The 54,241-nt window shown below is 70.4% G+C and carries 57 protein-coding genes (1 of these 57 only partly in view); 32 read left to right on the top strand and 25 right to left on the bottom strand.

The genetic code is table 11. The features are described 5' to 3' along the window. Positions 1–65: 65 nt before the first annotated feature. The 3 genes from A9977_RS30890 to A9977_RS30880 are packed head-to-tail and all read left to right on the top strand — an operon-like array spanning position 66 to position 1,348. Positions 66–581, top strand: a complete 516-nt coding sequence (locus A9977_RS30890; RefSeq protein ID WP_183028623.1) for an ATP-binding protein — start codon at positions 66–68, stop codon at positions 579–581. A gap of 2 nt (positions 582–583) precedes the next feature. After that, the gene (locus A9977_RS30885; protein WP_183028622.1) at positions 584–1,192 is read left to right on the top strand and encodes an NUDIX hydrolase; all 609 of its coding nucleotides are present in this window, start codon (positions 584–586) and stop codon (positions 1,190–1,192) included. Positions 1,193–1,201: 9 nt separating this feature from the next. After that, positions 1,202–1,348 carry a hypothetical protein gene (locus tag A9977_RS30880; RefSeq protein ID WP_183028742.1) on the top strand — a complete coding sequence of 49 codons (147 nt, stop codon included), beginning with the start codon at positions 1,202–1,204 and terminating at the stop codon, positions 1,346–1,348. On the opposite strand, the gene A9977_RS30875 is transcribed toward A9977_RS30880, so the two are convergent. The 3 genes from A9977_RS30875 to A9977_RS30865 form a co-directional block, all read right to left on the bottom strand. Next, the gene (locus A9977_RS30875) at positions 1,345–1,800 is read right to left on the bottom strand and encodes an HIT family protein (protein WP_183028621.1); all 456 of its coding nucleotides are present in this window, start codon (positions 1,798–1,800) and stop codon (positions 1,345–1,347) included. The genes A9977_RS30880 and A9977_RS30875 overlap by 4 nt on opposite strands. Before the next feature lie 68 nt (positions 1,801–1,868). Beyond that, positions 1,869–2,831, bottom strand: a complete 963-nt coding sequence (locus A9977_RS30870) for a DMT family transporter (RefSeq protein WP_183028620.1) — start codon at positions 2,829–2,831, stop codon at positions 1,869–1,871. A gap of 7 nt (positions 2,832–2,838) precedes the next feature. Then, positions 2,839–3,930, bottom strand: coding sequence for a GlxA family transcriptional regulator (locus A9977_RS30865; RefSeq protein WP_183028619.1), 1,092 nt, complete (start codon positions 3,928–3,930; stop codon positions 2,839–2,841). 61 nt (positions 3,931–3,991) lie between these two features. On the opposite strand from A9977_RS30865, the gene A9977_RS30860 reads away from it, so the two are divergent. The 5 genes from A9977_RS30860 to A9977_RS30840 all read left to right on the top strand — a co-directional run bounded on the left by A9977_RS30860 (position 3,992) and on the right by A9977_RS30840 (position 9,202). After that, the gene (locus A9977_RS30860) at positions 3,992–4,735 is read left to right on the top strand and encodes an SDR family oxidoreductase (protein WP_183028618.1); all 744 of its coding nucleotides are present in this window, start codon (positions 3,992–3,994) and stop codon (positions 4,733–4,735) included. After that, positions 4,732–5,739 (top strand): bestrophin family protein, encoded by a 1,008-nt coding sequence (locus A9977_RS30855; protein ID WP_183028617.1) that lies wholly within the window; start codon positions 4,732–4,734, stop codon positions 5,737–5,739. The genes A9977_RS30860 and A9977_RS30855 overlap by 4 nt, the downstream gene beginning before the upstream one ends. Before the next feature lie 54 nt (positions 5,740–5,793). Continuing rightward, positions 5,794–6,192 (top strand): DUF2845 domain-containing protein, encoded by a 399-nt coding sequence (locus A9977_RS30850; protein ID WP_183028616.1) that lies wholly within the window; start codon positions 5,794–5,796, stop codon positions 6,190–6,192. Between the two features lie 114 nt (positions 6,193–6,306). Beyond that, on the top strand, positions 6,307–8,445 hold the full coding sequence (gene glgX, locus A9977_RS30845; protein WP_183028615.1) for a glycogen debranching protein GlgX: 2,139 nt from the start codon (positions 6,307–6,309) through the stop codon (positions 8,443–8,445). A gap of 25 nt (positions 8,446–8,470) precedes the next feature. Beyond that, the gene (locus tag A9977_RS30840) at positions 8,471–9,202 is read left to right on the top strand and encodes a hypothetical protein (RefSeq protein WP_183028614.1); all 732 of its coding nucleotides are present in this window, start codon (positions 8,471–8,473) and stop codon (positions 9,200–9,202) included. Between the two features lie 8 nt (positions 9,203–9,210). On the opposite strand, the gene A9977_RS30835 is transcribed toward A9977_RS30840, so the two are convergent. Together A9977_RS30835 and A9977_RS30830 are read right to left on the bottom strand one after the other, a co-directional pair. Continuing rightward, positions 9,211–9,432, bottom strand: coding sequence for a DUF3606 domain-containing protein (locus tag A9977_RS30835; RefSeq protein ID WP_183028613.1), 222 nt, complete (start codon positions 9,430–9,432; stop codon positions 9,211–9,213). Positions 9,433–9,679: 247 nt separating this feature from the next. After that, positions 9,680–10,165: a metallophosphoesterase family protein gene (locus A9977_RS30830; protein WP_183028612.1), complete on the bottom strand. Its 486-nt coding sequence runs from the start codon at positions 10,163–10,165 to the stop codon at positions 9,680–9,682. A 58-nt stretch (positions 10,166–10,223) separates the two neighbouring features. Between A9977_RS30830 and A9977_RS30825 the strand changes: the two genes are divergently transcribed. From A9977_RS30825 to A9977_RS30810, 4 genes are all read left to right on the top strand, one after another. Then, positions 10,224–11,162, top strand: a complete 939-nt coding sequence (locus A9977_RS30825; protein WP_183028611.1) for a hypothetical protein — start codon at positions 10,224–10,226, stop codon at positions 11,160–11,162. Between the two features lie 70 nt (positions 11,163–11,232). Beyond that, positions 11,233–11,709 (top strand): peptidylprolyl isomerase, encoded by a 477-nt coding sequence (locus tag A9977_RS30820; RefSeq protein WP_183028610.1) that lies wholly within the window; start codon positions 11,233–11,235, stop codon positions 11,707–11,709. A 37-nt stretch (positions 11,710–11,746) separates the two neighbouring features. Further along, positions 11,747–12,001 (top strand): hypothetical protein, encoded by a 255-nt coding sequence (locus tag A9977_RS30815; protein ID WP_183028609.1) that lies wholly within the window; start codon positions 11,747–11,749, stop codon positions 11,999–12,001. 11 nt (positions 12,002–12,012) lie between these two features. Beyond that, positions 12,013–12,915, top strand: a complete 903-nt coding sequence (locus A9977_RS30810) for a hypothetical protein (protein ID WP_183028608.1) — start codon at positions 12,013–12,015, stop codon at positions 12,913–12,915. 37 nt (positions 12,916–12,952) lie between these two features. On the opposite strand, the gene A9977_RS30805 is transcribed toward A9977_RS30810, so the two are convergent. Continuing rightward, a complete protein-coding gene (locus tag A9977_RS30805; RefSeq protein WP_183028607.1) occupies positions 12,953–13,849 on the bottom strand; it encodes an alpha/beta fold hydrolase in 897 nt (298 codons plus the stop codon). Between the two features lie 58 nt (positions 13,850–13,907). On the opposite strand from A9977_RS30805, the gene A9977_RS30800 reads away from it, so the two are divergent. Together A9977_RS30800 and A9977_RS30795 are read left to right on the top strand one after the other, a co-directional pair. Continuing rightward, entirely contained in the window at positions 13,908–14,861 is a 954-nt protein-coding gene (locus tag A9977_RS30800; protein WP_183028606.1) for a LysR family transcriptional regulator, read from the top strand. Next, positions 14,855–15,358 (top strand): GNAT family N-acetyltransferase, encoded by a 504-nt coding sequence (locus A9977_RS30795; RefSeq protein ID WP_183028605.1) that lies wholly within the window; start codon positions 14,855–14,857, stop codon positions 15,356–15,358. Before A9977_RS30800 ends, A9977_RS30795 begins: the two co-directional genes overlap by 7 nt. Before the next feature lie 16 nt (positions 15,359–15,374). Here the strand turns inward: A9977_RS30795 and A9977_RS30790 are convergent, their stop codons facing one another. Further along, positions 15,375–16,769 (bottom strand): amidase family protein, encoded by a 1,395-nt coding sequence (locus A9977_RS30790; protein ID WP_183028604.1) that lies wholly within the window; start codon positions 16,767–16,769, stop codon positions 15,375–15,377. 286 nt (positions 16,770–17,055) lie between these two features. Between A9977_RS30790 and A9977_RS30785 the strand changes: the two genes are divergently transcribed. Genes A9977_RS30785 through A9977_RS30775 form a run of 3 tightly spaced genes read left to right on the top strand, consistent with a single transcriptional unit; the run spans position 17,056 to position 22,981 of the window. After that, a complete protein-coding gene (locus A9977_RS30785; RefSeq protein WP_183028603.1) occupies positions 17,056–18,309 on the top strand; it encodes an efflux RND transporter periplasmic adaptor subunit in 1,254 nt (417 codons plus the stop codon). Between the two features lie 9 nt (positions 18,310–18,318). Next, positions 18,319–21,495: an efflux RND transporter permease subunit gene (locus tag A9977_RS30780; RefSeq protein ID WP_183028602.1), complete on the top strand. Its 3,177-nt coding sequence runs from the start codon at positions 18,319–18,321 to the stop codon at positions 21,493–21,495. A gap of 1 nt (position 21,496) precedes the next feature. Beyond that, on the top strand, positions 21,497–22,981 hold the full coding sequence (locus A9977_RS30775) for an efflux transporter outer membrane subunit (protein ID WP_183028601.1): 1,485 nt from the start codon (positions 21,497–21,499) through the stop codon (positions 22,979–22,981). Here the strand turns inward: A9977_RS30775 and A9977_RS30770 are convergent. Continuing rightward, a complete protein-coding gene (locus tag A9977_RS30770; RefSeq protein WP_183028600.1) occupies positions 22,978–23,574 on the bottom strand; it encodes a DNA-3-methyladenine glycosylase in 597 nt (198 codons plus the stop codon). The two genes, A9977_RS30775 and A9977_RS30770, sit on opposite strands and share 4 nt — an antisense overlap. 53 nt (positions 23,575–23,627) lie before the next feature. On the opposite strand from A9977_RS30770, the gene A9977_RS30765 reads away from it, so the two are divergent. Continuing rightward, a complete protein-coding gene (locus A9977_RS30765) occupies positions 23,628–23,876 on the top strand; it encodes a DUF3297 family protein (RefSeq protein WP_183028599.1) in 249 nt (82 codons plus the stop codon). 7 nt (positions 23,877–23,883) lie between these two features. Here the strand turns inward: A9977_RS30765 and A9977_RS30760 are convergent, their stop codons facing one another. Genes A9977_RS30760 through A9977_RS30735 form a run of 6 tightly spaced genes read right to left on the bottom strand, consistent with a single transcriptional unit; the run spans position 23,884 to position 29,852 of the window. Next, a complete protein-coding gene (locus A9977_RS30760) occupies positions 23,884–24,612 on the bottom strand; it encodes an SDR family oxidoreductase (RefSeq protein ID WP_183028598.1) in 729 nt (242 codons plus the stop codon). Between the two features lie 40 nt (positions 24,613–24,652). Next, positions 24,653–25,795 carry a CaiB/BaiF CoA-transferase family protein gene (locus A9977_RS30755; RefSeq protein WP_183028597.1) on the bottom strand — a complete coding sequence of 381 codons (1,143 nt, stop codon included), beginning with the start codon at positions 25,793–25,795 and terminating at the stop codon, positions 24,653–24,655. After that, positions 25,792–26,916, bottom strand: a complete 1,125-nt coding sequence (locus A9977_RS30750; protein WP_183028596.1) for an extracellular solute-binding protein — start codon at positions 26,914–26,916, stop codon at positions 25,792–25,794. The genes A9977_RS30755 and A9977_RS30750 overlap by 4 nt, the downstream gene beginning before the upstream one ends. A 37-nt stretch (positions 26,917–26,953) precedes the next feature. Continuing rightward, the gene (locus A9977_RS30745) at positions 26,954–28,267 is read right to left on the bottom strand and encodes a TRAP transporter large permease (protein WP_183028595.1); all 1,314 of its coding nucleotides are present in this window, start codon (positions 28,265–28,267) and stop codon (positions 26,954–26,956) included. Beyond that, positions 28,264–28,812 (bottom strand): TRAP transporter small permease, encoded by a 549-nt coding sequence (locus A9977_RS30740; RefSeq protein WP_183028594.1) that lies wholly within the window; start codon positions 28,810–28,812, stop codon positions 28,264–28,266. Before A9977_RS30740 ends, A9977_RS30745 begins: the two co-directional genes overlap by 4 nt. A 35-nt stretch (positions 28,813–28,847) precedes the next feature. Beyond that, positions 28,848–29,852 (bottom strand): C4-dicarboxylate TRAP transporter substrate-binding protein, encoded by a 1,005-nt coding sequence (locus A9977_RS30735; protein WP_183028593.1) that lies wholly within the window; start codon positions 29,850–29,852, stop codon positions 28,848–28,850. A 160-nt stretch (positions 29,853–30,012) separates the two neighbouring features. Between A9977_RS30735 and A9977_RS30730 the strand changes: the two genes are divergently transcribed. The 4 genes from A9977_RS30730 (at position 30,013) to A9977_RS30715 (ending at position 33,663) form a co-directional block, all read left to right on the top strand. Next, positions 30,013–31,224, top strand: coding sequence for a CaiB/BaiF CoA-transferase family protein (locus A9977_RS30730; protein ID WP_183028592.1), 1,212 nt, complete (start codon positions 30,013–30,015; stop codon positions 31,222–31,224). Beyond that, a complete protein-coding gene (locus A9977_RS30725; RefSeq protein ID WP_183028591.1) occupies positions 31,221–31,673 on the top strand; it encodes a MaoC family dehydratase in 453 nt (150 codons plus the stop codon). Before A9977_RS30730 ends, A9977_RS30725 begins: the two co-directional genes overlap by 4 nt. A 12-nt stretch (positions 31,674–31,685) precedes the next feature. Continuing rightward, positions 31,686–32,489 carry an IclR family transcriptional regulator gene (locus tag A9977_RS30720; protein ID WP_183028590.1) on the top strand — a complete coding sequence of 268 codons (804 nt, stop codon included), beginning with the start codon at positions 31,686–31,688 and terminating at the stop codon, positions 32,487–32,489. A gap of 118 nt (positions 32,490–32,607) precedes the next feature. Continuing rightward, positions 32,608–33,663 carry a pirin family protein gene (locus tag A9977_RS30715; RefSeq protein ID WP_183028589.1) on the top strand — a complete coding sequence of 352 codons (1,056 nt, stop codon included), beginning with the start codon at positions 32,608–32,610 and terminating at the stop codon, positions 33,661–33,663. A gap of 13 nt (positions 33,664–33,676) precedes the next feature. Here A9977_RS30715 and A9977_RS30710 read toward each other — a convergent pair whose 3' ends face one another. Continuing rightward, the gene (locus A9977_RS30710; protein WP_183028588.1) at positions 33,677–34,066 is read right to left on the bottom strand and encodes a DUF1090 domain-containing protein; all 390 of its coding nucleotides are present in this window, start codon (positions 34,064–34,066) and stop codon (positions 33,677–33,679) included. A gap of 29 nt (positions 34,067–34,095) precedes the next feature. After that, entirely contained in the window at positions 34,096–35,001 is a 906-nt protein-coding gene (locus tag A9977_RS30705; RefSeq protein WP_183028587.1) for a LysR family transcriptional regulator, read from the bottom strand. A gap of 111 nt (positions 35,002–35,112) precedes the next feature. Here A9977_RS30705 and A9977_RS30700 point away from each other — a divergent pair, with 111 nt between their 5' ends. The 4 genes from A9977_RS30700 (at position 35,113) to A9977_RS30685 (ending at position 39,159) form a co-directional block, all read left to right on the top strand. Next, the gene (locus tag A9977_RS30700) at positions 35,113–36,468 is read left to right on the top strand and encodes an acyclic terpene utilization AtuA family protein (RefSeq protein ID WP_183028586.1); all 1,356 of its coding nucleotides are present in this window, start codon (positions 35,113–35,115) and stop codon (positions 36,466–36,468) included. Between the two features lie 9 nt (positions 36,469–36,477). Then, positions 36,478–36,831, top strand: coding sequence for a hypothetical protein (locus tag A9977_RS30695; RefSeq protein WP_183028585.1), 354 nt, complete (start codon positions 36,478–36,480; stop codon positions 36,829–36,831). A 26-nt stretch (positions 36,832–36,857) separates the two neighbouring features. Next, on the top strand, positions 36,858–37,841 hold the full coding sequence (locus tag A9977_RS30690; RefSeq protein WP_183028584.1) for a tripartite tricarboxylate transporter substrate binding protein: 984 nt from the start codon (positions 36,858–36,860) through the stop codon (positions 37,839–37,841). A gap of 91 nt (positions 37,842–37,932) precedes the next feature. Further along, on the top strand, positions 37,933–39,159 hold the full coding sequence (locus tag A9977_RS30685; protein ID WP_259652219.1) for a nitrate/nitrite transporter: 1,227 nt from the start codon (positions 37,933–37,935) through the stop codon (positions 39,157–39,159). A 3-nt stretch (positions 39,160–39,162) separates the two neighbouring features. Here the strand turns inward: A9977_RS30685 and A9977_RS30680 are convergent, their stop codons facing one another. Next, positions 39,163–39,807 carry a TetR/AcrR family transcriptional regulator gene (locus tag A9977_RS30680; protein WP_183028583.1) on the bottom strand — a complete coding sequence of 215 codons (645 nt, stop codon included), beginning with the start codon at positions 39,805–39,807 and terminating at the stop codon, positions 39,163–39,165. 104 nt (positions 39,808–39,911) lie between these two features. On the opposite strand from A9977_RS30680, the gene A9977_RS30675 reads away from it, so the two are divergent. Further along, positions 39,912–40,319 (top strand): VOC family protein, encoded by a 408-nt coding sequence (locus A9977_RS30675; protein WP_183028582.1) that lies wholly within the window; start codon positions 39,912–39,914, stop codon positions 40,317–40,319. 10 nt (positions 40,320–40,329) lie between these two features. Here A9977_RS30675 and A9977_RS30670 read toward each other — a convergent pair whose 3' ends face one another. Together A9977_RS30670 and A9977_RS30665 are read right to left on the bottom strand one after the other, a co-directional pair. After that, a complete protein-coding gene (locus tag A9977_RS30670; protein ID WP_183028581.1) occupies positions 40,330–41,319 on the bottom strand; it encodes a tripartite tricarboxylate transporter substrate binding protein in 990 nt (329 codons plus the stop codon). Between the two features lie 40 nt (positions 41,320–41,359). Continuing rightward, positions 41,360–42,451: a tartrate dehydrogenase gene (locus tag A9977_RS30665; protein ID WP_183028580.1), complete on the bottom strand. Its 1,092-nt coding sequence runs from the start codon at positions 42,449–42,451 to the stop codon at positions 41,360–41,362. 115 nt (positions 42,452–42,566) lie between these two features. On the opposite strand from A9977_RS30665, the gene A9977_RS30660 reads away from it, so the two are divergent. Continuing rightward, a complete protein-coding gene (locus tag A9977_RS30660; protein WP_183028579.1) occupies positions 42,567–43,499 on the top strand; it encodes a LysR substrate-binding domain-containing protein in 933 nt (310 codons plus the stop codon). A 65-nt stretch (positions 43,500–43,564) separates the two neighbouring features. Then, positions 43,565–43,873 carry a putative quinol monooxygenase gene (locus tag A9977_RS30655; protein WP_183028578.1) on the top strand — a complete coding sequence of 103 codons (309 nt, stop codon included), beginning with the start codon at positions 43,565–43,567 and terminating at the stop codon, positions 43,871–43,873. Positions 43,874–43,935: 62 nt separating this feature from the next. Here the strand turns inward: A9977_RS30655 and gap are convergent, their stop codons facing one another. Continuing rightward, complete coding sequence (gene gap / locus A9977_RS30650; RefSeq protein WP_183028577.1) at positions 43,936–44,937, bottom strand: type I glyceraldehyde-3-phosphate dehydrogenase; 1,002 nt, start codon at positions 44,935–44,937, stop codon at positions 43,936–43,938. 39 nt (positions 44,938–44,976) lie between these two features. Beyond that, entirely contained in the window at positions 44,977–47,028 is a 2,052-nt protein-coding gene (gene tkt / locus A9977_RS30645) for a transketolase (RefSeq protein WP_183028576.1), read from the bottom strand. 116 nt (positions 47,029–47,144) lie between these two features. Between tkt and A9977_RS30640 the strand changes: the two genes are divergently transcribed. Then, the gene (locus A9977_RS30640; protein ID WP_183028575.1) at positions 47,145–47,537 is read left to right on the top strand and encodes an S-adenosylmethionine decarboxylase family protein; all 393 of its coding nucleotides are present in this window, start codon (positions 47,145–47,147) and stop codon (positions 47,535–47,537) included. A gap of 11 nt (positions 47,538–47,548) precedes the next feature. Beyond that, positions 47,549–48,244: an N-acetylmuramate alpha-1-phosphate uridylyltransferase MurU gene (gene murU / locus A9977_RS30635; protein ID WP_183028731.1), complete on the top strand. Its 696-nt coding sequence runs from the start codon at positions 47,549–47,551 to the stop codon at positions 48,242–48,244. A 19-nt stretch (positions 48,245–48,263) separates the two neighbouring features. Here murU and A9977_RS30630 read toward each other — a convergent pair whose 3' ends face one another. Continuing rightward, on the bottom strand, positions 48,264–50,306 hold the full coding sequence (locus A9977_RS30630; protein WP_183028574.1) for a hypothetical protein: 2,043 nt from the start codon (positions 50,304–50,306) through the stop codon (positions 48,264–48,266). Between the two features lie 131 nt (positions 50,307–50,437). On the opposite strand from A9977_RS30630, the gene A9977_RS30625 reads away from it, so the two are divergent. Next, positions 50,438–51,826, top strand: a complete 1,389-nt coding sequence (locus A9977_RS30625) for an aminopeptidase P N-terminal domain-containing protein (protein WP_183028573.1) — start codon at positions 50,438–50,440, stop codon at positions 51,824–51,826. Between the two features lie 3 nt (positions 51,827–51,829). Here the strand turns inward: A9977_RS30625 and A9977_RS30620 are convergent, their stop codons facing one another. From A9977_RS30620 to A9977_RS30610, 3 genes are all read right to left on the bottom strand, one after another. Beyond that, on the bottom strand, positions 51,830–52,876 hold the full coding sequence (locus A9977_RS30620) for an AraC family transcriptional regulator (protein WP_183028572.1): 1,047 nt from the start codon (positions 52,874–52,876) through the stop codon (positions 51,830–51,832). A gap of 133 nt (positions 52,877–53,009) precedes the next feature. Beyond that, on the bottom strand, positions 53,010–53,966 hold the full coding sequence (locus A9977_RS34720) for a PDR/VanB family oxidoreductase (protein WP_183028571.1): 957 nt from the start codon (positions 53,964–53,966) through the stop codon (positions 53,010–53,012). Then, positions 53,963–54,241 carry the final stretch of an aromatic ring-hydroxylating dioxygenase subunit alpha gene (locus A9977_RS30610; RefSeq protein WP_183028570.1) on the bottom strand. 924 nt of this gene lie beyond the right edge of the window, so 279 of the gene's 1,203 nt are visible here — the last part of the coding sequence; the start codon falls outside the window, past its right edge — the gene reads right to left on this strand; it ends in the stop codon at positions 53,963–53,965. The genes A9977_RS34720 and A9977_RS30610 overlap by 4 nt, the downstream gene beginning before the upstream one ends.

The raw sequence follows: 54,241 nt of genomic DNA, 5'->3' as shown, positions 1-54,241 counted from the left end.
GCCCCCCGAGGCGGGTTTTTTTCTGTCTCCGGGGGTGCCTTCAAAGTCCTTGGAGATTGAAAAAGATGCAAGCCACCGACACGCCTTCGAAGCCTTCCACACCCGCCGTCCTGCACCTGGTCTGCGGCAAGATCGGCGCCGGCAAATCCACGCTCACCCAGCGCCTCGCGGCGGCGCCGAACACCGTGCGCATCAGCGAGGACGACTGGCTCGCGCGGCTCTACCCGGGCGAGATCCACGCGCTCGCGGACTATGTGCGCTGCGCCGGCCGGCTGCGCGAGGCCATGGCCGGCCATGTCGAGGCGCTGCTCGCGGCCGGCACCTCGGTGGTACTGGACTTCCCGTCGAACACCGTGGCGACCCGGCGCTGGGCCCGCAGCGTGTTCGAGAAGGCGGGCGCGGCCCATCGCCTGCACCACCTGGACGTGCCCGACGACGTGTGCAAGGCCCGGCTGCGCGCGCGCAACCTCGCAGGCGGGCACCCCTTCGAAACCACGGACGCCGAGTTCGACCAGATCAGCAGCCACTTCGTCGCCCCCACGGCGGACGAAGGCTTCCACGTCATCCGCTACCACGACTGAGCATGCACGCCCGCACCCTGGAAGAAATCGCCCGCTACCTGGAACGCCACCCGGGCGAGCACGAGCGCCTGCGCGCATTGCGCGAGCAGATCGCGCACGACGAGGGCATCTTCAGCCGCGCCAACATGGCGGGCCACATCACCGCCAGCGTGCTGGTCTTCGATGCCGGCCTCCGTCATGTACTGCTGATCCATCACAAGGTATACCAAAGCTGGATGCAGCCGGGCGGCCATGTCGAGCCGGATTCGGCCAGCCTGTTCGCATCCGGCCTGCGCGAAGTCGAGGAAGAGACCGGCCTGCCCGCCGCCGACACGCAGCCGCTGGTGGACGGCCGGGTGCTGGACATCGACACCCACGCGATCGCGGCCCGGCCGGCCAAGGGCGAGGGCGCGCACCGGCACCACGACTTCCTGTTCGCGGTGGTGGCGACCCGGCCCTTCGCGCCCCGGCCGCAGCTGGAAGAGGTCGACGGTGTGGAATGGATGCCCATCGCGGACTTCCTGGCGATCCCGGGGCAACGCATGCGGCATCTGGTGCCGAAACTGCGCGCCCTGCTTGACCCGGCCCCTGCGGTCGCCCCTAGAAACGCACCCTTCGATCCCAACCGATGAGGTGATTTCTTGACGGCTTCCCTTCGCTTCCTGAACCCCGGGCAGGCCGCCCGGCGGCTCGGCCCCGGCTACGAGGCGGTCGCGACCTGCCTGGCCGCGCCCGAGGTCCGGGCCCGCACCGAAGGCGTCATCGCCTGGCGCCCGCCCGCCGCCTAGGCGGCCGAAGCGCCGGCCAGCGCGTCGCGCAGCCGCTGCGCATAGCCCTGCAGCACCTGCGGCCCCGGCTCCTTGCGCGGCCAGCTGAGGCCGACACCGTCGTCGGCGTGGCGCGGCACCACGTGCAGGTGGAAATGGAATACCGTCTGGCCGCCTTCGGGGCCGTTGGCCTGCAGCAGCGTGAGGCCCGGCGGGTCGAAGGCGTCGCGCACCGCGCCCGCCACCTTCTGCGCGGTCTGCATCACGGCAGCGGCTTCGTCGGGCGTGAGCTCGAACAGGTTGGCCGCATGCCGCTTGGTGGCCACCAGCACATGGCCGGGGTTGACCTGGCCGATGTCCATGAAGGCGACGGTGAGCGCGTCCTCGTACACCCGTGCCGCCGGGATCTCGCCCGCCACCAGGCGGCAGAAGATGCAGTGTCCCGGGGGCGAGGTGTCGACGAACATGGGCATGGGCGGGGTCTCCGAGGGTTGAGAGTGAAGCGCCGGTGGACACGGCACAGTGGCCGCATGATAGGCAGCTATGCCGGCGTCACGGCGATGTCGCGCGGCCGGTGCGCCTGCACGCAGAACAGCACGCTGGCGGCCACGCAGGCCATCGCCAGCCACTCCAGCCCGGTGGGCAGGCGCTGTTCCCACAGAAAGCCGTAGAGCAGCGCGAACAACGTCTCGAACAGGATCATCTGGCCCACCATGGTCAGCGGCAGCAGTCGGCTCATGCGGTGCCACAGCGCATTGCCCGCGATCGACGCGCCCAGCGCCACGCAGACCACCACGGCCGCCAGCCACCACCATTCGGCCGCGCTGTGCGTGCCGCCGTCGAGCCACAGCGCGAAGGGCAGCAACAGCAGCGACTGCGCGCCCGTGACCACGCCGATCGCCAGGTTCCAGTCCTGCACCGACACCTGCGGCAGCCGCGCCAGGTGGCGGCTGTTGGCTACCGCGAACCAGGTCCACGAGGCCAGCGCGCCGATCGCGCACAACAGGCCGACCAGGCCGCCGGCCGGTGCGTCGCCACCCAGCGATTGCCAGCCGATGCAGGCCACGCCCGCGAGCCCGCACAGCAGCGAGGGCGCGAGCCGGCGCAGCGGCACGGCCTGGTGCTCGCGGCTGCCGATCACGGTCACCACCATCGGCAGGAAGCCGATCACCAGCGAGGTCATGGCGATGCCGCCACGCTGCACCGCGTTGGCCAGCAGCACGTAGTAGGCGGTGTTGCCCCACAGGCTCAGCCAGCACAGCGCCCACCCGTCGCGCCGGTCGAGCTGCGCCGCCAGCCGCCGCCAGCGCGGCAGCAGCAGGGCGGCGGCGAACAGGCCGTAGGCCAGGAAGCGCCCCACCGCCAGCTGCAGCGGCGTGAAGCTGCGCACCAGCTCCGGCGCGAGGAACACCAGGCCCCAGAGCGCGCCGGCGCCGATGCCGCAGGCGATGCCGGTCCAGATGTGGCGGTCGGGGGTGCGGGTGAAAAGGGCGCCGTTGCTCATGCCCACACTATCGCCGCTCGGCGCGCGCCGGCTTCCTGTCGAGCGCCGCGGCCGATGCGGGCGCTGGCGGCGCGTCGGCCGCGTACAGCCCGCGGTTCGCGAAGCGCTTGCGGTAGTCGCGCGGCGCCACGCCCAGGTTGCGCTGGAAGCTGACCCGCATGCGCTCCTCGTCGCCGAAGCCGCACTGCAGCGCGATCTGGTCGACGTGGCTGGCCGAATCCTCCAGCAGGCGGCGCGCGGCCTCGAGCCTGAACACCTCGACGGCCTTGGCCGGCGTGCGCCCGGTCTTCTGCTTGTAGAGGCGGGCGAAGTTGCGCGGGCTCATGCGCGCCCGCTCGGCCAGCGCCTCGACGCCCAGGTCGGCGCGGCGCAGGTTGCCGGCGATCCACAGGTTGAGTTCGTCGAAGGCGGCCGTCGCGTCGGTCTGCGACTGGAGCAGCGCGCTGAACTGCGAATGCCCGCCGGGGCGCTTGAGGTAGACCACGAGTTCGCGCGCCACCTCCATCGCCACGGCGTGCCCGCAGTCGGCCTCGACCAGCGCCAACGCGAGGTCGATGCCGGCCGTCACGCCGGCCGAGGTCCACACCGGCCCCTGCTGCACGAAGATCGCGTCGCGGTCGATCTGCACCAGCGGGAAGCGCTGCTTCATCATGTCGAACATCAGCCAGTGGGTGGTGGCGCGCTTGCAGTCGAGCAGCCCGGCCGCGGCCAGCAGGAAGGCCCCGCTGCACACCGACGCGGTGCGGCGGCCTTTGGCCGAGGCGCGCCGCAGCCACTGGACCAGCGGCGCCGCATCGTCGAGCACCGAGGCCATGTGCGGCGAGCCGGGCACGATCAGCGTGTCGACCGACGAGGGCCCGCAGTCGCGCAGCCGCGTGGTCTGCAGTTCGAGCCCTTCGGCGCTGCGCACCAGGCCGCCGTCGAGGCTGGCGGTCACGCGCTCGTACCCCGGCAGCCCGCGCGCCGCCATCGCCTTGGTCGCGGCCCAGAACACCGTCTGCGCACCGGTCAGGTCGAGCAGCCCCACGTCCGGATAGGCCACGAACAGCACCCGCCTCGGCTTGCGGCGGATTGGCAGGATTTCAGGGGTATCAGTCATTTCGGACTTATTGTTCCATCCCTACGATCAAGGCGTCAAACACACGCCAGAAGGGCAAGAAATGAAGATCGTCGTCATCGGCGGCACCGGCCTCATCGGCAGCCGGGTCGTCAAGCAACTCGCCGCCCGCGGCCACCAGGCGGTGGCTGCCTCGCCCAACACGGGCGTCAACACCCTCACGGGCGAAGGCCTGGCCGCGGCGCTCGAGGGCGCGCAGGTGGTGGTCGACGTGGCCAACTCGCCCTCCTTCGAGGACCGGGTCGTGCTCGACTTCTTCGAGACCTCGGGGCGCAACCTGCTCGCGGCCGAAGCCGCGGCGGGCGTGCGGCACCACGTGGCGCTGTCGGTGGTGGGCACCGAGCGGCTGCAGGGCAGCGGCTACTTCCGCGCCAAGCTGGCACAGGAGCAGCTCATCCAGGCCGGCGCCATCCCGTACACCATCGTGCGCGCCACGCAGTTCCTCGATTTCCTGGGCGGCATCGCCCAGTCGGCCACCGAGGGGCAGACGGTGCGCCTGTCGCCGGCGCTGGTGCAGCCCATCGCCGCGGACGACGTGGCAACGGCCGTGGCCGATGCGGCCCTCGGCGCGGCGCGCAACGGCACGCTCGAGATCGCCGGCCCCGAACGTGTGGCCCTGGCCACGCTGGTGCAGCGCTACCTGCGCGCCATCGGCGACACACGCACCGTGGTGGCCGATGCGAAGGCCCCTTACTTCGGCGTCCAGCTCGACGAGCGCTCGCTCACGCCGGACGACGGCGCGCGGCTCGGCACGATCGGCTTCGAGGCCTGGCTGGCGGCGCGATGAACGTCGGCCGGGGCTACCGGCTGTCCGAGTTCCTGATCTGGACCCGGCGCGAGCTCTACGTCCTGCTCGCGCTGGGCGTGGTGCCGGTGTGCCTGTACGAACTCGCGCAGTGGCGCTGGCTCACGGTGCCGTGGACCGTCGTCGCGCTGATCGGCACCGCCACGGCCTTCATCGTGAGTTTCAAGAACACGCAGACCTACGGCCGCACGCTGGAGGCACAGCAGGTCTGGGGCGGCATCCTCAACGTCAGCCGCGCCTGGGGGCTGATGAGCCGCGACTACCTGAAAGACGAGCGGCTCACGCGCCAGCTGGTCGACCGCCACCTCGCCTGGGTCACGGTGCTGCGCTACCAGATGCGCCGGCAGCGCGCCTGGGAGAGCACCGGCCGGCGCACCAATGCCGAGTACCAGCGGAACTACCACGTGCCGGAGCAGGAGACCGCGCTCGAGGCCGAACTCGCGCGGCTGCTGCCGCCGGACGAGCTCGCCGCCGTGCTGGCCGCGCGCAACAAGGCGACGCAACTGATGTCGCACCAGAGCCGCGCGATCCGGGAGCTGTTCGAGCGCGGCGAGATCGTGATCAACTTCTTCATCGAGCTGGAGAAGGTGCTCAAGGAACTGCTCGACCACCAGGGGCGCAGCGAGCGGATCAAGAACTTTCCCTACCCGCGGCAGTACGCGATCATCAACACCTTCTTCATCCGCTTCTTCTGCGTGCTGCTGCCCTTCGGCCTGCTCAAGGAGTTCGATGCCCTCAACGCCATCGCCAACGGCTGGATGAAGGGTCACATGGTCTGGCTCGTGATTCCCTTCAGCGTGATGATCTCGTGGATGTACACCACGCTGGAGCAGGTCGGCGCCAGCACCGAGAACCCCTTCGAAGGCGGCGCCAACGACGTGCCGATCGCGCAGATCAACCGGATGATCGAGGTCGAACTGCGCCAGTTGCTGGGCGATGCCGACCTGCCGCCGCTGCTGCGGCCGAAGAACAACATCATCCTGTGATGGCGCTCGGCGCGGGCCGGGGACGGCGCCCGATTTGTCCCTAAACTTTGGGCCATGCACATCCTCGCCCGCGTTCTCTCCCTGGCCCTGCGCCGCCACGCCGCCGGCGCTGCGCCCTGGCTGCTGGCCGCGGCCGCGGCCCTGCTCGCGCCGGCCGCCCAGGCCCAGTCGCTGGGCTGCAACGGCTACCTGGTGAGCCGGGGCGACTCGCGCGTGTCGGTGCTGCAGAAGTGTGGCCAGCCGCTGGACCGGGAGAGCATCTGCGTCCCGACCTACCAGCTGGGCTGGGTGCTCCCCTCGCAACGGCGCCAGGGCCCCGATGCGCTGCTGCTGCCCCAGTGCGTGCCGATGGAAGACTGGACCTATGACCGCGGCCCGGGTTCCTTCCTGGGCATCGTGCGGCTTTACAACGGCGCGGTCGAATCGGTGCGCGACGGCGACCGCATGCGCTGATCGCACCGCGCAGGCGGCGCAGGCATGGCGCCGGCCTACGCGAAGTGCAGCGGCCTTCCCGTGGCGCGGCACCGTGCGCCGGACCACAGTTCGGTTCTTTGCCCGGACCGCCCCATGCCCGACCCCTCGCAGCCCCTCGCCCTCGAAGAAGGCGCCCCCCACCCGCTCGGCGCCACCTACACCGGCCGTGGCGTCAATTTCGCCGTGTTCTCGGCCCATGCCACCCGGGTGCAGGTCTGCCTTTACGACGAGGCCGGCACCACCGAGACCGCCTGCATCACGCTGCCCGAGTACACCGACGAGGTCTGGCACGGTTTCGTGCCCGGGCTCGAACCCGGCACCCGCTACGGCCTGCGGGTGCACGGCCCCTACGAACCCGAGAAGGGCCATCGCTTCAACCACCACAAGCTGCTGCTCGACCCCTACGCCAAGGCGCACATGGGCGAGCTCCAGTGGGGCCCGGAGCTGTTCGGCTACACCGTGGGCCATCCCGACGGCGACCTGAGCTTCGACGAGCGCGACAGCGCGCCCTTCATGCCCAAGTGCGTGGTGGTCGATTCGCGCTTCGAGTGGAAGCAGACCGACGCGGTGCGCGTGCCCTGGAACCAGACCGTGTTCTACGAAACCCACGTGCGCGGCTTCACCATGAAGCACCCGAAAGTGCCCGAGCTGTTCCGCGGCACCTTCGCCGGCCTGGCGCTGGACGAGGTGATCGGCCCGATCAAGGAGCTGGGCGTGACCAGCGTCGAGCTGCTGCCGGTGCAGATGTTCCTCAACCAGCCCTTCCTCACCGAGAAGGGCCTGACCAACTACTGGGGCTACGACACCATCGGCTTCTTCGCGCTCGACCAGCGCTACATGGACGGCCCCAACATCGACGAGTTCAAGCACATGGTCGACCGCTTCCACGCCCACGGGCTGGAAGTGATCATGGACGTGGTCTACAACCACACGCCCGAGGGCAACGAGATGGGCCCGACGCTCTCGTTCAAGGGCATCGACAACGCCAGCTACTACCGCCTGATGCCCGAGGGCGAAGGCACCGGCCCGCGCTACTACATCAACGACACCGGCACCGGCAACACGGTCAACCTGAGCCACCCGCGGGTGCTGCAGATGGTGACCGACAGCCTGCGCTACTGGGTCACGGAGATGCACGTCGACGGCTTCCGCTTCGACCTGGCGACCATCCTGGCGCGCGAGGATCACGGCTTCGACGAAGGCGGCGGCTTCCTCGACAGCTGCCGACAGGACCCGCTGCTGTCCAGCGTCAAGCTGATCGCCGAGCCCTGGGACATCGGCCCGGGCGGCTACCAGGTGGGTGGCTTCCCGCCCGGCTGGGCCGAGTGGAACGACGGCTTCCGCGACACGGTGCGCGCCTTCTGGAAGGGCGACGAGGCGATGGCGCCGGCGCTGGCGCAATGCCTCACGGCCAGCGGCGACCGCTTCAACAAGCGCGGCCGCCGGCCCTGGGCCAGCGTCAACTTCATCACCGCGCACGACGGCTTCACGCTGGCCGACACCACCAGCTACAACGAGAAGCACAACGAGGCCAACAACGAAGGCAACCGCGACGGCCACGGCGACAACCGCAGCTGGAACTGCGGCGCCGAAGGCCCGACCGATGATGCCGAAGTGCTCGCGCTGCGCGCCCGCCAGCAGCGCAACATGCTCGCCACCCTGCTGCTGTCGCAGGGCACGCCCATGCTGCTGGCCGGCGACGAATTCGCGCGCACCCAGCAGGGCAACAACAACGCCTACTGCCAGGACAGCGACATCTCCTGGTTCGACTGGGAGGCCGCCAGCGCGCCTCCGGGTCGCAGCCTGACGGCCTTCACCCAGCACCTGACCCAGCTGCGCCAGACGCTGCCGGTGCTGCGCCGCAACCGCTTCCTCAGCGGCGAGTGGAGCGAGGCGGCGCAGGTCAAGGACTCGGTCTGGTTCGCGCCCGACGGCGCCGAGATGGACGAGGCGCACTGGACCGATCCGCAGACCCGCTGCTTCGGCCTGCTGCTCGAAGGCCACGCACCGGCGTCCTCGCTGCCGCGGCCCGCGGCCGACGACAGCGTGCTGCTGGTGTTCAATTCGTGGGAAGGCGCGATCGACTTCCAGCTGCCCGCGCGGCCCGAAGGCAAGGGCTGGACGCGGGTGGTCGACACCGCGCTCGACGCGCAGGAAGATGCGGCCTTCCAACCCGGCCACGGCTACACGGTGACCGGGCGCTCGCTGCTGGTGTTCACCTCGCCGCAGTGACCACCCGCCGCCCGAAGGAGCGCGCATGACCGTGATCTGCCAGGCCTGCCAGACGCACAACCGCGACAAGGCCATGTTCTGCCGCGGCTGCGCGGCCAAGCTGCCGGCCTTCGCGGCCACCGGACCCTCGGCCTTGCAGACGCTGCCCGCCGCGCTGACGCCGACGCGCGGGCCCTCGCCCTATGCGACGCCGCAGCGTGCGCACCGCCTGCTGGACCTGCCCGGCGCCTGGGGTTGGTTCGGCGCGGTGCTGCTGCTGGGGGTCGCGCTGATCGCGCTGCTGAGCTGGGTGACGTTGACGCCGATGTGGCCCGGCGCGGGGACAGCGCCCAAGGCCGCCCCCACGCCGGTGGCGCTGGCTGCAGCCGTTCCGGCGGCCGCGCCGTCTTTGTCGGCGTCGACGCCGACGCCGACGTCGAGCAGCGTGCCTTTCGAAGCAGCATTGGCGCCCGGCGAAAGTCCGATCGAGCGCGCGCTGCCGGCCGCCGTCCCGCCACCCGTGGTTACGCCCTCGATGGCGCCGCCGCGGATGGTCACGCCGGCGTCGAAGCCGGCCGCGGCGAGCGAGGCGCCGCGCCAGGCCTCAGGCCGGGCCGACCCGCGCGTCGGCTGCCAGCACCTGTTCTTCGCCTTCGCCGCGCGCTGCGAGGCCAACCATTGCGCCCAAGCAGCCTACGCCCGCCATCCGCGCTGCGACGAGGTGCGCGCCCAGCGCCAGCGCGACGAAGCCCGGCGCAATCTCAGCTCGGGCTACTGAGGCCGTCCTCAGGGCGCGTCGCCGGTCTCCTCGACGCGCTCGGTGTTGGTGGTGCTCCGGCTGCCCTTGAGGTGCAGCTCGACATCGGTGGCGCGGTCGCCGACCTTGGCGACCGCTTCCTTCAATTGCGCTTCGCTCACGTCGAGCTTGCCGGCCCATTCGGCCAGCGAGGCGGCCGATTGCGTGTCGATGCGGTCAGGGGCGGCGGTGGGGCTCTGCGGGTTGGACATGGTTCGGCTCGTGAAAAGGTGAACAAGCAACCAAGCTAGTGCGGTGGCGCCGTCGCTTCGGTAGTCATTCCGACGCCGGCCTCGTCGGCGCATGCCCACAGCGCGCGGGTACTGTGCGTCGTTTTGCACCGATCAAGCGCTTCAGGCCCCTTCGGCCCTGCTGCTGCGTTGGCCGATCACGGCCACCTGGCATGCGGTGATTGCCGCGCCAATCACCGCATATTCCGCGGCGATTACCTGGGCCGGGTCAGCGGTGGCGGGGCGTGGGCGGCACCGTCAGCGTGACCAGCCGCGGCGTCACGCGCCCGCCGTCGTCGATCAAGAGCTCCGCCACCGAGATCGGCAGGCTGAAGCGACGCGGCCCCGCGCTGCCGGGGTTGATGAACAGGATGCCGTCGCACTCGACCATCGACGGCTTGTGGGAATGGCCGGACACCACCACCCGCACGTTCGCGTCGGCGGGGCCGAGCTGCAGGTCGGCGATGTCGTGCACCGCATGCACCGCCACGCCGCCCAGCGTGACGGTCAGCGAGAGCGGGATGGCCTCGGCCCACGGCCCGCTGTCGTTGTTGCCACGCACCACGCTCAAGGGCGCGATGGCCGCCAGCTGCGCCAGGATGTCCGGGCCGCCGATGTCGCCGCCGTGGACGATGTGGTCGCTGCCGGCAATGAAGGCCAGGGCCTCGGGGCGGAGCAGGCCGTGGGTGTCGGAGAGGAGGGCGATGCGGGGCATGAAGCGATTCTGCAGATGGCGACAGGCGGGCGCCGCCCGGTGCGCGATCATCCCTGCCATGCGCTCCACCGTCTGCACCCTCTTCGAAGGCCACTACCACCACGGCGTGGCGACGCTGGTGAACTCGCTGGTGGCGGCCGGGTTCGAGGGCACGGTGTGGGCCGGGCACCGCGGGCCGCTGCCCGCATGGCTGGCGCGGCATGCGGGTTTCGACCGCCGAGCAGGTCGGCTGCAGGTCACGCCCGAAGTGGCGCTGCAGACCCTGGCACTCGATCCGCCGCGCAGCCTCAACTACCAGAAGGCGGCCTTCATGCGGGAACTGCTGCACGTGCACGCACCTGCCGCCGAGGCAGTGGTCTACCTCGACCCGGACCTGGTCGTGAAATGCGCGTGGGCCGAGATCGAGGCCTGGTTCGCCGGTGGCGAGGTCGCGCTGGTCGAGGACCTCGAAGGCGCGCTGCCCTCGGATCACCCCCGACGCGAGGGCTGGCGACGCTTCTTTGCTGCCGCACAGGGCGCGCTGCCACAGCGCGCGCTGGCCCGCTACTACAACAGCGGCTTCGTCGCCGTGCCGCGCAGGCATGACGCGCTGCTCACCACCTGGCAGCGCCTCTGCGAGCGCATCGCCGCGGAACACGGCGGCGCGCTGCAGCAACGCAAGCTCGGCGCGCCCGACCATCCCTTTCATTCGACCGACGAGGACGCGCTCAACTTCGCCCTGATGCTGGACGACGCCCCGTTGTGCACGCACGGTCCGGAGGCGATGGATTTCGTGCCGGGCGGGCGGCACCTGTCGCATGCGGTGGGCGCGGCCAAGCCCTGGCAGGGCCGGCATTTCCGAGGCGCGCTGCGCGGGCGGCCGCCGTCGGTCGCGAGCCAGGCCTTCTATCGCTTCACGCGCGGGCCGCTGGCGTCGCTGCCGGCGCTGACGCTGGCGCGCCAGCGGGTGTCGATGGCGCTGGCGACGGCGCTCGGACGGGTGTACCGGCCGCGTTGAAGAGGGAATCCAGGCGTCGGCAGACGGTGCCCAGGGTGCAGCCGCGGCCGCTCTGCGGGACAATCCCCCCATGAAAATCGAAAAAGACACCGTCGTCACCCTCCGCTACAAGGTCAGCGACCTGCAGGGCAAGCTCATCGAGGAAGCCAAGGAGCCCATGGGCTACCTGCATGGCGGCTACGACAACACGCTGCCCAAGATCGAGGAAGCGCTGGACGGCAAGGAAGCCGGCTACGCCGTCACGCTGCAGCTCAAGCCCGAAGACGCCTTCGGCGTGCGCGACCCCGCGCTGGAACGCACCATTCCCAAGAGCGAGTTCCCGCCGGGCGTGAAGGTCGGTGGCCAGCTCGAAGGCCGCGACGACCAGGGCACGCCGCACGTCTTCTACGTGAAGAAGATCAAGGGCGACAAGGTGCTGCTCGACGGCAACCACCCGCTGGCCGGCCTGGAACTGCGCTTCGCGCTCAAGGTGCTGGAAGTGCGCGCCGCCGCCCCCGAGGAGCTGGAGCACCGCCATGTGCATGGCGCCGGCGGCCACCACCATTGAGCCACCCCATCTTCGCCATCACGAAACGAGCCCCATCATGAGCATCGCAAGCGCCCGACAGGCCGATCAGAAGAAGATGGAGCTGTGCGAACCCTGCACCGGCATCCAGCGCAACTGGCGCCGCGCGCCGGGCCATGCCGAGCTGGTGCAGGGCAGCAACCGCAAGGAAGAACGCGAGGACGGCCGCTCGGTGACCGTCACCAGCTACCGCTGCGACCGCTGCGGCACGCGCTGGGAATACGAGAACGACAAGGCCAACCTGCATGCGGGGTGGTCGGTGGCGGGGCGGTAACCCACACCGTCGTGAGCGACCCGGACACCGGCTTGCGCTTGCTCGCGCCCGCTGTGGAGACACGCGCGAGCGACGACGAGGGCAAGGATGCGCTGGCCAAGCGTGGCACCCACTGGCTGGGTGTGGTGCTGGCCCTGGCTTCCACTGCCGGCATCGTGCTGGCCTTGCTGGGCTACGGTGTGGCGCTCGCCGTCCAGAGCACGCTGGGCGTTCCGCACGCCACGCTCTTCAGCTCGGCCATCGACCTGTTCAACCTGGGTGGATGGGCTGTAGCTCAGGTGTTTGCAGGCATCTCGCAGCCTGACACATGGGGCTTCGTTGCGGAGGTATGGGGACGCCTGAGCCCAATGATTTGGGGGCTCTGGAAGATGTCCTTTGTTTTTTCCATCCTCCTCCCAGCGCTCCTTGCGCTTTGGTGGTTCGGAAAGCGGGGGATGGCGTCAGCGGCGGCGCAACGCACACGCGCCCAGGTACGCAAGCGCGTGCAAGACAAACGCTGGATTGAACCGCTGCTGCTGGTGCTCTTCGTCCCGGCGTTCGTCACGCTTGCGACTCCCGCGATGGTGATCGGCGGCTTTCTGGCGTTGCTGGTTCTGAGCACCGCCTTGGCACTGGTTCCCATCGCCGGCCTCTCCGCAGGCGAGGTCCACATCCGCCATTGGGTGGTCGAGCCCAAGGTCTGCATCTCACGCCAGCAGCGCATCGACACCCTGATGCAGCGCGCACCAAAGATCGAGGGAAAGCGCCCCCGCGGCGCAGACTGCGTGGCCGTCATCCGTGGCGACGGCAAGGTCGAAAAAGGCCGGCTCGTCTTCGCCACCACGGGCGCAGTGGTCCTGTACGACCCTGCCGGCAACTCGGTGCGCCGCGTCCCGACGGAAGGCGCCGTGGTCGAAGCGATCGACATGCTCTGACGCCGACCGCCATGCAGGCGGCACCCGGGCCGCACACTCAGACATGGCTTTGGACGAAGCGCAGGATCCCATCCGCCACCTCGGCCGCCGCCTCGCGTTGCGGGAAATGCCCCACGCCGGCCAACACGATGCGCTGGTAGGGGCCGGAGAAGGAGGCCTCCTTGCCGGCGGAGGTGTCGGGGTGGTTGCAGGCGTCGGCCCCGCCGTGCAGCACCAGCGTCGGCACCGACAGCCGCGGGGCAGGGTTCAGCCTGCGCCCGTCCTCCGCATAGGCCGGGTCGCCGGGCACGAAGCCCCAGCGGTGGCGGTAGGAATGCAGCACCACGGCCGCCCAGTCCGGGTTCTCGAAGGCCCGGGCCGCCTCCTCGAAGGCGGTGGCGGTGTACCAGCCCTGGGGTGACCAGGTGTCCCACATCGTGCGGGCGAAGGCCTTGGCGTCTTCCTCGACGATCGCCTGCTGCCCGCGGGGCGTGGCCATGAACCAGTGGTACCAGTAGGCCTGCGCCTGGGCATGGCTGATCGCCTGGTGCGGGTCGTTGGTGCCGTAGCCGACGGAAAGCATCACCATCGCCGAGGCGGCGTCGGCACGCAGCCCGCAGGCGTTCGCCACGGCGCGCGCGCCCCAGTCGTGGCCGACGAGCAGCGGACGCTCGAGGTGCAGCGCATCGAGGAAATCGAGCAGGTCGCGCCCGAGCGCCGCCAGCTCGCCGCTGCGCGGCGTGTCGGCCGCGAGAAAGCGCGTGGGGCCGAAGCCCCGCAGTGCCGGGCACAGCACCCGGTAACCCTGCGCGGCCAGGCGCTCGGCCACGCCGTTCCATGTCTCCGGGCTGTCGGGCCAGCCGTGCAGCAGCACGGCGCTGCGGCTGCCGGTGGGGTTCCATTCCAGGTAGCCAATCGCCAGCGTGGGCGTCCTGACCGTTGAATAGCGGCTCATCCTGTGCATCCTTTCGAATTGAGACCGCCAAGGCTAGGACCGACGGGGTTGACGATTCATGATCAATTCACTGAAACTGACGATGAATCGTGATGAATCCAAACCGCCTCTTCTTCCTGCCGCCGCGATGACCAGCACCGCACCCGTCTTCGACATCACTCTGCTGCGGACCTTCCTCGAGGTCGTCGAGTCGGGCGGCTTCGGCCTGGCCGCCGAACAGCTGGCCCTGACGCCGTCCGCGGTCAGCGGCCACATCAAGCGCCTGGAGCTCGCCGCCTCCACCGTGCTGCTGAAGCGCACCACGCGCAGCCTGCAGCTCACGCCCGCGGGCCAGCTGCTGCACACCTATGCGCGCAGCATCGTGGGGCTGGAGCGCGAGGTGCGCGCACGCCTGAACAGCGCCCCGGCCGGAAGGTTGAGGGTCGGGGCCAGCGAGGATTTCGCGGGCACCTGGCTGGCCGGCGTGCTGCAGACCTACAAGCGCTGGCATCCGGGCGCCCCGATCGAACTCAAGGTCGGCATCACGGCGGACCTCGTGAAGCTGCTCCAGCGGGGACGGCTCGACGTCGTGTTCGGCAAGCAGTGCGCCGGCACCGGGGCCAGCGGCGAGCTGCTCTGGGAAGAGGAACTCGTCTGGGCGTACGGCGGCGAGGGCACGTTCGACGACAGCGCCGCGCTGGTGCTGGCCGTCTTCCCCGAGCCTTGCGTCTACCGCGAGGCGGCGGTCGCCGCCCTGAACAAGGCCGGCCGCGCCTGGAGCGTGGGCTTCGAGAGCAGCAGCATGGCGGGCTGCCTGTCCGCGGCCAAGGCCGGCTTCGCCGTCACGCCCGTGGCCCGCAGCCAATTGCAGGATGGCTTGCGCGCGCTGGGCCGCCCCGAGGGCTTGCCTGCGCTACCCCGGGTGCAGTTCCACGCCTTCGCCAGGGCGAGCTCCACGATCGCGGACGACCTGATCGCCTCCGTCGGCGCGGCCGGCCAGCGCCATCGCTTCGCGGCGCCTGCCCGATGGTGAGCGCCGGCCGTTTCGATGCGCCGCCGCGCATCCGGGTCTTCGCGCCCGCCGATGCCCCCGCCCTGCGCGCCGTCTTCGAATCCTCCGTCCACACCCTCGCCGCCCCGTACTACACGCCCGCCGAGCGCGCGGCCTGGGCGCCGGCGGAGCACGACGCCGCGCAGTGGGCAGCGCGCATGCATGCGCTGCAGCCCTTCGTGGCCGAACTCGACGGGCGCATCGCGGGCTTTGCCGACCTGCAGCCTTCGGGCTACGTCGACATGTTCTTCGTCGCGGGCGACTGTGGCGGGCGCGGGGTGGCCAAGGCGCTGATGGCGCGCATCGAGGCCTCGGCCCGTGAGCGCGGGATCGGCCTGCTGTTCGCCCACGTGAGCCTGGCGGCCGAGGCCTTCTTCGAGCGCGCGGGTTTCAACGTCGATCAGCGGCAGACCGTGGAGCGGGCCGGCGTCGTGCTGCGCAATGCGCGCATGACCCGCAGGCTGGCACCGGCCAGCTGAGCCGCTGCGGCGTCGCTCAGTCCACCGGCATCGGCGGCGCGCCCCGCGCCTCGATCGCCTCGCCGGCCGCCAGGCACAGGTCCTCGCGGAAGCGCCCGGCGACGAGCTGCACGCCGACCGGGCTGGCGCCGGCCATGCCGGTCGAGACCACCAGCGAGGGCAGGCCGGTGAGCGGCAGGCCGATCATCGGCGTCTGCGCGGCCCAGACACGGGCGTAGGCCTCGGCGCCCTGCAGGTCGAGGTCGGCCGCGAAGGGCAGTTCGGCGCTGGCGGGCATCAGCAGCACCGGGTAGCGCGCGCCGAAGAATTCCTGCCAGGCGCGGGCCAGCGTGGCGCGCTGGGCCAGGGCGGTCGAGAACCGGGCCGCGCCGAGCGATGCGGCCACGCCGGCCTGGCCGGCGAGCGCGGCGATGGCGCCCGGGTCGCCCTCCTGGCGCGCGGCCTCGACCATGGCTTCGTAGCCGTCGCCCATCCACAGCAGGGTCTGGACGCGGCAGGCTTCCTCCAGCGGCGGCAGGTCGTCGATCTCCTCCACGGTCCAGCCGGCGTCGCGCAGGCGCTCGGCCGCGTCGTGCAGCGCCGCGCAGATCGCGGGCGCGGTGGCCAGCCCGTCGGGCCGCAGGCACAGCGCGGCGCTGCGAGGCTGGGCGGGGCCTTCCAGCGGAGCGGGCACCCACCACGGATCGCGGTCGTCGGGGCCCGACATGGCCGCCAGCGCCAGCCGCAGGTCGGCCACGGTGCGCGCGAGCGGGCCCGAGACGGCGGTGATCTGGCCGCCGATGGTGCGTTCGGGGCCGGAGGCGTTGAAGGCCGCCACCCGCCCCAGCGAGGGGCGCAGGCCGTGCACGCCGCAGGCGTAGGCCGGGTAGCGGATCGAGCCCGCGATGTCGGTGCCGTGCGCGATGTGGCCGATGCCCGCGGCCACGGCCGAGGCGGCGCCGCCGGAGGAGCCGCCCGGCGTGAGCGCCGCATGCCGCGGGTTGAGCGTGCGGCCGTGCAGCCGGTTGTCGGTGAACCAGCGGTAGCTGAAGGCGGGGGTGTTGGTGCGCCCGACGATCACCGCGCCGGCCCGCTCCAGGTTGTCGACCACCGGGCTGTTGGTGGCGGCGATGCGGTCCTTCTGCAGCCGCACGCCGTTGGTGGTGGCGAAGCCGGCCTGGTCGATGTTGACCTTGACGGTGACCGGCACGCCCGCCAGCGGGCCCAGGCGCTCGCCGCGCGCCAGCGCCGCGTCGATGGCGTCGGCGCGGGCCAGCACGGCGTCGGGCCGCCAGTCGACCACGGCATTGAGCCGCGGGTTGACCGCGGCGAGCCGGGCCAGCGCCGACTGGGCGGCCTCGACGGCCGAGAGCTTGCGTTGCGCGATCAGGGCCGCGACGTCGGAGGCGGAGAGGCGCCAGATGTCTGTCATCCCAGCGGTGTACCGTCTGGCGCGCCGGGTGTCCAGCGGCGGCCGCACGAAGCCGCCCACGAAAAGCTGCGTTGCGGCAGAATCCCGGCGGGCCGGGCGGCCCGACAGGGAGTGCATCCAGGTGCCGTCGAGCCGCCGATTGCAGGCATCGCACTTGCATGGCACCACCAGCGGCAGCTTTCTTTGTGAAGTTCGGTAAAGCTGACCGCTTGCAAAGCCTGGCGTTGAACTCGATACCCCCGGCTGTTTCACACTCTGCGTTCGCCCACCTATTCACTGCGCTCCCATGCCCCACCTTGCCCGACCCGTGCCGCCCGCCACCGCCTCCCGCGGGCTCCGAATCGGCCTTGCCCTGGGTCTGGTCGCCGCCCTGGTGGCCGCCGGCTGCTCCCGCACCGACAGCGCCAAGGCGGCCAAGCCGGCGCAGGTCCGCGAGGTCGGGGTGGTGACGCTCAAGACCGAGCGGCTGGCCTTCAGCACCGAGCTGTCGGGCCGCACCGTGGCGCCGGTGATCGCCGAGATCCGGCCCCAGGTGGGCGGCATCATCCAGAAGCGGCTGTTCACCGAGGGCTCGCAGGTCAAGGAAGGCCAGGCGCTCTACCAGCTCGATCCGGCGCCGTTCCAGGCGGTCCATGCCAGCGCGCAGGCCAACGTGCGCAAGGCCGAATCCACGCTGGCCACGGCCCGCACGGTGGCCAGGCGCAATGCCGAACTGGTCAAGATCGACGCGATCAGCCAGCAGGTCAACGAAGCCACCCAGGCGGCCGCGCTGCAGGCCGAGGCCGACGTGGCGGTGGCGCGCGCGGCCGAACAGACGGCACGCATCAACCTGGGCTACACCCGCATCAACTCGCCGATCACCGGCTGGGTCGAGCTCTCGAGCGTCACGCCCGGCGCGCTGGTCACGGCCAACCAGGCGACCGCGCTCACCACGGTGCAGCAGCTCGACCCGGTGCACGTGCACGTCACGCAGTCCAGCAGCGAGCTGCTGCGCCTCAAGCGCGACCTGGCCGAAGGGCGACTGCAGCGCGGCAACGCCAACGAGGCGCCGATCAAGCTGCTGCTGGAAGACGGCACGGCGTACCCGCACCCCGGCCGCCTGACCTTCTCCGGCGTGACCGTCGATGCCGGCACCGGCAGCGTCACGCTGCGCGCGCTGGTGCCCAACCCCGACCGCATGCTGATGCCCGGCATGTACGTGCGCGCGGTGCTGCAGGAGGGCGTGAACGAGGCCGCGCTGCTGATCCCGCAGCAGGCCGTGACGCGCGCGCCCGACGGCAGCGCCTCGACGCTGGTGGTCGACGCCGACAACAAGCTGGTCAAGCGCGCGATCGTGGTCGGCCGCGCGATGGGCAACCGCTGGCAGGTGCTCAGCGGCCTGGCCGCGGGCGAGCGCGTGCTGGTCGAGGGCTCGCAGCGCGCCCGCCCGGGCGACACGGTGCGCGCGTCGGAGGTGGTGCCCACGGGCGCCAACCCAGCCGCGAAGTCGCCCGGCGCGGCGGCCAGCGTCGCCGGCACGGCCGTCGTGGCCGCGCGCTGAGGAACCCGCATGGCACAGTTCTTCATCGACCGCCCCATCTTCGCGTGGGTGCTGTCCATCGTGGTCATGCTCGCGGGCCTGATGTCGATCCGCACGCTGCCGCTTGAGCAGTACCCGGACATCGCACCGCCGCGCGTGTCCATCGTCTCGACCTACACCGGCGCCTCGGCCAAGACGGTGGAGGACTCGGTCACGCAGGTGATCGAGCAGCAGATGACCGGCGTGGACAACCTGCTCTACATCCAGGGCACCAGCAACTCCTCAGGCGTCTCGCGCATCCAGCTGACCTTCGCCCCGGGCACCAACATCGACGTGGCGCAGATGCAGGTGCAGAACAAGCTGCAGCCCGCGATGGCGCGGCTGCCGCAGCAGGTGCAGACCCGCGGCGTGTTCGTGATCAAGGGCGGCAACGACTTCCTGATGATCGTCTCGATGTACTCGGACGACGGCAGCGCCTCGGCGGTGGACGTGGGCGACTACATCACCAGCAACCTGGTCGACGTGATCAGCCGCATCGACGGCGTGGGCGAGGTGCAGACGCTGGGCACCGGCTACGCGATGCGCATCTGGCTCGACCCCGACAAGCTGCGCAAGTACTCGCTCATGCCCTCGGACGTGAACACCGCGCTGCAGGCCCAGAACGCGCAGGTCTCGGCCGGCCAGCTGGGCGCGCTGCCCGCCACCGGCAACCAGCAGCTCAACGCCACCATCACCGCGCGCAGCAAGCTCAAGACGGTGGAGCAGTTCGGTGCCGTGGTGCTGCGCGCCACGCCCGACGGCGCGGTGGTGCGGCTGCAGGACGTGGCGCGGATCGAACTCGGCGCCGAGAACCTGACGGTGCGTTCGGTGCTCAGCGGCCGGCCCGGCGCCGGCCTGGGCGTGGTGCTGGCCGACGGCGCCAACGCGGTGCAGGTGGCGGCGGCCGTCAACGCCAAGATCGCCGAGCTCAAGCCCTTCTTCCCGAACCAGCTCGAGACCTTCGTGAGCTACGACACCACGCCCTTCGTGAGCGCGTCGATCGACGAGGTGGTGAAGGCACTGGCCGAGGCCATGCTGCTGGTCGTGCTGGTGATGTACATCTTCCTGCAGAACTTCCGCGCCACGCTGATCCCCGCGATCGCGGTGCCGGTGGTGCTGCTGGGCACCTTCGGGGTGCTCTCGGTGTTCGGCTATTCGATCAACACGCTGACCATGTTCGGCATGGTGCTGGCCATCGGCCTCCTGGTGGACGACGCCATCGTGGTGGTCGAGAACGTCGAGCGGGTGATGAGCGAGGAGGGCCTGTCGCCCAAGGAGGCGACCAAGAAGTCGATGGCCGAGATCACGCCCGCGCTGGTGGGCATCGCGCTGGTGCTGTCGGCGGTGTTCATCCCGATGGCCTTCTTCGGCGGCTCGACCGGCGTGATCTACCGCCAGTTCTCGATCACCATCGTCTCGGCGATGGTGCTGTCGGTGCTGGTCGCGCTCACGCTCACGCCGGCGCTGTGCGCCACGCTGCTCAAGCCGGTGCCCAAGGGCGCGCACTCGCCGCACGGCGCGCCGCGCAAGGGTCCCCTGGGCTACGTCGACCGCTTCTTCGCCGGCTTCAACCGCCGCTTCGACAGCGGCGCCGACCGCTACCAGGGCATCGTGGGCGGCATCCTGCGCCGCGGCAAGCGCAGCCTGCTGGTCTACGTGGGCATCTGCGCGGTGATGGCTTTCATGTTCCTGCGCCTGCCCACCTCCTTCCTGCCCGACGAGGACCAGGGCTTTGTGCAGGTGCAGATCACGCTGCCGCCGGGTTCGTCGAACGCCCGGCTGCAGCCGGTGATCCAGCAGGTGCAGGACTATTTCGACAAGCAGCCCGAAGTCGTCGCGATCAACCTGCTGACCGGCCAGAACGGCGACCAGAGCTCGGCCCGCGCCTTCGTCAAGCTCAAGGACTGGAGCGAGCGCACCGGCAAGGACAGCTCGGCCGCGGCCATCACGCGGCGCGCGAGCCGCGACCTGTCGACCATCCGCGACGCGCGCATCTTCGTGCTGCTGCCGCCGGCGGTGCGCGGGCTGGGCGCCAACGCGGGCTTCAACTTCTTCCTCAAGGACCTGAACGCGCTGGGCCACGACGCGCTGCTCAAGGCGCGCGACCAGGCGCTGCAGCTGCTCAACGCGCGGCCCGAGATGGCCAACGTGCGCAGCAACAACCTGGAAGACACGCCCGAGTTCGCGGTCGACATCGACGATGCGCGCGCCGGTGCGTTGAGCCTGAACACCAGCGCCATCGACAGCACGCTGTCGACCGCGATGGGCGGCACCTACGTCAACGACTTCCTCAACAACGGCCGGGTGAAGCGCGTCTACATGCAGGGCGACACCGCCTTCCGCATGCTGCCCAGCGACATCGGCCGCTGGAGCGTGCGCAACACGCTGGGCCAGATGGTGCCCTTCGGCGCCTTCTCGAGCACGCGCTGGACCTACGGCTCGCCGCAGCTGATCCGCTACAACGGCAGCCCCAGCTACGAATTCGTGGGCGACGCGGCCGCGGGCGTGAGCTCGGGCGCGGCGATGCTGGCGGTGGAAGAGGTGATGAAGCAGATGCCGCAGGGCATCGGCTACGAATGGACCGGCGCCTCCTACCAGGAGCGGCTGTCGGGCGCGCAGGCGCCGATGCTCTACGCCATCTCGATCCTGTTCGTGTTCCTGTGCCTGGCCGCGCTCTACGAGAGCTGGTCGGTGCCCTTCTCGGTGATCCTGGTGGTGCCGCTGGGCGTGGTGGGCGCGCTGCTGTTCACCTGGACCCGCGGCCTCAGCAACGACGTGTACTTCCAGGTCGGGCTGCTCACCACCGTGGGGCTGTCGTCGAAGAACGCGATCCTGATCGTGGAGTTCGCCAAGCAGCTGCACGAGCAGGGCAAGAGCGTGATCGAGGCCACGCTGCAGGCGGTGCGCCTGCGGCTGCGGCCCATCCTGATGACCTCGCTGGCCTTCGGCTTCGGCGTGCTGCCGCTGGCCATCGGCACCGGCGCGGGCGCGGGCGGCCGCCAGTCGATCGGCACCGCGGTGCTGGGCGGCATGGTGGTGGGCACGGCCCTGGGCATCTTCTTCGTGCCGCTGTTCTTCGTGCTGATCAGCAGCTTCATGGAACGTCGCCGGGCGCGCAAGAATGCCTCGTCGGCCTCGACACCGGCCATCGAGCAAGGGAGCCATTGAGATGACGCGCCACACCGCTTCCTCGCGACGCGCCACCTTCGGCCTGGTGCTGCCCGCGGCGCTGCTCGCGGGCTGCGTCAACCTCGCGCCGCAGTACACGCAACCCGCCGCGCCGGTGCCCGCGGCCTGGACCTCGGCCGCCGGTGCCGACACCGCCGCGCCCGCCGCGCGCGACATCGGCTGGCGCGACTTCTTCGTCGATGCGCGGCTGCGCGGCGTGGTCGAGCTGGCCCTGGCGAACAACCGTGATGCGCGCGTCGCCGCGCTCAACATCGATCGCGCGCTGGCGCAGTACGGCATCTCGCGCGCCGCGGCCTTCCCCGCGCTCGGCCTGGGCGCGGGCGGCAACCGCACGCGCACGCCGGGCGGCGTGTCGGCCAGCGGCGTGTCGCGCACCGCGACGCAGTACAACGTGAACCTCGGGCTCACCGCCTACGAACTCGACCTGTTCGGCCGGGTGCGCAACCTCAACGAGGCCGCGCTTGAAAGCTACTTCGGCACCGAGGACGCACGCCGCGGCACGCAGATCAGCCTGGTGGCCGAGGTGGCCACGGCCTGGCTGGTGCTCGCGACCGACCAGCAGCGCCTGCAGCTGGCGCGCGACACGCTGGCCAGCCGGCAGAAGTCCTTCGACCTCATCAAGCGCAGCTACGAGCTCGGGGCCCAGTCGGGCCTGGCGCTGGCGCAGGCCCAGACCACGGTCGACACCGCGCGCGCCGACGCCGCGGCCTTCGACAGCCAGGTCGAGCAGAGCCGCAACGCGCTGACGCTGCTGGTGGGCACCGCGGTGCCGCCCGCGCTGCTGCCGCCGCCGATCACCGAGATCGCGCAGGCGCCCGCGGCCCAGCTGCTGCCGCCGCCGGCCGAGCTGCCCTCGTCGGTGCTGCAGCAGCGGCCCGACGTGCTGGCGGCCGAGCATGCGCTGCGTGCGAGCAACGCCAACATCGGCGCCGCGCGCGCGGCCTTCTATCCGCGCATCACGCTGACCGGCTCGGCCGGCACGGCCAGCAGCAGCCTGTCGGGCCTGTTCAAGGACGGCAGCGCGGCCTGGAGCTTCGCGCCCTCGATCAACCTGCCGATCTTCGACGCCGGCCTCAACCGCGCCAACCTGGGCGTGGCCCAGGCGCAGCAGCAGATCCAGCTGGCGACGTACGAGAAGACGCTGCAGGTGGCCTTCCGCGAGGTGGCCGATGCGCTCGCCGCGCGCCGCACGCTGGGCGAGCGCCTGGCGGCGCAGCAGTCGCTGGTGGCCGCGACCACGCGCGCCTTCGAGCTGTCGGATGCGCTGTTCAAGAGCGGCGGCGCGGCTTATCTCGACGTGCTCGATGCGCAGCGCTCGCTCTACACGGTGCAGCAGTCGCTGATCAGCCTGCAGCTGATCGAGCAGGCCAACCGGCTCACGCTCTACAAGGTGCTGGGCGGTGGCTGGCGCGAGACGACGGAACAGGCGGCCGGCAATGCCGCGCCGGTGCCCACCGGCGGCTAGCGGCCTGCGGTGCGGAAGGGCTTGCTCAGGAAGCGCGAGCCCTTTTCGCCGAAGCGCCACGGCACCTCGGCCGCCTTGGTGATGCCGATGCGCGGGCCGACCTCGACCTGCACCGGCGGCTGCTCGCCCGGCGCGGCGATCAGCACGAAGGGCGGCGCATCGAGCGCCTGGCCGTTGAAGCCCGCATCGATGCCCAGCGCCTGCCCGACGCGACCCGGGCCCGCGCACAGCAGGCGCAGGTCCTCGAGCCCGCGCCGGCGACGCATGGTCGCCAGCCCGGCCGTGGGCTCGAGCGCGCGGATCAGCACGCCGGCGCCGTGGCCGGCCTCGCGGCAGACGAAGTTCAGGCACCAGTGGATGCCGTAGGAGCGGTAGACGTAGACCCGGCCCGAGGGGCCGAACATGGCGGCATTGCGCGGCGTCGGCCCGCCGAAGGTGTGCGAGGCCGGGTCGTCGCGGTCGTAGGCCTCGGTCTCGACGATGCGCCCGCCCACGCCGTCGACCAGCACCGTGACACCGATCAGCGCGCGCGCCACCACCTCCGAGGGGGCGTCGAAATCGATGGCGGCGAGGCGATGCAGGGGTCGTGGCATGGACCCGCGCAGTTTCCCAGAGAAAATGGCGGCTTCGAAGAAATCACATGCCCATGACCGATACCACCGACCGTCCCGCCCTGCCCGACCATCTCTCCATCGACCCGCGCAGCCCGCACCACGTGGCCGCCGTGTTCGAGCACGACATCGGCATCCGCTTCAACGACAAGGAACGCGCCGACGTCGAGGAATACTGCATCAGCGAAGGCTGGATCAAGGTGCCGGCCGGCAAGACCGTCGACCGCAAGGGCAAGCCGCTGCTGCTCAAGCTCAAGGGCCGGGTCGAGGTGTTCTACCGGTAACGAAATCTCAGATCGCCCAGCCGCCGTCGATCACGTGGATCTGGCCGGTGGTGTAGGTCGCCTGCGCCAGGTAGAGCACCAGGTCGGCGATCTCCTCGGGCTGGCCGATGCGGCCGATGGGCTGGCGCGCGATGAAGGCGGTGCGCGCGGCCTCGTAGTCGCCCTGCGCGCGCAGCCGCTCGTGCAGCGAGGGCGAATCGACGGTGCCGGGGCAGATCGCGTTGCAGCGCACGCCCTGCGCCACGAAGTCGGCCGCGACCGACTTGGTCAGGCCGATCACCGCCGCCTTGGTCACGCCGTAGGCGAAGCGGTTGGGCACGCCCTTCACGCTGCTGGCCACCGAGGCCATGTTGATGATCGCGCCGTCGCGGCGCGCGAGCATGCCCGGCAGCACCGCGCGGATGGTGCGCACCATGGCCTTGACGTTGAGGTCGTAGGCGAAATCGAGATCCTTCTCGGGCGCCTCGAGCACGTTGCCCGCATGCACCACGCCCGCGCAGTTGAATAGCACGTCGACCGCGCCGATCTCGGCCACCAGCGCCTGCACGGCGCTGTCCTGCAGCACGTCGAGCCGGCGGGTCTCCACGCCCGGCAGCGCGGCGAGTTCGGCCAGCGCGGCTTCGTTGATGTCGGTGGCCCAGACGGTGGCGCCGGCGCGCGAGAAGGCTTCGACGCTGGCGCGGCCGATGCCCTGGGCGGCGGCGGTGATGAGGACGGTCTTGCCTGCGAGGCTCATGGTGGGTCTGGATGGAAGAAACGTTGAAGAAAAAGAGGGATCAGAGGCCGAACTCGGCCCGGATCGGCGCGCTGTGCTCGCCCACCCGCGGTGCGCCGCGGGCGCTGCGGGCGCGGGCGCCGTCGATGCGCACCGGGCCGCGCGTGGTGTGCACCGGCGTGCCGTCGCCGCGCTGCACCGTCTGCAGCATGTCGAGCAGGCCGAAGGCCTGGCTCTGGAGCAGGCGCGGCCAGTCGAGCACCTCGGCGCACCACACGTCGGCCGGCTGCAGCCGTGCGAGCCAGTGCGCGGTGGGCTGCTGCGAGAGCGTGGCCGCGATCAGCCGCTTGATCTCGTCGCGTTGGGTGAAGGCGTCCTGCGCGCCGTAGCCGGCGAGCGCGGGCAGGGGCAGCGTCTGCGCCAGTTGCGCCAGCGGCATCATCGCGAGCGCCAGGTAGCCGTCGCTGGTCGGGTAGATGCCGTAGGGCGCGGCGAGGTAGGCGTTGGCGTTGCGGAAACCCGCGCGCGTGGGCAGGCGCTTGCCGTCGTTGAGGTGGGTGGTGAGCAGTTCGAACTGCAGGTCGACCAGCGCCTCGAGCAGGCTGGTCTGCACATGCGCGCCTTCGCCGGTGATGCCGCGCCGCACCAGGGCCGCGAGGATGCCTTCGGTCAGCGCATGGCCGGCCAGCATGTCGGCGATCGAGAGCCCGAGCGGCACCGGGCCGTCGCCCTCGTGGCCGTTGAGCCAGGTCACGCCCGAGAGCGATTGCGCGAGCAGGTCCTGGCCCGGCATGTCGACCCAGGGCCCGCTCTCGCCGTAGCCCGAGACGCCCGCATAGACCAGGCGCGGGTTGATCGCCTTCGCGTCCTCGTAGCCCAGGCCCAGGCGCTCGATCACGCCGGGGCGGAAGTTCTGGATCAGCACGTCGGCCCGCGCCACCAGCCGCTTCAGCGCGGCCAGGTCCTCGGGCTTCTTGAGGTCGATCGCCAGGCTCTCCTTGTTGCGGTTGATCGCATGGAACAGCGTGGAGTCGCCCCCCACGTCGGTGTCGGTGAGGTAGAGCGTGCGGCAGATGTCGCCGCTGCCCGGGCGCTCGACCTTGATCACGCGTGCGCCCAGGTCGCCCAGCCGCAGGGCGGCCGAGGGGCCCGACAGGAACTGCGCGAGGTCCAGCACCAGCAGGCCTTCGAGCGGCGCGGTCATGGCGCGAGGCTCTCGCGGAACATGGTGTTGAGCGCCTGCACGATCGCGCGCGCCGGCTCGGCCGACTGCAAGCCGGCATTGAGCCGCAGCGAAGCCGCGTGCTGGAAGGGCATGTAGCCGTCGTGCCGCGGCCGCACCCAGGCGCCCTCGAGCGTGGCGCGTGTGGCGCGGTAGAAGTCGCCGGCGGTGGTGTTGACCGCCTCGTCTTCCCACGCCGCCGCATGGCCGGGCTGGCCGCCCGCGGCGGCGAAGGGGCCGCGCTGCGCCTCGGCGTCGGCCACCCAGAGCGCGAAGTCGAAGGCCTCCGCCGCATGCGCGGTGCGTGCCGACACCGCGATGCCGGTGCCGCCCAGCGCGGATCCCACGGGGCCGTGGCCCTGGAAGCGCGGGATGTCGGCGAAGCCCAGGCGCACCGGCCGGAAGCCCTGCCAGGCGTAGTTGACGTAGCCGTAGATCAGCGGCACGCAGTCGATGCGCGAAGCCGGCTGCGCCATGGCCTCGAACACCGCGATCGGGTCCATCGCGAGGCACTGCGGATCGATCACGTCGATCACCGCACGCAGCTGTTCGCAGACTTCGCTCGCCACCTCGACGTCGAACAGCTCGGGGCCCTCGACGCGGCCCGGTGCGCCGCGCTGCGCGCAGAGCGTGTAGAGGCACATCAGCGAATGCGGCGCGCGCAGCGGCAGCGCGACGCGGCCGGCCCGGGCGAGCTCGCGCACCTGCGCCCAGTCGGTGGGCGCGGCCTCGAGCCGGTCGGGCCGCCAGGCCTGCACCTGCGTGGCGGCGTCGATGGGCAACGCCCATTGCCGGCCCTGCCAGTGGTAGCTGGGGAAGGAGCGGCCGACGGTGCCTTGCGCGATCGACGCGAGCCGCACCTCGTCGAAGGGCAGCAGGCAGCCTTCGCGCGTGACCTGGCCCACGTGCGGATGGTCGACCACGATCAGGTCGTACTGGCGCGCCAGTTCGTCGACCGGGAAGGACTCGAAGTCCTGCAGCGAACGGCGGTCCCAGCTGATCCGGACGCCGGTGCGCTGCTGCCACAGCGCCGAGCAGGCGGCCAGGGGTTCGTAGCCGCGTGGGTGGTCCCACGTCATGCCCTTGAGGGTGATGGTTGTCATGCGGATTCGACGGAAGGGAGAACGGTCGCGCGGGGCGTCACTGCACGGCGCCGGTGCCGTAGAGCAGGTTCGGCAGCCACAACGAGATCTGCGGGAAGATCGAGAGGATGACCAGCAGGCCCATCATCACGGCCAGGTAGGGCACCACCTCGCGCGAGTAGTCGCCCATGCGCACCTTGAGCGTCTGCGAGGAGATGTACATCAGCCCGCCCACCGGCGGCGTGATGCCGGCGATCGTGAGGTTGGTGATCAGCACGATGCCGAAGTGCACCTTGTCGATGTGCGCGCCGTCGATCAGCGGCAGCAGCATGGGCGTGAGGATGATCAGCGCAGCCGAGCCCTCGATGGCCGTGCCCAGCACGATCAGCACCAAGTTGATCAGCAGCAGCAGCAGGATCGGGTCCTTGGTGGTGCCCGCGAGCCAGCCCGACATCGCCTGCGGCACCTGCTCCCACGAGAGGTAGAAGCCGAAGGCCGAGGCGGCGCAGATCATCATCATCACGCTGGCCGAGTCGCGCACCGATTCGGCCAGCACTTCCGGCAGCTGGCCGATCTTCATCTCGCGGTAGCCGAAGATCGCGACCGCCAGCACGTAGAGCACCACGATCGCGCCCGACTCGGTGGTGGTGAAGATGCCGTAGCGCGTGCCCAGGATGATGACCACCGGGATCGACAGCGCCCACAGCCCGTCGATCAGCGCCTGGCCCAGTTCCTTGGCATTGGCGCGCGTGGCGCGCTGCGGCTTGTACTTGCGCCGGATGGCCAGCACGTGGGTGGTGAACATCAGCGCCACGGCCAGCAGCAGGCCCGGCACGATGCCGGCCGCGAACAGCCGGCCGATCGAGGCCTCGGCCAGGAAGCCGTAGATGATCAGCCCGATCGAGGGCGGGATCAGCGCGGTGATGATCGCGGCCGAGGAGGTGATCACCGCCGCGAAGGGCGCGCTGTAGCCGCGCGCCACCATCTGCGTGCCGATGGTCTTGGCCAGCATCGCGGCATCGGCGTTGGCCGAGGCGGTGAGGCCGCCGAGCAGCGTGGCGAGCACGGTGCACATCTGCGCCAGCGCGCCGGTCATGTGGCCGACCAGCACTTCGGCCAGGTTGAGCAGCCGCCGCGTGATGCCCGAGGCGTTCATGATGCAGCCGGCCAGCACGAACAGCGGCAGCGCCAGCAGCGACACCGACTCGGTGCCCTCGGCCATCTGCTGCGCGAAGTTGGCCAGCGGCATCTCGCCGATGTTGAGCACGAAGAAGCCCAGCGCCGCGATGGCCATGGCCCAGGTGATGGGCGTCTGCAGGGCCAGCAGCACCAGCATCAGGATGGCCGGCAGCCAGAGGTGGAAGGAACTCACAGCGACATCTCCGAAGACGGTTGCCATTTCCAGCCCGTGGCCCAGGGCTTGAGCAGGATGTGCTGCACCAGCATGAGCAGCGACGCGAAGGCCATCGGGCCGTAGACCACCGAGCGCGGGATGTCGATGACCACCACGCGGATCGAGTGCGCAATGACCGCCTGCCAGACGAACATGGCGGTCAGCGTGGCGAACAGCACGGCCAGCAGCCACCAGTTGAAGATGAAGATGCCGCGCCGCACCGCGGGCGGGAACATCGCGACCAGGGCGTCGACGTCGGCATGCATGCGCCAGCGGATGCAGGCCGCGGCGCCGAAGAACACCAGCCAGCCGAAGGCGATGACCGCGACCTCGAAGGTCCAGGAAGCGGGTTGCGGGAACAGGTAGCGCGTGACCACGCCCCAGGTGATGGACAGCACGATGGCGCAGGCGCAGAGCACGCCGATGGCCTCGTCCGCGCGGCGCAGGCTCAGCAGGGGCCCGGGCCCGATCGGCGCAGGGAGAGGCGCCGCCGGCGGGCCGGCGGGAACGACCGATTCAGTCATGGATGTGAAGTGTTGGAATGGACCGAAGCGGCCGCTCAGCGCGTCATCGCGGCGCGGACCTTGTCGTACATGCCGGGCGTGAGGCCGGGCACCTTGGCGTAGGCGACCTTGGCCTTCTCGGCGAAGGCCTTGTGGTCGACGTCGGTCACGAACTGCACGCCGGCCTTCTTCATCTCGTCGGCATAGGCCGCGTCGGAGGCGAGCGTGAGCTGCGTCAGTTCGGCGCCGGCCTTCTTGCCTTCGTCGAGCAGCACGGTCTGCAGGTCGGGCGGCAGGCTCTTGAAGAAGTCGGTGCTGGTGACCATCGCGACGTACATGGTCTGGTGGGCCGTGGTCGACAGCACCTTGCGCACCTCGTAGAGCTTGGAGCCGACCAGCGAGCCGTAGTTGGCCTCGGCCGCATCGACCACGTTGGTCTGCAGCGCGTTGTAGACCTCGCCCCAGGGCAGCGCGGTGGGCCGGCCGCCGAGGGCGGTGAAGGTCTCGAGCATGATCGGCGAAGGCGGCACGCGCAGCGTCATGCCGGCCATGTCGGCGGGCGTGCGCACCGGCTTGCTGCCCAGCACGTGGCGCACGCCGAACAGGCCGTCGACCACGATCAGCTTCATGCCCTGCTGCTCGAGGCGGGTCGACATCTCCTTGAACACCTCGGAGGCGAACAGCTTCTTCGCCTCGTCCTGGCTGCCGTAGAGGTAGGGGCCGGCCAGGATGCCGAGGTCGGGCACGAACTGGCTCAGCTGGCCGTAGTCGGTCACGCTCAGCACCCGCGCACCGCCCTTGATCATCTCGTTGACCTTCTTCTGCGGGCCCAGCTGGTCGCCCGTGAAGATGTTCAGCGTGATGCGCCCGCCCGAGCGCTCCTTCACCCGGTCGGCGAAGGAGTGCATCACCTTCACCACCGGTTCATTCGGGTTCACCTGCGAGGTGGAGAAGCGCAGGCTGTAGTTCTGCGCCGCCGCGGGCGCGACGGCGCCGAGGGCCAGCGCCAGACCGGCGGCGAGGGTGGACAGGGTCGAAACGACGGTGCGGCGGGAGGTCATGGTTGTCTCCAAGGGAGAGCGCTCGGGGCGCATTGGTGTAATTCCTATATGAACTATCAGTTCATGTATGAAATGATGCTGCCAGACGGGTGTATTGTCGATTAGGGTTTTCCGCGACAAGGCGCACGCATGCCAACTCATATGAACTTACTGTTTGCTCATGCTTGATTCATCGACTCCGGAGGCCTTGCCGCTGGCCGGCCTGCGCGTGCTGGATTTCAGCCAGTTCCTGGCCGGCCCCTCGTGTGCGCTGCGGCTGGCCGACCTGGGCGCGGACGTGGTCAAGGTCGAACGGCCCGACGGGGGCGACCTGTGCCGCGGCCTGGTGCTGGCCGACCAGACCTTCGAGGGCGACAGCGCGCTGTTCCACACCATCAACCGGCGCAAGCGCAGCTTCGCGGCCGACCTGAAGGCGCCGGCCGACCTGGCGCGGGTGAAGGCGCTGATCGCAGGCGCCGACGTGATGATCCACAACTTCCGCCCCGGCGTGATGGAGCGCATCGGGCTCGACGCGGCCAGTGCGATGGCGCTCAACCCGCGCCTCGTCTACGCGGCCGTCACCGGCTACGGCGAGGAGGGCCCGTGGCGCGACAAGCCCGGCCAGGACCTGCTGGTGCAGTCGCTCTCGGGCCTGGCCTGGCTGGGCGGCGATGCGCACGCCGACGGCAGCGGCCCGCCGGTGCCGGCCGGCGTCTCGATGATCGACGTGATCACCGGCGCGCACCTGGTGCAGGGCATCCTCGCGGCGCTGCTGCGGCGCGGCGTGACCGGGCGCGGCGGCCGGGTCGACGTGAGCCTGCTCGAGTCGGCGCTGGACCTGCAGTTCGAGCCCTTCACCGCCTTCCTCAACGGCGACGGCAGCCAGCCCGCGCGCACCGCCGAGAACCATGCGAGCGTGCACGGCGCCGCGCCCTACGGCATCTACCGCACGCGCGACGGCTTCATGGCGGTGGCGATGACGCCGATGGACAAGCTCGCGCAGCTGATCGGCAGCGACGCGCTGGCCGCGCTGGCGGCCGACCGCGGCGGGTGGTTCCGCAACCGCGACGCGCTCAAGCAGCAGCTGCAGCAGGACCTGCTGGCGCAGGACAGCGCCCACTGGCTCGCCATCCTCGAGCCGGCCGGCGTGTGGTGCGCCGACGTGCTGCGCTGGCCGCAGCTCACCGCCCACCCGGCTTTCGCGGCGCTGGGCATGACGCAGACCATCCGCAGCGCCAGCGGCGCCACGATGCAGACCACGCGCTGCCCGATCCGCATCGACGGCCGGCGGCTCTACAGCGCGGAGGGCGCGCCGCGCCTGGGTGCCGACACCGAGGCCATCGCACGCGAGTACGGCCTGCCTTCCTCACCTTCCTCCTCTTTCGCACCATGACCCACGAGCAATTCTTCGAAGACTACGTGCCGGGCGCCACGCGCACCACCACCGGCCGCACCCTCACCGAGGCCGACATCGTGCTGCACGCCGGCCAGACCGGCGACTTCTTCCCGCACCACATGGACGCCGCCTGGTGCGCCACGCAGGACTTCGGCCAGCGCATCGCGCACGGCACGCTGGTCTTCAGCGTGGGGATCGGCCTGACGGCCACGGTGATCAACCCGCGCGCCATGTCCTACGGCTACGACCGCCTGCGCTTCGTGAAGCCGGTGTTCATCGGCGACACGCTCTACTCCAAGGTGGAGATCAGCGACAAGCGCGACCACCCCAAGCGCAGCGGCCACGGCATCGTGGTCGAGACCGTGACCGTGACCAACCAGCGGCAGGAGACGGTGCTGGTCTGCGAGCACCTGCACATCGTCGAAAGGCGTTCGGCACAGGGCTAAACTGATCGGCCCATGAAGCACACCACCGCCCCCGAGACCGACGACACCGACGCCGAACGCCGCCCCAAGTACGCGGTGCCGGCGGTCGAGAAGGCACTCGACGTGCTCGAGCTGCTGTCGGCGCAGGCGGTGCCGATGACGCAGGCGCAGCTGGCGCGGGCGCTGGGCCGCGAGCCCAGCGAGCTGTTCCGCATGCTCAGCGCGCTGGAGGCGCGCGGCTACCTGCGGCGCGAGGACAACGGCGGCTACGTGCTCACGCTCAAGCTGTTCGAACTGAGCCGCACCCATTCGCCGCACGAGCAGCTGCTGCGCGCGGCCACGGCGCCGATGCGCGAACTGGTCGACAACATCCGCGAGTCCTGCCACCTGAGCGTGCTGCACCGCGACCAGCTGCTGGTGCTGACGCAGGTCGATGCGCCGACCTCGATCCGGCTGTCGGTCGAGGCCGGCTCGCTGCATTCGGCGGTCGACACGCTGTCGGGCCAGGTGCTGCTGGCCAACTCGCCGGAGGACGAGCGCGACGAGCTGCTCGGCCGCCGCGCCGAGTACCAGCGCCGCAGCGCCGACGAACGCACCGCCTACCTGGCGCTGCTGGCCAAGATGCGCGCCGACGGCTGGGGCTATGCCGAGAACGCGCGCTTCGTGGGCGGCCGCGACCTGAGCGTGCCGGTCGGCAACCCGCGCGGCCGCACCCGCGCCGTGCTCACCATCGCCTCGCTGCGCGGCACCCACACCGCGCACGACGACCTGTTCGATCTGCTGCCGCGGCTGCAGCGCTGCGCCGAGGACATCGGGCGCATCGCGGGCATCGCCTAGCCGTTCCGCTGGCGCAACAGCCTGTCTTCCGCGGCGGCCTTTGCGGCGGCCGATCCGGCCCCATATTCGAGGCTGGATCGCCGCGCCCCATCGGCCCGGCACACACAAGGAAGACCCCATGACCGACCCCATCGTCCAGATCAAGCCCCTCGGCTTTCCGTGGGAGACCATCGACCCGTTCCTGTTCTGCGCGTACCACGACGACGCCTACCCCGCGGCCAATGGCGCGATGGGGCCGGCCGCCTCGCTGGCAGGGCGCGCCATCGGCCAGGACTTCAGCCGCAAGGACGGCTGGAGCATGTACCACGGGGAGGAGATCCCCGGCTTCCCGGGCCATCCGCACCGCGGCTTCGAGACCGTGACCATCGTGCGCAAGGGCCTGATCGACCATTCCGACTCGCTGGGCGCGGCCGCGCGCTTCGGCGGCGGCGACGTGCAGTGGCTGACCGCGGGCAAGGGCATCGTGCATTCGGAGATGTTCCCGCTGCTCGATGCGGGCGCGCCCAATCCGCTGGAGCTGTTCCAGATCTGGCTCAACCTGCCGGCCAGCCACAAGATGGTGGCGCCGCACTTCACCATGTTCTGGGCCGAGGACGTGCCGCGCTTCACCGCCACCGACGGCGAGGGCCGCAGCACGGACGTGGCCTGCGTGGCCGGCCGCATCGGGCCGGTGGACGGCGCCCCCGGCAGCACCGGCGGGCCACTCGCGCCGCCGCCCGATTCGTGGGCCGCGCAGGAGGGCTCGGACGTGGCCATCTGGACGGTCCGCATGGCACCCGGCGCCCGCTGGACGCTGCCGGCCGCGCTGGGCACCGGCACGCGCCGCAGCCTCTACTTCTTCAAGGGCGCGTCGGTGCAGGTCGGCGGCCGCGAGGTGACCGGCCATGCGGCGATCGAGCTGCGCGCCGACCAGGCGGTGGAGCTGCTCAACGGCGCGGTCGAGGGCGAGTTCCTGGTGCTCCAGGGCAAGCCCATCGCCGAGCCGGTGGCGCAGTACGGTCCCTTCGTGATGAACACGCAGGCCGAGATCGCGCAGACCATGCAGGACTACCGCCGCACCCAGTTCGGCGGCTGGCCCTGGAAGGACGAGGCGCCGGTGCACGGCAGCGACCCGGCCCGCTTCGCGCGCCATCCGGACGGGCACGAGGAACGGCCGGTGACGGCCAAGGCCTGAGGCGCGCGGCTTTCTAGCGCGCGCCGGTGCGCAGCTTCTGCAGCTGCGCCTGTTCCTCGGCCAGCTTGGCCTCGCGGCTGGCGATCTTGTCGGCCTTGCCCTGCGCCCGTGCCTGGTCCAGGTCGCGCTGACGCTCGGCCACCTTCTTCTCCTGCCGCTGGATGCTCGCGTGGTGCGCCTTCTGCAGCTTGGCGTCGCTGCAGTTGGCCTGGGTTTCGCGCAGCGCCTTCTCGAGGCCGCGCACGCGGCTCTTCTGGCCCTTGGCCTTGGCTTCCTCGATGTCGCGCGCGATGTCGGCCTTCTTGAATTCGCAGGTGCCGGGCGCGGGCTGGGCCAGCGCGGCGTGCGGCACGAAGACCAGGGCCGCGGCGGCCATGGCGATCAGGGAGAGGGACTTGCGCATGGCATTCCTTTCGAAGGAAGAAGAGGCGCTCATCTTGCCCCAGGGCCGGCCGGAAAACTCTCCTCGAGAAAATTCAGGAAGGCGCGCACCCGCGGCGCCAGCACGCGGCCGCGCGGGTACAGCACGTAGAGCATGTCGTCGGTCTTCTCGCGGTAGTCGGCCAGGAGCGGCACCAGCGCGCCGCTGGCCAGGTCGGCCGCGATGTTGAACTCGGCCAGCCGCACCACGCCCAGGCCCTCGATGGCCAGCGTGCGCAGCAGCTCGCCCTGGTTGGCGCCGATGTGGCGCGGGATGTCGATGGTCTTGAGCGCGCCGTCGCTCTCGCGGAAGGTCCAGGCGTTCCACTGCGTGCGGATGGTGAAGTTGAGGCAGCGGTGGCGCAGCAGCTCGTCGGGCGTCTGCGGCGTGCCGTGCTCGCGCAGGTAGGCCGGCGAGGCCGCGATCACCCACGGCCGCGGCATCAGCGGCCGGCCGATCAGCGACAGCTCGGTGGGCCGGCCGCTGTGGATGGCCACGTCGATGCCCTGCTTGACGAAGTCGCCGCGCTCGGTGCCGATGATGAACTCGAGCTTGAGCGCCGGGTGGCGCGCCATCAGCGCGGGCAGCAGCGGCGCGAGCAGGTACTTGGCGGTGGTCAGCGGCGTGTGGATGTGCAGCGTGCCCGAGACCCCGGTCTCGGCCGCGCCCGCGATGTTCTCGGCCTCGGCCATCGCGTCGACCACGCGCTGGCTCGCGCGCTGGAACTGCGCGCCTTCCTCGGTCAGCCGGATCGCGCCCGCGATGCGCTCGAACAGCCGCACGTTGAGCCGCGCCTCGAGCCGCGCGATGAGCTTGCTCACGGCCGAGGGCGACAGCGCCAGCCGCCGGCCCGCGCCTGAAAAGCTGCCTTCTTCCACCACGCGGAGGAAGACCGTCATCTCGCCGAATTTGTCCATGCGGGTTTCTTTGTACTGTGCCGCGGCTTCACAGGCGCTGTGCTGCGGCGTGCGTTGTCGGGCCCCGGGGCACTGTACAGAATCGTCCGCACACACAGGAGACAAGACCACATGAGCAAGACCCTCAGGATCGGTTCGGGCGCAGCCTGGTGGGGCGACCGCGTCGAGCCCGCCGCACTGAACGCCGAGCGCGGCGAACTCGACTACCTCTGCTTCGAGACCATGGCCGAGGCCACGGTGTCGGCGGCGCAGGTGCGCGCCCGACGCGACCCCAGCTTCCCCGGCTACGACACCTACCTCGACGACCGCATGCGCGCGGTGCTGCCGGCCTGCATGCGCAACGGCACGCGCATCGTGTCGAACCAGGGCTGGATCAACCCGGTGGCGGCGGCCAAGCGCATCGTCGAGCTGCTGCAGGAGATCGGCGTGACCGGCGTGAAGGTGGCGGCCGTGAGCGGCAGCCTGATCACCGACCGCGTGCTCGAACTCACCGACACCATCCTCGAGAACGGCCAGCCCACGCACACGCTCAAGCCCACGCTGATCTCGGCCGAGGCCTACCTCGGCGCCGAACCGATCGTCGAGGCGCTGAAGGCGGGCGCGCAGATCGTGGTGACCGGCCGCGTGGCCGACCCGTCCATCTTCATGGCGCCGATGATGTACGAGTTCGGCTGGGACCCGCTCGACCATGACCGCGTGGGCGCGGGCAACGGCATCGGCCACTTGCTGGAATGCGGCGCGCAGGTGACCGGCGGCTATTTCTCCGACCCCGGCTTCAAGGACGTGCCCGAGCCCTGGAACTTCGCCTTCCCGATCGCCGAGGTCGAGGCCAACGGCGACGTGGTGATCACCAAGGTGGCCGGCAGCGGCGGGGCGGTGACGCTGCAGACGGTGAAGGAGCAGATGCTCTACGAGGTGCACGACCCGGCCAACTACCTCACGCCCGATGCGGTGGTCGACTTCACCAGCGCCAAGCTCGAGCAGCTCGGCCCCGACCGCGTGCGCGTCACCGGCCTGGGCGGCAAGCCGCGCACGCCCACGCTCAAGGTCTCGATCGGCTGCACCGAGGGCTTCATCGGCGAGGACATGTTCTTCTACGCCGGCCCGGGCGCACTGCGCCGCGCGCAGCTCGCGAAGAAGGTGCTCGAGGAGCGCTTCAAGATCGTCAAGCTGGACGCCGAGGACATGCGCGTCGACTTCCTGGGCATCAACGCGATCCACGGCGACGCGACACCGGCCGATGCGCCCGAGCCCTACGAGATCGCGGTGCGCGTGGCGGCGCGCACCAAGACCCGCGAGGAGGCCGCGAAGGTCGGCCGCGAGGTCGACGGCATGGCGGTCTCGGGCATCGCCCACACCGGCAAGCGCGTGCCGCACCAGGAGCGCACGCGCGAGGTGATCGGCGTGTGGTCCTCACTGGTGCCGCGCGAGCAGGTGCCGGCCTCCATCCAGTACTTCGAAAGCTGAGGCAACGCCATGAAAGTTCTTCTGCAACACGTGGCCCATGCGCGCTCGGGCGACAAGGGCAACACCTCGAACATCTCGGTCTTCGCCTACGAGCCCGAGTTCTACCCGCTGCTGCGCGAGCAGCTCACGGCCGCGCGCTTCAAGGCCTTCTACCGCGGCGCGATCACCGGCGAGGTGCTGCGCTACGAGGCGCGCAACATCGACGCGATGAACTTCGTCTGCCACGGTGCGCTGGGCGGCGGCGTGTCGCGCAGCCTGTGCCTGGACAACTACGGCAAGGCGCTGTCGGCCGCGGTGCTGGGCTTCGAGATCGAGGTGCCCGACGCGCTCGCGCCCAAGCTGCACGGGCAGCACCTGCTCTAGCTTCATAAGAAAAGGAGACAAGCCAGATGAAGACGACGATTCGATGCTTCGGCGTGGCCCTGCTGTCGGTGGCGGCCATGGCCGCAGCCCAGGCCCAGGCTCAGGCCCAGGGCTATCCGAACAAGCCGGTGCGGCTCATCGTGCCCTATCCGGCCGGCGGCACCACGGACATCATTGCGCGCGTCGCGGCGCAGCAGCTCGGCGAACGGCTCAAGCAGCCCTTCGTGGTCGAGAACAAGGGCGGCGCCAACGGCGCCATCGGCTCGGCCGAGGTGGCGCGTTCGCCGGCCGACGGCTACACGCTGCTGATGGGCACGGCCAGCACGCACGGCATCAACTCGGCGGTCTACAAGACGCTGCCCTACGACGCGGTGAAGGACTTCGCGCCCGTGACCATCGTCGCGAGCACGCCCAACATCATTGCGGTGCACCCGAGCGTGCCGGCGAAGAACCTGCAGGAGCTGCTGGCGCTCGCCAAGGCGCAGCCGGGCAAGCTCAACTACGGCTCGACCAGCCTGGGCGGTTCGCCGCACATGAGCGCCGAACTGCTCAAGATGATGGCCCACGTCGACATGCTGCACGTGCCGTACAAGGGCGCCGCGCCCATGCTCACCGACCTGATGGGCGGCCAGGTGCAGGTGGGCTTCGACAACCTGCCCTCGACCATCAATTTCGTGCGCAGCGGCAAGGTGCGCGCCATCGCCGTGACCACCGCGCAGCGCTGGCCCGGCGCGCCCGAGATCCCGACCGTGGCCGAGAGCGGCGTGCCGGGCTACGAGGTGTCGGGCTGGTTCGGCCTGCTGGCACCGGCGGGCACGCCGCCGGCCGTGCTGAAGACCATCCAGCAGGCCATCGCCGAAGCCGTGAAGCAGCCCGAGGTGAACAAGCAGATGCTCGACCTGGGCGCGCTGCCCGTGGCCAACACGCCCGAGGCCTTCGCCGCGCTGGTGCAGGCCGACGTCGCCAAGTGGCGCGAGGTGGTGAAGAGCACCGGCGTGAAGCTCGACTGACCCGGCAGGGCGCCGCGCGCGACAGCCGCGCGCGGCGCGAGCGGTTAGGCTCGCTGTCGCATTGGCTTTGCGCCCCGTGCGCGCGACAAGAATGACAACGAGCCCCTCGAGACAAGTCCCGCCCTGGCTGATGCTGCTGGCGCTGATCGGCGCCTTCGCGCTGAGCCAGGCCTTCCGCACCATCGCCGCCATCCTGGCCACGCCGCTGCAGGCCGAGTTCGGCCTGTCGCCGCAGGCGCTGGGCGTGTTCGCGGGCGCCTTCCACTTCGCCTTCGGCGCGCTGCAGTTGCTGATGGGCATCAGCATCGACCTGCAGGGCGTGCGGCGCACGGTGCTGATGGCCTTCCCGCTGGCCATCGTGGGCGCGCTGCTGTCGGCGCTGGCGCCCAGCTTCGGCGTGCTGGTGGTGGGGCAGGTGCTGATCGGGGTGGGCTGCGCGCCGGCTTTCCTGGTGTGCACCGTGTTCATCGCGCGCCAGTTCCCGCCCGAGCGCTTCGCCGCGGTGTCGGGCCTGACGCTGGGCGTGGGCTCGCTGGGCATGCTGCTGACCGGCACACCGCTGGCATGGCTGGTGCAGGCCACCTCCTGGCGCACCGGCTTCCTCGCGCTGGCCGTGGGCTCGGCACTGGCCTGGGCGCTGATCCTCTGGCTGGTGCGGGAGCCGCCGGCACCGGTCGCGGCTTCGGAACGCCCGTCGGTGCTGGGCGCGCTGCGCAGCTACGGCGCGCTGTTCGCGCTGCCGCACACGCTGGGCATCCTGGCGCTGGCGGCCGTGACCTATGCCTCCTTCATCTCGCTGCGCGGCCTGTGGCTGGGCCCGCTGCTGATCGAGCGCCACGGCTTCTCGCTGGTGCAGAGCGGCAACGTGGCGATCGCGGTGTCGGTGGTCGGCATGTTCGGCCCGATCCTGTTCGGCCGCTTCGACCCCGGCGCGGCGCGGCGCCGCTGGATCGTGGGCTTCACCTTCGCGGTGGCCGCGATCTTCGCGGTGATGGCCTTCAACCCCGGGGCCGCGCTCGACGTGGCGGGCGCGATCGCGGGCGGCCTGCTGTCGGGCTACATCGTGCTGCAGTACGCCGACGTGAAGGCCGCCTACCCACCCGCGATGACGGGCCGCGCGATGGCGGTGTTCACGATGGCGATGTTCCTGGGCGTGGCCGTGATGCAGTGGCTCACGGGCGCGGTGGCCTCGGCCGCCTCGGCCCACGGCGCCGATCCCTTCGTGAGCGTGCTGCTCACCATCGCGGGCCTGCTGGTGGCCGGGGCCCTGGCCTTCGTTTGGCTGCCGAAACCGGCCAGCGCCGCGAAGGCCGGCTGAGCTTCAGGCGGCCAGGCCGTGCTCGACCATGTCGAGCAGGCGCTGCCCCACCTGCTGCATCTGCGGGCCGATCACCGGGCCCAGCGGCCCGTCCAGCACCAGCATCGCCAGGCCGTGCACGGCCGACCAGGCCAGGAACTCGGCGCCGGGCCGGCGTTCGGCCGGCATCACGCCGGCGGCCACCATGCGGTCGAGCGCCTCGCCCAGCAGCTGGAACGGGTTCTTGCCGCTGGGCCCGGCACGGGCCGGGTCGACCGGGCCCTTGAGGTCGTCCGACGCCGCATAGGCCGTGAGGAACAGCCCGTGTTCGGCCTGGGCGAAGCGCAGGTAGCCGGTGCCGATGGCGCGCAGCGCCGCGCGCGCGGCCTCGGCCGGCGGCAGGCCCGCGGGCACGGCGGCCAGTTCGGCCTCCATCGCGGCGGCCGAGGCCGACAGCGCCGCGGCGCGCACCGCCTTCAACAGGTCGTCACGGCTGCCGAAGTGACGGTAGGCCGCGTTGGGCACGACGCCGGCCTGGCGCGTGACCTCGCGCAGCACCACGGCCTCGGGCCCGCCGGTGCGCGCCAGCGCGAGGCCCGCCTCGAGCAAGGCACGCCGCAGGTCGCCATGGCGGTAGGTGCTGCGGACAGGCTGCGGAACGGAACGCATGGCTCGGGATTCTCCTTTGTGGACAGCGTCCATTGTCTGAGCTATGGTTTGTGTACAGCGTACACAAATTGCGATCCACTTGCTCGTCAAAGGAAAGAAAGACCATGGCCACCCAGATCTTCGTCAACCTGCCGGTCAAGGACCTGAAGAAGTCCGTCGACTTCTTCACCGCGCTCGGCTACACCTTCAACCCGCAGTTCACCGACGAGAACGCGACCTGCATGATCGTGAGCGAGGGTCACATCCACGTGATGCTGCTGGTGGAGACGTTCTTCAAGACCTTCACGCCCAAGCCCATCGCCGACGCCAAGGCCGCCACCGAGGTGCTGATCGCGCTGTCGTGCGAGAGCCGCGCGCAGGTCGACGAGATGGTGAGGAAGGCCGTGGCCGCTGGCGGCCGCACGCCCACGCAGCCGCAGGACCTCGGCTTCATGTACCAGCACGGCTACGAGGACCTCGACGGCCACATCTGGGAGCTGGTGTACATGGAACCCGGCGCGATCCCGGGCTGAAGGGCGGCGCCTATTCGATCACGACCTTGCCGTCCTTCACCAGCCGGGCGAAGCGGGTAGTCTCGTCGGCGATCTGCCGCGCCATCTGCTCGGGCGTGCCGCCCAGCGGCTCGGCGCCGATGGCCTGCATGCGCTTGGCGAAATCCGGCGACTGGATGATCTTCACCATCTCGGCGTTGAGCCGCGCGATGACCTCCTTGGGCGTGGCGGCCGGTGCCAGCACGCCGAACCAGGTGCCGATGTCGAAGCCCTGGAGCCCGGCCTCTTCCAGCGTGGGCACCTCGGGCAGCACCGAGGAGCGTTTGGCCGTGGTCACCGCCAGCGCGCGCAGCTTGCCGCCCTGGATGTGCTGCAGCACCGGCGTGATCGTGTCGAAAGACAACGCGATCTGGCCGCCCAGCAGGTCGGTGGTCAGCGGGCCGCTGCCCTTGTAGGGCACATGCAGCAGTTCGGTGCCGGTGCTGGCCTGGAACTGCGTGCCGATCAGGTGCTGCGCGGTGCCGTTGCCGTTCGAGCCGTAGGCCAGCTTCGCCGGCGCCGACTTCGCGAGCGCGACCAGCTCGGCCACGTTGCGCGCCGGCGTGAGCGCGGCATTGACCACCAGCACGTTGGGCACCATCGCCACGGTGCTCACCGGCGCCAGGTCCTTCTGGAAATCGTAGGGCAGCTTCTTGTAGACGCTGGTCGCGATGGTGTGGTGCACCGCGCCCATCAGCAAGGTGTAGCCGTCGGGCCTGGCCTTGGCCACGTAGTCGGCGCCGAGCGTGGCGCCGGCGCCGGGCTTGCTCTCGACCACCACCGGCTGGCCGAGGCTCTGCGACAGCCGGTCGGCCAGCGCGCGCGCCAGCACGTCGGTGGTGCCGCCGGCGGGGAAGGGCACGATCAGGTTGATCGGCCGCGTGGGCCAGGCCTGGGCCCAGGCCAGGGTCGACGAGAGGCCGAGCGCGAGCAGGGCCGCGTGCACGAGCTGCCGGCGATGCGGCTGGAAGGGGATGCGCATGGTTTGTCTCCGTCTTTGTTTTTGGGGAGGGGGCCGGGGCTCAGGCCGCGCGGCGTTCGCCGTGCGCGTCGGCGATGAACTCGCAGACCGCGCGCGTGACCGCCTCGGTGGTGGCCGTGCCGCCGAGGTCGCGCGTGTGCAGCGCGGGGTTGGCCGTCACCTGCTCGACCGCCTGCATCACGCGCGCCGCGGCCGCGGGCTCGCCCAGGTGCTCGAGCAGCATCACGACCGACCAGAAGGTGCCGACCGGGTTGGCCAGGCCCTGGCCCATGATGTCGAAGGCCGAGCCGTGGATCGGCTCGAACATCGAGGGGTATCGGCGCTCGGGGTCGATGTTGCCGGTGGGCGCAATGCCCAGGCTGCCGGCCAGCGCCGCGGCCAGGTCGCTCAGGATGTCGGCGTGCAGGTTGGTCGCGACCAGCGTGTCGAGCGTGGCCGGCCGGTTGACCATGCGCGCGGTGGCGGCGTCGACCAGCTCCTTGTCCCAGCGCACGTCGGGGAACTCGGCCGCGACCTGCACCGCGATCTCGTCCCACATCACCATCGCGTGGCGCTGCGCATTGCTCTTGGTCACCACGGTGAGCAGCTTGCGCGGCCGCGACTGCGCCAGCCTGAAGGCGAAGCGCATGATCCGCTCGACGCCGGCGCGGGTCATCATGCTCACGTCGGTGGCGGCCTCGATCGGATGGCCCTGGTGCACCCGGCCGCCCACGCCCGCGTACTCGCCCTCGGAGTTCTCGCGCACGATCACCCAGTCGAGGTCCTGCGGGCCACAGCGCTTGAGCGGGCCGTCGATGCCCGGCAGGATGCGCGTGGGCCGCACGTTGGCGTACTGGTCGAAGCCCTGGCAGATCTTCAGCCGCAGGCCCCACAGCGTGATGTGGTCGGGGATGTGCGGGTCGCCGGCGGAACCGAACAGGATGGCGTCCTTGCCGCGCAAGGCATCGAGGCCATCGGCCGGCATCATCTCGCCGTGGGCGCGGAACCAGTCGCCGCCCCAGCCGAAATCCTCGAACTCGAAGCGCAGCGTGCCCTCGGCCGCGGCCAGCGCCTCCATCACCTGCCGGCCGGCGGGGATCACTTCCTTGCCGATGCCGTCGCCCGGGATGGTGGCGATGCGATAGGTCTTCATGGTGTCTTCCTTCATGTGCGGTGGTCTGGATGACGCAATGTAGGATCGACCGGCACGAAGCATTCAGTCCCGAATTGAATCCATCGTTAACTTCAATTCAACAGTGGAGAAGGCCGTGAGCACGTCCATCCAGCCCGCCGAACTGGGCTTCTTCTCGACCCTGGCCGCGGCCGGCAGCCTGAGCGCGGCGGCGCGCGAGATGGGCGTGACCACGCCCGCGGTGAGCAAGCGGCTGGCGCTGATGGAGGCCCGGCTGGGCCTGACGCTGGTCAACCGCACCACGCGGCGCATGGGCCTCACGCCCGAGGGCGAGCTGTACCTGGCGCATGCGCGCCGCATCCTGGGCGAGATCGAGGACATGGCCCAGCTGCTGGGCCAGGCCAAGGGCGAGCCGCAGGGCCTGCTGCGGGTCAACGCGACGCTGGGCTTCGGCCGCAGCCATGTGGCGCCGGTGATCTCGCGCTTCGCGCGCCGCTACCCAGAAGTCGATGTGCAGCTGCAGCTGTCGGTCAACCCGCCGCCGCTGACCGACGATGCCTTCGACGTCTGCATCCGCTTCGGCATGCCGCCCGACACGCGCGTGATCGCGCGGCGCATCGCCTCGAACCGGCGGTTGCTGTGCGCCGCGCCGGCCTACCTCGCGCGCGCGGGGACGCCGCGGGTGCCGAACGACCTCGCGCGCCACGCCTGCATCGGCATCCGGCAGGGCGACGAGGCCTACGGCACCTGGCGCCTGACCAGTGGCCGCGGCGCCACCGAGCGCACGCAGGCGGTGAAGACGCGCGGCCCGCTGGCCACCAACGACGGCGAGATCGCGGTGAGCTGGGCGCTCGACGGCCACGGCATCGTGATGCGGGCCGAATGGGACATCGCGCGCTACCTGCGCAGCGGCCGGCTGGTGCAGGTGCTGCCCGGCTGGCGCACGCCCGAGGCCGACATCCACGCGGTGTACCCGCAGCGCCACCAGCTGTCGACGCGGGTGCGGGCCTTCGTCGATTTCATGGCGGCGGCGCTGGCCAGGGGCGAGGCCGGCCAGGCTGGCAAATAGGTGTCAGGCGCCTCGGCGGGGCCCGGGTTAGATTCGTGCTCCCAACCCAGGAGAAGCTCTTCACCATGATCCATGTCCTCGCCATCATCACCGCCAAGCCCGGCCTGCGCGCCCAGGTCCTCGAGGCCTTCCAGGCCAACGTGCCGGCGGTGCTCGCCGAAGAAGGCTGCATCGAATACGCCGCGACCGTGGACGCGGCCGGCATGCCGCCTTCGCGCGGCACCTTCGGCGAGGACACCTTCGTGGTGATCGAGCGCTGGGAGAGCGTGGCGGCGCTGCAGGCGCACGCCGCGTCGGCGCACATGGCGGCCTATGGCGCCAAGGTCAAGGACTGGACCGCGAGCCGCGCGATCCACGTGCTCGAAGCGGTCTGACAGATCCCGAGCCCAACGAAAAAACGCGCCCGAGGGCGCGTTTTTCGTTCGGTCCGCGAAGCTTACTTCGACACGACCTTGACCATCTCCAGGCACTTGTTCGAGTAGCCCCATTCGTTGTCGTACCAGCTCACGAGCTTGACGAAGGTGCTGTCGAGCGCGATGCCGGCTTCGGCGTCGAAGATCGAGGTGCGCGGGTCGCCGCGGAAGTCGGTGGCCACCACCTTGTCTTCCGTGTAGCCCAGGATGCCCTTGAGCGGACCTTCGCTCTGGGCCTTCATCTCGGCGCAGATTTCCTTGTAGGTCGCTTCCTTTTCCAGCTCGACCGTCAGGTCGACCACCGACACGTCGGAGGTCGGCACGCGGAAGCTCATGCCGGTGAGCTTCTTGTTGAGCTCGGGGATCACCACGCCCACGGCCTTGGCCGCGCCCGTCGACGACGGGATGATGTTTTCCAGGATGCCGCGGCCGCCGCGCCAGTCCTTGTTGCTCGGGCCGTCGACGGTCTTCTGCGTGGCGGTGGCCGCGTGCACGGTGGTCATCAGGCCGCGCTTGATGCCCCACTTGTCGTTGAGCACCTTGGCCAGCGGGGCCAGGCAGTTGGTGGTGCAGCTGGCGTTGCTCACGATGGCTTCGCCGGCGTACTTCTTGTCGTTCACGCCGTAGACGAACATCGGGGTGTCGTCCTTCGAGGGGGCCGACAGGATCACCTTCTTGGCGCCCGCGTCGATGTGCTTCTGCGCGGTTTCCTTGGTCAGGAACAGGCCGGTCGACTCGAGCACCACGTCGGCGCCGACTTCGTTCCACTTGAGGTTCGCGGGGTCGCGTTCCTGCGTCAGGCGGATCTTCTTGCCGTTGACGATCAGCGTGTTGCCGTCGACCGAGACCTCGCCCTGGAAGCGGCCGTGCACCGAGTCGTACTGCAGCATGTAGGCCAGGTAGTCAGGCTCGAGCAGGTCGTTGATGGCAACGATCTCGATCTCGTTCCTGAAGTTCTGGACGGCGGCGCGCAGCACGTTGCGACCGATGCGGCCGAAGCCGTTGATACCGAGTTTGATAGCCATCTGACTTGCTCCTAAGGTTGAAAAACTGATGCGGAAAACTCAGCGCGCGAGCGCGGCTTCGACCGTGGCGGCCACGTTTTCCGGCGTGAACCCGAAATGCTTGAACAGCACGCCCGCGGGGGCCGACTCGCCGTAGGTGTCGATGCCGACCACGGCCGCGACGCCGTACTTCCACCAGCCGTCGGTGGAACCCATCTCGACGGCGATGCGCGGCAGGCCCTTGGGCAGCACGCTCTTCTTGTAGGCCACGTCCTGGCGGTCGAAGGTGGTGGTCGAGGGCATCGACACCACGCGCACGGCGATCTTCTTCGCGGCCAGCAGCTCCTGCGCCTTGAGCGCCAGCTGCACTTCGGAGCCGGTGGCGATGATCACGGCCTTGACCTTCTTGCTCTTCAGGCCGACGCGCTCGGGCTCGGCCAGCACGTAGGCGCCCTTGCTGATGTCGCTGAGGTCGGCCTTGGGCGAATAGGGCAGGTTCTGGCGCGACAGCAGCAGCGCGGTCGGGCGGGTGGCGTTCTGCAGCGCGACGGCCCAGGCCACGGTGGTCTCGGCGGTGTCGCCCGGACGCCAGACGTCGAGGTTCGGGATCAGGCGCAGCGAGGCTGCGTGTTCGATCGACTGGTGCGTCGGGCCGTCTTCGCCCAGGCCGATGGAGTCGTGGGTGAACACGTGGATCACGCGCTGCTTCATCAGCGCGGCCATGCGGATCGCGTTGCGGCTGTAGTCGCTGAAGGTCAGGAAGGTGCCACCGTAGGGGATGAAGCCGCCATGCAGCGCCACGCCGTTCATGATGGCCGCCATGCCGAATTCGCGCACGCCGTAGTTGATGTGGCGGCCCAGCAGGCCGTCGGGGAACTGCTCGTTGCCCTCGCTGCGCACCACGTTGCCCTGCTCGTCGAAGCGCAGGTTGGGCGTGCTCTTGGTGTTGGTCAGGTTCGAACCGGTCAGGTCGGCGCTGCCGCCCAGCAGTTCGGGCAGCGCGGCGGTGAAGGCTTCCAGCGCGAGCTGCGAGGCCTTGCGGCTGGCGACGGTCTCGCCCTTGGTGTGGGCCGCCACCACCGCGTCGAAGGCGGTCTGGTGGAAGCTCTTGGGCAGCTCGCCCTTCATGCGGCGCGTGAATTCGGCGGCCAGGTCGGGGAAGGCGGCGGTGTAGGCAGCGAAGCGCTCGTTCCAGGCGGCTTCGGTCTTGGCGCCGGCGGCCTTGGCATCCCACTCGGCGTACACGGCCTCGGGCAGTTCGAACGGAGCGTGCGCCCACTGCAGCGCGCTGCGCGTGAGGCCGATTTCCTCGGCGCCCAGCGGCTCGCCGTGCGCCTTGGCGGTGTTGGCGCGGTTCGGGCTGCCCTTGCCGATGTGGGTCTTGCAGATCACCAGCGTGGGCTTGTCACCCGACTGCTTGGCTTCGGCGATGGCCTTGGACACGGCGGCGGCGTCATGGCCGTCGACCGGGCCCAGCACGTTCCAGCCGTAGGCCTTGAAACGCTCGGCGGTGTTGTCGATGAACCAGGGCTTGACCGGGCCGTCGATGCTGATGCCGTTGTCGTCGTACAGCGCGATCAGCTTGCCCAGCTTCCAGGCGCCGGCCAGGGCCGCCGCTTCGTGGCTGATGCCTTCCATCAGGCAGCCGTCGCCCAGGAAGGCGTAGGTGTGGTGGTCGACGATGGCGTGGCTGGGGCGGTTGAATTCCGCGGCCAGCAGCTTCTCGGCCAGCGCGAAGCCCACGGCATTGGTGATGCCCTGGCCCAGCGGGCCGGTGGTGGTCTCGACGCCCGGCGTCACGCCGACTTCGGGGTGGCCGGCGGTCTTGCTGTGCAGCTGGCGGAATTTCTTGAGCTCGTCGACCGGCAGGTCGTAGCCCGTGAGGTGCAGCACCGCGTAGATCAGCATCGACGCGTGGCCGTTGGACAGCACGAAGCGGTCGCGGTCGGGCCAGTGCGGGTTGACCGGGTTGTGACGCAGGTGGTCGCCCCAGAGTGCGACCGCCATGTCGGCCATGCCCATCGGGGCGCCCGGATGGCCCGAGTTCGCGAGTTGAACGGCATCCATTGCCAGCGCGCGGATCGCGTTGGCCATCAAGGCTTGGTTGGCCATCAGTGAGGCTTTCTGGGGGTGTGGTGTTGGGGAGAACCCGCAATTTTAGCGGGCGGGGATGAGGGGGTCGTGTCCGGGGCCTGCATGCCCCGGCCCGCTGCTAGAGTCGCAGGCCTATGCAAGGGCTGCACCTCACCGCCGATCTCCACGACTGCCGCTGCGCCGCACCGTGGCTCACCGATGCGCCGCTGCTGGGCGAACGCTGCGCCCGCGCGGTGCGCGAGGCCGGCCTGCAGGCCGTGGGCCAGCTGGTCCATGCCTTTCCCGCCACCGCCGAAGGGCCTGGCGGCGTCACGGCCACGGTGCTGCTGGCCGAATCGCACCTGTGCGTCCACACCTGGCCCGAACGGCGCGGCGCGACCCTCGACGTCTACGTGTGCAACTTCGGTGCCGACCACTCGGCCAAGGCCCAGGCGCTGATGGACACGCTGCTGGCGCTGTTCGAGCCGCAACGCGTGGAGCGCCATGCGCTGGTGCGCGGCGCGGGGCCCGAGGTGGCGCGCGCATGAGCACCCGCGCCATGGTGCTGGCCGCCGGCCGCGGCGAACGCATGCGGCCGCTGACCGACCACACGCCCAAGCCGCTGCTCACGGTGCATGGCAAGCCGCTGATGCAGTGGCCCATGGACGCGCTGGCGGCCGGCGGCTTCAGCTCGCTGGTGGTCAACACGGCCTGGCTGGGCGAGCAGATCGAGGCCCGCTTCGGCGACGGCCACGCCGCGGGGCGTTCCATCGCCTACTCGCACGAGGGCCGCGACTTCGGCGACGCGCTGGAGACGGCCGGCGGCATCGTGCGCGCGCTGCCGCTGCTGGGCGAGGTGTTCTGGGTGGTGGCGGGCGACATCCACGCGCCGGACTTCGCCTTCACGCAGGCCGCGGTCGATCGCTTCGTCGCCAGCGGCAAGCTGGCCCACCTGTGGCTGGTGCCGAACCCGGCCCACAACCCCAGGGGCGACTTCGGCATCTCGGCCGAGGGCCTGGCGCTCGACGAGGCGCCCGAACGCCTGACCTTCTCCACCTTCGCGCTCTACCGCGCGGCCTTCTTCGCGCCGCCGCTGTGCGCCATCGCGCCCGGCAACCCGCAAGGCGAGCGCGCCGCGCTCGCGCCGCTGCTGCGCGGCGCCATGAAAAAGGCCCAGGTGAGCGCGGAACGCTACCTGGGCCGGTGGACCGATGTGGGCACCCCCGAGCGGCTGGCGGCGCTGAACGCCACCTGAGCCGCAGGGGCTTCCCTGGTCAGGGGATGTTCGAGCCGCCCACCTGGAAGGGCTTGCCCGGCAGCGCGTAGCTGCCGCCGAATTCGGCGTCGCCGCCCAGGGTCGGGCAGCCGTTGGGCGGCTGGCAGGTCCAGTCGGAGCGCTGGTTGGTCCAGAAGATCACCGGCCCGTAGCGGTAGTTGCTCATCTTCTTGCCGCCGAAGTCGGCCACCGACACCACATAGGACTCGGTGCCGTGGTTCTCGGCGTCCTCGCTCGCGATCGGGTCGACCAGGCGGGTGTCGCTGAGCGTCTTTCGCACGCTGGCGCTGTTGAAGTCGCCGGCGAACTGCACCCACTCGAGGCGGCGGTCGCCGCGCGAGGTGACGATCACCTCCCGGTCGTAGCCCTGGGTGTAGATGGTGCGGGTGTTCGCGTTGCCGTGCGGCTTGACGTAGGCGATGTGGGTCGGGTTGCGGCCCACGCTCACGCCGCCGCGGCGCACGATCTCCGAGGCCGCGCCACCGCTCGAGGCACGCAGGTAGTTGCCCAGGTCGTAGATGTGCAGCTGGCCTTCCTGCGTCGCGATGAAGGCGCGGGCCGCACCGTTGAGGCGCACGTTGACGGCCGTCGGCTTGGCCGCGAAGTCCTCGGTCTTGATCAGCACCGGCTTCTGGGCCGGGGCGGCGTCGAAGGTGTAGGGCCACTGGCTGGCACCGGCGCCGCGGCCGGCGACCATGGCGTTGAAGTCGCTCTGCGAGCCGTTGAAGTACTTCTCGCGGTAGAAGTTGAACAGCGGGCGCAGGTCGATGAAGGCCGCGCGCTGCTCCGACTTGGACACCACCACCGCCACGCCGGCGGTGGCCGAAGCGCTGGCGTTGTAGCCGTTGTAGAAGCTGCGGCGGATCGACTCGTCGCTCAGGGGCAGCGCCCAGTAGTTGCTCAGGTCGCCGTTGGCGGTGTGCACGCGGTAGCCCTCGAACTCCATGCCCGTCGACGACGAGATCTCGGTCGGGGCGCGCAGCGCGTCGGGCAGGTCCACATAGCCCAGCACCTTCATGTAGCTGATGTTGCCGAGGTTGGGCAGGCCGGGGAAGACGCCTTTCCACTCACCCCAGTTGTCGTACCAGCCGCCCGGGTTGTCGGGCGAACAGCCGGCGCACAGGCCGGCCAGCGCGATCACCGCGATCTGGCCGCGCGGGCGCGCGGGCTGGCTCGTGTCCCAGACGGTCACCAGCGCGAATTCGCCGCCCGGCGTGACCGAGACGGCCGTCGGCACCTTGTTCGCGGCCAGCTGGACCGTGGTCTTGTTGCTGGCGGTGTTGCTGCCGGCGGTGCCGATCAGGCCGTTCTGGAACACCATCAGGCTGGTGGTGCACCAGCCGGTGCGGTAGCAGCGCCCGACGGCCACCGGGTCGCGCGCGGACTGGCCGTAGCTCTGCGCATTGAGGTCGTTGGTGCCGCTGTTCGCGGTGCCCGTGGTCCAGCTCGATTCGGGCTTCTGCGCGAAGGTGTTGTGGCCCATGCTGATGGACTGCAGCGTGGCCACGCCGACGCTCTGGGCCGGGGTGTCGGCCACATAGGCCGCGTGCAGGATGCTCGACGAGTAGTCGCCCGGGTCCGAGACCAGCGGGCCGCCGACCTGCCAGGTGCCGCAGTAGCCGCCCTGCGCCGCGGGCACGCAGCCCCGGTTGCCGTTGGGCTGGCGGATGGAGATCGGGTCGTAGGACTGGTCGGCGCGATCGCTGAGCGTGGGCCGGCCGCCATTGCCCGAGGTGCCGTAGGCGACCGGGTCCGGGCCGTAGCGGTAGGACAGGCCGGCCGCCTTGCTCATCTGGGCCGCCATGGCCATGTAGGCCGCCGGCACGACGTTGCGCGCGCTGTCGACGATGTCGTCCTGGGCCGGGGTGCTGCCGAGCGATCCGCCGGCGCTGCCGCTGCCGGCACCCGCACCGGCGTTGACGTCGCCGGAACCAACGCCCGCATTGCCGCCGCCCGCCGACGAACCACCGCCTCCGCCCCCTCCACATGCAGCCAGCGCTGCAATCAAGACCGCAAAAGCGGCACTTTTTACTACATTCACAGGTGAGTTCCTCTGATTGACAGGCTTGCAATCTTGCGGCTGCGATGACTTTGTGGCAATGAGGCTTTCAAACCTTTTCTGAAAGCGGTTTCCATGCCACAAGGGGTGTTACAAACGTATAGCATCGTGAGATGATGACCTTCAGTCCTCCCTATGCAGAGCGCCGTGCGCGCCTGGCCGCCCAGCTTGGAAGCACGGGCATCGCGGTGATCCCGACGGCGCCCGAACGGTCGCGAAATCGCGACAGCGACTTTCTCTACCGTCACGACAGCTACTTCTATTACCTGACGGGTTTCACCGAGCCCAATGCCTGGCTGGTGCTCGACGGCAGCGGCCACAGCACGCTGTTCTGCGCGCCCAAGGACCTGGAACGCGAGATCTGGGACGGCCACCGGCTCGGCCCCGAGGCCGCGCCCGAGGCCCTGGGCGTGGACGAGGCCTTCTCGGTGTCCGAGCTCGACGCCCGGCTGCCGCGCCTGCTGGAGAACCGGTCCGCGGTCTGGTACCCCTTCGCCACCCACAAGGGCCTGGAGTCGCGCATCGACGGCTGGCTTTCTTCCGTGCGCGCGCGCGTGCGCTTCGGCGCGCTGTGCCCCGAGACGCAGCGCGACCTCTGCGGCCCGCTCGACGAGATGCGGCTGGTCAAGGACGCCCACGAGATCGACATCCTGCGGCGCGCCGGCCGGATCAGCGCGCGAGCCCACGTGCGCGCGATGCAGACCTCGGCCCGCATGCTGCGCGAGGGCCGCGACCTGCGCGAGTACCACCTCGACGCCGAGCTGATGCACGAGTTCCGCATGGGCGGTTCGCAGTACCCGGCCTACGCCTCGATCGTGGCCGCCGGCGCCAACGCCTGCGTGCTGCACTACCACGCCGATGCGGCGCCGGTGCGCGCCGGCGAGCTGGTGCTGATCGATGCGGGCTGCGAGCTCGACGGCTATGCCAGCGACATCACGCGCACCTTCCCCGCCAACGGCAAGTTCAGCGGACCGCAGCGCACGCTCTACGACATCGTGCTGCAGAGCCAGTACGCCGCGGTGGCCGCGACCAAGGCCGGCAACCGCTTCACCGATCCGCACGACGCCGCGGTCAAGGTGCTGGCGCAAGGCATGCTCGACGTGGGCCTGCTCGACGCCAACAAGGTCGGCAGCCTGGAGGACGTGATCGAGCAGCGCGCCTACTTCCCCTTCTACATGCACCGCACCGGCCACTGGATGGGCATGGACGTGCACGACTGCGGCAGCTACGTCGAGCCCACGCAGGCCGGCGAAGTGAGCGAGCGCAAAGACCCGCTGTCGGGCGAGACGGTGAAGAACCGCCCGAGCCGCATCCTGCGGCCCGGCATGGTGCTGACCATCGAACCCGGCATCTACGTGCGGCCGGGCGAGGGCGTGCCCGAGCAGTTCCACCACATCGGCATCCGCATCGAGGACGACGCGATCGTCACCGCCGACGGCTGCGAGCTGCTCACGCGCGACGTGCCGGTGGACGGCGACGAGATCGAAGCGCTGATGCGTTGAGCCTCAGCGCAGCGCGGCCTGCACCGGCAGAAGCCCCGCGTCGCGCCCGCCGCGCGCGCTCGATTCGGCCCGCGTGAACTCGAGCGGCGAACAGCCGTAGCGCAGGCGGAACACCCGGCCGAAGTGGGCGGGGTCGGAGAAGCCGCAGCGGTAGCCGATCTGTGCGGCATAGAGGCCGGTGACATCGGCGGTGCGCAACAGGCGCACGGCCTCGTCGAGGCGCCGGCGCTGCACCGTGGCCAGGAAGGTCGTGCCCCGGCCGGCGATGGCGAAGACCTTGTGCACATGGCGCAGCGAGACCTGAAAATGGTCGGCCATCTTCTGCGCGCTCAATGCCGGGTCGGCGTAGTTCTCGCGGATCCATTCGCACATGCGGCCATGCAGGATGCGGTCGCGCGCCGTGACCGACTGCAGATCGGGCATCACGCCCGCCTCGGAGAGCGCGAAGGACAGCATCGACATGATGTGCTGCGCCACGAGTTCCTGCTCGAACGGGCTGTGGATCTGTCCCACCTGATCGGCCTGCAGCGCGCGCAGGTAGCCCGAGAGCGCGCCCGCCCATCCGGCATGGGCCTGGAGCGGCAGCGCGGCCAGGCTGCCCGTCGGGCGCAACCAGCGCGCGATCAGCGGGCGCGACAGGCCGATGATCCACGAGTCGGTGCGCTCGACCGAGCGCAGGCGCAGCGGCTGGTCCGAATCGATGAGCACGCACTCGTCGGGCTGGACGATGGTCGAACGCCGCTGCTGCTCGCAGAGCGTGGCCCCGCCGCCGAGCTTCAGCAGCAGGTGCAGCGGATAGATGTCGGCCTCCTTCAGGCCGCTCGGCACGCTGCGATGGATGTCGACCGCACTGCCGCTGGCGCGCATCAGCGACAGCCCCGCGACCTCCATGATCGTGAGCCGCTGCGAGAAGGTCTTGCGCTCCGGGCTGTCGTAGTCGGTGTAGCCGACCTTGGCGCCGAGCTCCTCCGCCCAGAACGCGAAACGGTCGCGCTGCGGCAGCGCGGCGGTGTCGAAGTGCAGGGGGGACGCAGTGGCACGCTCGGACATGACAGGGTTCTCCTTCCGCCGGCATGCGGGCGGGCCGCAGCGAACGGCGGCCCCGGCATGCAGGTGCCGCGATGGTCGCGGAAAAACCCCGGCCGTCAATAGGGCCCGCCACGGGCCCCGTCGTCCTCCCGCGCTAGAGGTCCAGCACCAGACGTTCGCCCTTGCCCAGCGAGCAGCAGATCATCATCACCTGCCCGCCGGCCCGCTCCGATGGGCTCAGGATGCTGTCGCGGTGCTCGATCTCGCCTTCGAGCACGGCCGTCTCGCAGGCGCCGCAGATGCCCTGTTCGCACGACGAAGCCACCTCCACGCCGGCCGCGCGCAGCGTCTCGAGGATCGAGGCGCCGGCTTCCACCTTCAGTTCCAGGCCGGTGCGCGCCAGGCGCAGCATGCAGACCGTGCCGGTGGCCGGTGCCGGCGGCACGACGGCACTGAAGCGCTCCAGATGCACCTGCGAGGACGGTCGCGCGCCGCAGGCCGCTTCGAAGGCATCGAGCATCGGCGCTGGGCCGCAGCAGTACAGGTGCGCGTTCGACGGTGCCTGCTGCACGAGGCGCGCCATGTCCATCGGCCGACCGTCGCAGGCGTCGTCGAAATGCAGGTGGACCTGCGGCTCGCCGGCCAGCCGCTCCAGCAGCAGCGCATCGGCGCGCGAGCGCGCGGCGTAGTGCAGCGTCCACGGCGTGGCGCGCTGGCGCAGCGCCTGCACCATCGACCAGATCGGCGTGATGCCGATGCCGCCCGCGAACAGCACGGCCGGTGCGTCGTCCGCATGCAGCGCGAAGTGGTTGCGCGGCGCGCCGATCGCCAGCTGCGCACCGGGCGCGACCGCATCGCACAGCTGGCGCGAACCGCCGCGCCCCAGGTCGTCGCGCTTGACCGCGATCACCAGCCGCCGCGGCTGCTCGGCCAGGTGCGTGAGCAGCGAGTACTGGCGCACCAGGCCGCCGGGCAGCTCGACGTCGATGTGCGCGCCGGGCGCCACCTGCTCGAAGGGATAGGCCGGGTCCGGCTCGAGTTCGAACAGCCAGGCCTGCGCGGCCAGCTGCAGTCGACGGCCGACGCGCGCGGTGTGGGCCGGGCCGGTCACTTGGCCACGTCGCGGAAGAAATTGCCGGCTTCGACCCGCACCAGTTCCTGCGCCGGATCGAAGATCACGCCGGCCGGGTCGCGCCCCTGCTGCACCGCCTTGATCTGCTGCAGCAGGCTTCGGCGCAGCATGCCCACGCCCTTGTCGCTGGTGGCCAGGTGCTCCTCGCCGTGCAGCGTGATCGGGCCCTGGCCGACCTGGGCCTCCCAGTCGCCGGGGAAGCGCTGGCGCTCGGCCGGCGTCATCTTCGACCAGGGGCGCAGGTTGGGGCTGCG

Source organism: Variovorax sp. UMC13 (assembly GCF_014170375.1).
GTDB lineage: Bacteria > Pseudomonadota > Gammaproteobacteria > Burkholderiales > Burkholderiaceae_C > Variovorax.
The sequence above is the reverse complement of the archived record's forward strand: the minus strand, read 5'-3'. Positions and strand labels throughout refer to the sequence as shown.

Bases quoted from the DNA above. Each gene is read 5' to 3' on its own strand.
- murU (WP_183028731.1), top strand. From the start codon at position 47,549: ATGGTGCTGGCCGCCGGCCGCGGCGAACGCATGCGGCCGCTGACCGAC.
- A9977_RS30710 (WP_183028588.1), bottom strand. From the start codon at position 34,066: ATGCGCAAGTCCCTCTCCCTGATCGCCATGGCCGCCGCGGCCCTGGTC.
- A9977_RS30785 (WP_183028603.1), top strand. From the start codon at position 17,056: ATGCCCCACCTTGCCCGACCCGTGCCGCCCGCCACCGCCTCCCGCGGG.
- A9977_RS30665 (WP_183028580.1), bottom strand. From the start codon at position 42,451: ATGAAGACCTATCGCATCGCCACCATCCCGGGCGACGGCATCGGCAAG.
- A9977_RS30695 (WP_183028585.1), top strand. From the start codon at position 36,478: ATGAAAGTTCTTCTGCAACACGTGGCCCATGCGCGCTCGGGCGACAAG.
- A9977_RS30870 (WP_183028620.1), bottom strand. From the start codon at position 2,831: ATGAGCAACGGCGCCCTTTTCACCCGCACCCCCGACCGCCACATCTGG.
- A9977_RS30620 (WP_183028572.1), bottom strand. From the start codon at position 52,876: ATGTCCGAGCGTGCCACTGCGTCCCCCCTGCACTTCGACACCGCCGCG.
- A9977_RS30670 (WP_183028581.1), bottom strand. From the start codon at position 41,319: ATGCGCATCCCCTTCCAGCCGCATCGCCGGCAGCTCGTGCACGCGGCC.
- A9977_RS30740 (WP_183028594.1), bottom strand. From the start codon at position 28,812: ATGACTGAATCGGTCGTTCCCGCCGGCCCGCCGGCGGCGCCTCTCCCT.
- A9977_RS30805 (WP_183028607.1), bottom strand. From the start codon at position 13,849: ATGAGCCGCTATTCAACGGTCAGGACGCCCACGCTGGCGATTGGCTAC.
- A9977_RS30890 (WP_183028623.1), top strand. From the start codon at position 66: ATGCAAGCCACCGACACGCCTTCGAAGCCTTCCACACCCGCCGTCCTG.
- A9977_RS30775 (WP_183028601.1), top strand. From the start codon at position 21,497: ATGACGCGCCACACCGCTTCCTCGCGACGCGCCACCTTCGGCCTGGTG.
- A9977_RS30625 (WP_183028573.1), top strand. From the start codon at position 50,438: ATGATGACCTTCAGTCCTCCCTATGCAGAGCGCCGTGCGCGCCTGGCC.
- A9977_RS30885 (WP_183028622.1), top strand. From the start codon at position 584: ATGCACGCCCGCACCCTGGAAGAAATCGCCCGCTACCTGGAACGCCAC.
- A9977_RS30820 (WP_183028610.1), top strand. From the start codon at position 11,233: ATGAAAATCGAAAAAGACACCGTCGTCACCCTCCGCTACAAGGTCAGC.
- A9977_RS30750 (WP_183028596.1), bottom strand. From the start codon at position 26,916: ATGACAACCATCACCCTCAAGGGCATGACGTGGGACCACCCACGCGGC.
- A9977_RS30795 (WP_183028605.1), top strand. From the start codon at position 14,855: ATGGTGAGCGCCGGCCGTTTCGATGCGCCGCCGCGCATCCGGGTCTTC.
- A9977_RS30700 (WP_183028586.1), top strand. From the start codon at position 35,113: ATGAGCAAGACCCTCAGGATCGGTTCGGGCGCAGCCTGGTGGGGCGAC.
- A9977_RS30800 (WP_183028606.1), top strand. From the start codon at position 13,908: ATGATCAATTCACTGAAACTGACGATGAATCGTGATGAATCCAAACCG.
- A9977_RS30860 (WP_183028618.1), top strand. From the start codon at position 3,992: ATGAAGATCGTCGTCATCGGCGGCACCGGCCTCATCGGCAGCCGGGTC.
- glgX (WP_183028615.1), top strand. From the start codon at position 6,307: ATGCCCGACCCCTCGCAGCCCCTCGCCCTCGAAGAAGGCGCCCCCCAC.
- A9977_RS30690 (WP_183028584.1), top strand. From the start codon at position 36,858: ATGAAGACGACGATTCGATGCTTCGGCGTGGCCCTGCTGTCGGTGGCG.
- A9977_RS30675 (WP_183028582.1), top strand. From the start codon at position 39,912: ATGGCCACCCAGATCTTCGTCAACCTGCCGGTCAAGGACCTGAAGAAG.
- A9977_RS30735 (WP_183028593.1), bottom strand. From the start codon at position 29,852: ATGACCTCCCGCCGCACCGTCGTTTCGACCCTGTCCACCCTCGCCGCC.
- A9977_RS30875 (WP_183028621.1), bottom strand. From the start codon at position 1,800: ATGCCCATGTTCGTCGACACCTCGCCCCCGGGACACTGCATCTTCTGC.
- A9977_RS30855 (WP_183028617.1), top strand. From the start codon at position 4,732: ATGAACGTCGGCCGGGGCTACCGGCTGTCCGAGTTCCTGATCTGGACC.
- A9977_RS30725 (WP_183028591.1), top strand. From the start codon at position 31,221: ATGACCCACGAGCAATTCTTCGAAGACTACGTGCCGGGCGCCACGCGC.
- A9977_RS30840 (WP_183028614.1), top strand. From the start codon at position 8,471: ATGACCGTGATCTGCCAGGCCTGCCAGACGCACAACCGCGACAAGGCC.
- A9977_RS30790 (WP_183028604.1), bottom strand. From the start codon at position 16,769: ATGACAGACATCTGGCGCCTCTCCGCCTCCGACGTCGCGGCCCTGATC.
- A9977_RS30715 (WP_183028589.1), top strand. From the start codon at position 32,608: ATGACCGACCCCATCGTCCAGATCAAGCCCCTCGGCTTTCCGTGGGAG.
- A9977_RS30760 (WP_183028598.1), bottom strand. From the start codon at position 24,612: ATGAGCCTCGCAGGCAAGACCGTCCTCATCACCGCCGCCGCCCAGGGC.
- A9977_RS30655 (WP_183028578.1), top strand. From the start codon at position 43,565: ATGATCCATGTCCTCGCCATCATCACCGCCAAGCCCGGCCTGCGCGCC.
- A9977_RS30835 (WP_183028613.1), bottom strand. From the start codon at position 9,432: ATGTCCAACCCGCAGAGCCCCACCGCCGCCCCTGACCGCATCGACACG.
- A9977_RS30850 (WP_183028616.1), top strand. From the start codon at position 5,794: ATGCACATCCTCGCCCGCGTTCTCTCCCTGGCCCTGCGCCGCCACGCC.
- A9977_RS30680 (WP_183028583.1), bottom strand. From the start codon at position 39,807: ATGCGTTCCGTTCCGCAGCCTGTCCGCAGCACCTACCGCCATGGCGAC.
- tkt (WP_183028576.1), bottom strand. From the start codon at position 47,028: ATGGCCAACCAAGCCTTGATGGCCAACGCGATCCGCGCGCTGGCAATG.
- A9977_RS30640 (WP_183028575.1), top strand. From the start codon at position 47,145: ATGCAAGGGCTGCACCTCACCGCCGATCTCCACGACTGCCGCTGCGCC.
- A9977_RS30825 (WP_183028611.1), top strand. From the start codon at position 10,224: ATGCGCTCCACCGTCTGCACCCTCTTCGAAGGCCACTACCACCACGGC.
- A9977_RS30780 (WP_183028602.1), top strand. From the start codon at position 18,319: ATGGCACAGTTCTTCATCGACCGCCCCATCTTCGCGTGGGTGCTGTCC.
- A9977_RS30705 (WP_183028587.1), bottom strand. From the start codon at position 35,001: ATGGACAAATTCGGCGAGATGACGGTCTTCCTCCGCGTGGTGGAAGAA.
- gap (WP_183028577.1), bottom strand. From the start codon at position 44,937: ATGGCTATCAAACTCGGTATCAACGGCTTCGGCCGCATCGGTCGCAAC.
- A9977_RS30770 (WP_183028600.1), bottom strand. From the start codon at position 23,574: ATGCCACGACCCCTGCATCGCCTCGCCGCCATCGATTTCGACGCCCCC.
- A9977_RS30730 (WP_183028592.1), top strand. From the start codon at position 30,013: ATGCTTGATTCATCGACTCCGGAGGCCTTGCCGCTGGCCGGCCTGCGC.
- A9977_RS30685 (WP_259652219.1), top strand. From the start codon at position 37,933: ATGACAACGAGCCCCTCGAGACAAGTCCCGCCCTGGCTGATGCTGCTG.
- A9977_RS30830 (WP_183028612.1), bottom strand. From the start codon at position 10,165: ATGCCCCGCATCGCCCTCCTCTCCGACACCCACGGCCTGCTCCGCCCC.
- A9977_RS30865 (WP_183028619.1), bottom strand. From the start codon at position 3,930: ATGACTGATACCCCTGAAATCCTGCCAATCCGCCGCAAGCCGAGGCGG.
- A9977_RS30720 (WP_183028590.1), top strand. From the start codon at position 31,686: ATGAAGCACACCACCGCCCCCGAGACCGACGACACCGACGCCGAACGC.
- A9977_RS30765 (WP_183028599.1), top strand. From the start codon at position 23,628: ATGACCGATACCACCGACCGTCCCGCCCTGCCCGACCATCTCTCCATC.
- A9977_RS30755 (WP_183028597.1), bottom strand. From the start codon at position 25,795: ATGACCGCGCCGCTCGAAGGCCTGCTGGTGCTGGACCTCGCGCAGTTC.
- A9977_RS30815 (WP_183028609.1), top strand. From the start codon at position 11,747: ATGAGCATCGCAAGCGCCCGACAGGCCGATCAGAAGAAGATGGAGCTG.